This is a genomic window from Chloroflexota bacterium (assembly GCA_016235055.1).
In the GTDB taxonomy this organism is placed as follows: Bacteria; Chloroflexota; Anaerolineae; order JACRMK01; family JACRMK01; genus JACRMK01.
Genome location: JACRMK010000095.1, coordinates 1 through 57,671, shown reverse-complemented (window position 1 = coordinate 57,671; position 57,671 = coordinate 1). Strand labels below are relative to the sequence as shown.

Annotated in this window: 45 protein-coding genes and 1 tRNA gene (1 of these 46 running past the window's edge); 30 read left to right on the top strand and 16 right to left on the bottom strand. The window is 64.7% G+C overall.

Annotated features, from left to right (window positions below; genetic code table 11):
• From HZB53_21920 to HZB53_21875, 10 genes are all read left to right on the top strand, one after another.
• Positions 1–577, top strand: the 3' portion of a protein-coding gene (locus tag HZB53_21920) for an NTP transferase domain-containing protein (GenBank protein MBI5880317.1). It extends 470 nt beyond the left edge of the window; 577 of the gene's 1,047 nt are visible here — the last part of the coding sequence; the start codon falls outside the window, past its left edge; the stop codon is at positions 575–577.
• Between the two features lie 10 nt (positions 578–587).
• Entirely contained in the window at positions 588–1,754 is a 1,167-nt protein-coding gene (locus tag HZB53_21915) for an aminotransferase class I/II-fold pyridoxal phosphate-dependent enzyme (protein ID MBI5880316.1), read from the top strand.
• 23 nt (positions 1,755–1,777) lie between these two features.
• The gene (locus tag HZB53_21910) at positions 1,778–2,113 is read left to right on the top strand and encodes a hypothetical protein (protein MBI5880315.1); all 336 of its coding nucleotides are present in this window, start codon (positions 1,778–1,780) and stop codon (positions 2,111–2,113) included.
• On the top strand, positions 2,110–2,568 hold the full coding sequence (locus tag HZB53_21905; protein ID MBI5880314.1) for a type II toxin-antitoxin system VapC family toxin: 459 nt from the start codon (positions 2,110–2,112) through the stop codon (positions 2,566–2,568). The genes HZB53_21910 and HZB53_21905 overlap by 4 nt, the downstream gene beginning before the upstream one ends.
• 93 nt (positions 2,569–2,661) lie before the next feature.
• Complete coding sequence (locus tag HZB53_21900) at positions 2,662–2,865, top strand: type II toxin-antitoxin system HicB family antitoxin (GenBank protein MBI5880313.1); 204 nt, start codon at positions 2,662–2,664, stop codon at positions 2,863–2,865.
• Entirely contained in the window at positions 2,862–3,089 is a 228-nt protein-coding gene (locus HZB53_21895) for a type II toxin-antitoxin system HicA family toxin (protein MBI5880312.1), read from the top strand. Before HZB53_21900 ends, HZB53_21895 begins: the two co-directional genes overlap by 4 nt.
• 6 nt (positions 3,090–3,095) lie before the next feature.
• Positions 3,096–4,544, top strand: coding sequence for an Asp-tRNA(Asn)/Glu-tRNA(Gln) amidotransferase subunit GatB (gene gatB / locus HZB53_21890; protein ID MBI5880311.1), 1,449 nt, complete (start codon positions 3,096–3,098; stop codon positions 4,542–4,544).
• A gap of 71 nt (positions 4,545–4,615) precedes the next feature.
• Complete coding sequence (locus tag HZB53_21885) at positions 4,616–5,854, top strand: Glu/Leu/Phe/Val dehydrogenase (GenBank protein ID MBI5880310.1); 1,239 nt, start codon at positions 4,616–4,618, stop codon at positions 5,852–5,854.
• A gap of 69 nt (positions 5,855–5,923) precedes the next feature.
• Positions 5,924–7,153 carry a class I SAM-dependent RNA methyltransferase gene (locus tag HZB53_21880; protein MBI5880309.1) on the top strand — a complete coding sequence of 410 codons (1,230 nt, stop codon included), beginning with the start codon at positions 5,924–5,926 and terminating at the stop codon, positions 7,151–7,153.
• Complete coding sequence (locus HZB53_21875; GenBank protein ID MBI5880308.1) at positions 7,150–8,994, top strand: DUF2723 domain-containing protein; 1,845 nt, start codon at positions 7,150–7,152, stop codon at positions 8,992–8,994. Before HZB53_21880 ends, HZB53_21875 begins: the two co-directional genes overlap by 4 nt.
• On the opposite strand, the gene HZB53_21870 is transcribed toward HZB53_21875, so the two are convergent.
• From HZB53_21870 to dnaN, 6 genes are all read right to left on the bottom strand, one after another.
• Positions 8,991–9,254 (bottom strand): hypothetical protein, encoded by a 264-nt coding sequence (locus HZB53_21870; GenBank protein ID MBI5880307.1) that lies wholly within the window; start codon positions 9,252–9,254, stop codon positions 8,991–8,993. The two genes, HZB53_21875 and HZB53_21870, sit on opposite strands and share 4 nt — an antisense overlap.
• 157 nt (positions 9,255–9,411) lie before the next feature.
• Positions 9,412–10,743: a hypothetical protein gene (locus HZB53_21865; protein ID MBI5880306.1), complete on the bottom strand. Its 1,332-nt coding sequence runs from the start codon at positions 10,741–10,743 to the stop codon at positions 9,412–9,414.
• Positions 10,744–10,751: 8 nt separating this feature from the next.
• The gene (locus HZB53_21860) at positions 10,752–12,755 is read right to left on the bottom strand and encodes an ATP-binding protein (protein MBI5880305.1); all 2,004 of its coding nucleotides are present in this window, start codon (positions 12,753–12,755) and stop codon (positions 10,752–10,754) included.
• Positions 12,752–13,606: a Dam family site-specific DNA-(adenine-N6)-methyltransferase gene (locus HZB53_21855; protein MBI5880304.1), complete on the bottom strand. Its 855-nt coding sequence runs from the start codon at positions 13,604–13,606 to the stop codon at positions 12,752–12,754. The genes HZB53_21860 and HZB53_21855 overlap by 4 nt, the downstream gene beginning before the upstream one ends.
• Before the next feature lie 139 nt (positions 13,607–13,745).
• Positions 13,746–14,219, bottom strand: a complete 474-nt coding sequence (locus HZB53_21850) for a nucleotidyltransferase domain-containing protein (protein ID MBI5880303.1) — start codon at positions 14,217–14,219, stop codon at positions 13,746–13,748.
• A gap of 69 nt (positions 14,220–14,288) precedes the next feature.
• The gene (gene dnaN, locus HZB53_21845; protein ID MBI5880302.1) at positions 14,289–15,422 is read right to left on the bottom strand and encodes a DNA polymerase III subunit beta; all 1,134 of its coding nucleotides are present in this window, start codon (positions 15,420–15,422) and stop codon (positions 14,289–14,291) included.
• A 322-nt stretch (positions 15,423–15,744) separates the two neighbouring features.
• On the opposite strand from dnaN, the gene HZB53_21840 reads away from it, so the two are divergent.
• Positions 15,745–18,183, top strand: coding sequence for an HAD-IC family P-type ATPase (locus HZB53_21840; protein MBI5880301.1), 2,439 nt, complete (start codon positions 15,745–15,747; stop codon positions 18,181–18,183).
• A 13-nt stretch (positions 18,184–18,196) separates the two neighbouring features.
• Entirely contained in the window at positions 18,197–19,321 is a 1,125-nt protein-coding gene (locus HZB53_21835; protein ID MBI5880300.1) for an aminotransferase class V-fold PLP-dependent enzyme, read from the top strand.
• A 75-nt stretch (positions 19,322–19,396) separates the two neighbouring features.
• Here the strand turns inward: HZB53_21835 and HZB53_21830 are convergent.
• Positions 19,397–19,470 (bottom strand) — tRNA-Arg (locus HZB53_21830).
• Between the two features lie 437 nt (positions 19,471–19,907).
• Between HZB53_21830 and HZB53_21825 the strand changes: the two genes are divergently transcribed.
• Positions 19,908–20,618, top strand: a complete 711-nt coding sequence (locus HZB53_21825; GenBank protein ID MBI5880299.1) for a hypothetical protein — start codon at positions 19,908–19,910, stop codon at positions 20,616–20,618.
• A gap of 389 nt (positions 20,619–21,007) precedes the next feature.
• On the opposite strand, the gene HZB53_21820 is transcribed toward HZB53_21825, so the two are convergent.
• The 6 genes from HZB53_21820 to HZB53_21795 all read right to left on the bottom strand — a co-directional run bounded on the left by HZB53_21820 (position 21,008) and on the right by HZB53_21795 (position 31,567).
• Positions 21,008–22,534: a beta-galactosidase gene (locus tag HZB53_21820; protein ID MBI5880298.1), complete on the bottom strand. Its 1,527-nt coding sequence runs from the start codon at positions 22,532–22,534 to the stop codon at positions 21,008–21,010.
• 9 nt (positions 22,535–22,543) lie between these two features.
• Positions 22,544–25,489: a cellulase family glycosylhydrolase gene (locus HZB53_21815; GenBank protein MBI5880297.1), complete on the bottom strand. Its 2,946-nt coding sequence runs from the start codon at positions 25,487–25,489 to the stop codon at positions 22,544–22,546.
• A gap of 802 nt (positions 25,490–26,291) precedes the next feature.
• Positions 26,292–27,578, bottom strand: a complete 1,287-nt coding sequence (locus HZB53_21810) for an insulinase family protein (protein ID MBI5880296.1) — start codon at positions 27,576–27,578, stop codon at positions 26,292–26,294.
• A gap of 233 nt (positions 27,579–27,811) precedes the next feature.
• Positions 27,812–29,026, bottom strand: a complete 1,215-nt coding sequence (locus HZB53_21805; protein MBI5880295.1) for a glycosyltransferase family 9 protein — start codon at positions 29,024–29,026, stop codon at positions 27,812–27,814.
• Entirely contained in the window at positions 29,016–30,284 is a 1,269-nt protein-coding gene (locus tag HZB53_21800; GenBank protein ID MBI5880294.1) for a glycosyltransferase, read from the bottom strand. Before HZB53_21800 ends, HZB53_21805 begins: the two co-directional genes overlap by 11 nt.
• A 182-nt stretch (positions 30,285–30,466) precedes the next feature.
• Positions 30,467–31,567: a glycosyltransferase family 4 protein gene (locus tag HZB53_21795; protein ID MBI5880293.1), complete on the bottom strand. Its 1,101-nt coding sequence runs from the start codon at positions 31,565–31,567 to the stop codon at positions 30,467–30,469.
• 211 nt (positions 31,568–31,778) lie between these two features.
• Here HZB53_21795 and HZB53_21790 point away from each other — a divergent pair, with 211 nt between their 5' ends.
• The 10 genes from HZB53_21790 to HZB53_21745 all read left to right on the top strand — a co-directional run bounded on the left by HZB53_21790 (position 31,779) and on the right by HZB53_21745 (position 44,474).
• On the top strand, positions 31,779–32,099 hold the full coding sequence (locus tag HZB53_21790) for a hypothetical protein (protein ID MBI5880292.1): 321 nt from the start codon (positions 31,779–31,781) through the stop codon (positions 32,097–32,099).
• Between the two features lie 60 nt (positions 32,100–32,159).
• Entirely contained in the window at positions 32,160–32,474 is a 315-nt protein-coding gene (locus tag HZB53_21785; protein MBI5880291.1) for a hypothetical protein, read from the top strand.
• Between the two features lie 221 nt (positions 32,475–32,695).
• Positions 32,696–35,167, top strand: coding sequence for a DUF87 domain-containing protein (locus tag HZB53_21780; protein MBI5880290.1), 2,472 nt, complete (start codon positions 32,696–32,698; stop codon positions 35,165–35,167).
• Between the two features lie 41 nt (positions 35,168–35,208).
• A complete protein-coding gene (locus HZB53_21775; protein ID MBI5880289.1) occupies positions 35,209–38,526 on the top strand; it encodes a tetratricopeptide repeat protein in 3,318 nt (1,105 codons plus the stop codon).
• Positions 38,523–38,981, top strand: coding sequence for a hypothetical protein (locus HZB53_21770; protein MBI5880288.1), 459 nt, complete (start codon positions 38,523–38,525; stop codon positions 38,979–38,981). Before HZB53_21775 ends, HZB53_21770 begins: the two co-directional genes overlap by 4 nt.
• A 449-nt stretch (positions 38,982–39,430) precedes the next feature.
• The gene (locus HZB53_21765) at positions 39,431–40,033 is read left to right on the top strand and encodes a superoxide dismutase (protein ID MBI5880287.1); all 603 of its coding nucleotides are present in this window, start codon (positions 39,431–39,433) and stop codon (positions 40,031–40,033) included.
• Between the two features lie 229 nt (positions 40,034–40,262).
• On the top strand, positions 40,263–41,765 hold the full coding sequence (locus tag HZB53_21760) for a catalase (protein MBI5880286.1): 1,503 nt from the start codon (positions 40,263–40,265) through the stop codon (positions 41,763–41,765).
• A 200-nt stretch (positions 41,766–41,965) separates the two neighbouring features.
• Positions 41,966–42,892, top strand: a complete 927-nt coding sequence (locus HZB53_21755) for an MBL fold metallo-hydrolase (GenBank protein ID MBI5880285.1) — start codon at positions 41,966–41,968, stop codon at positions 42,890–42,892.
• A gap of 135 nt (positions 42,893–43,027) precedes the next feature.
• Positions 43,028–43,498, top strand: a complete 471-nt coding sequence (locus tag HZB53_21750; protein MBI5880284.1) for a MaoC family dehydratase N-terminal domain-containing protein — start codon at positions 43,028–43,030, stop codon at positions 43,496–43,498.
• Positions 43,499–43,511: 13 nt separating this feature from the next.
• Positions 43,512–44,474, top strand: coding sequence for an MBL fold metallo-hydrolase (locus HZB53_21745; protein MBI5880283.1), 963 nt, complete (start codon positions 43,512–43,514; stop codon positions 44,472–44,474).
• Between the two features lie 119 nt (positions 44,475–44,593).
• Here HZB53_21745 and HZB53_21740 read toward each other — a convergent pair whose 3' ends face one another.
• The 3 genes from HZB53_21740 to HZB53_21730 form a co-directional block, all read right to left on the bottom strand.
• Positions 44,594–45,529: a nucleoside hydrolase gene (locus tag HZB53_21740; GenBank protein MBI5880282.1), complete on the bottom strand. Its 936-nt coding sequence runs from the start codon at positions 45,527–45,529 to the stop codon at positions 44,594–44,596.
• A 72-nt stretch (positions 45,530–45,601) separates the two neighbouring features.
• Positions 45,602–47,971, bottom strand: a complete 2,370-nt coding sequence (locus HZB53_21735) for a hypothetical protein (protein ID MBI5880281.1) — start codon at positions 47,969–47,971, stop codon at positions 45,602–45,604.
• A gap of 4 nt (positions 47,972–47,975) precedes the next feature.
• Entirely contained in the window at positions 47,976–49,922 is a 1,947-nt protein-coding gene (locus HZB53_21730) for a DUF2723 domain-containing protein (GenBank protein MBI5880280.1), read from the bottom strand.
• A gap of 490 nt (positions 49,923–50,412) precedes the next feature.
• Here HZB53_21730 and HZB53_21725 point away from each other — a divergent pair, with 490 nt between their 5' ends.
• The 7 genes from HZB53_21725 (at position 50,413) to HZB53_21695 (ending at position 57,247) form a co-directional block, all read left to right on the top strand.
• Positions 50,413–51,867 (top strand): hypothetical protein, encoded by a 1,455-nt coding sequence (locus HZB53_21725; protein ID MBI5880279.1) that lies wholly within the window; start codon positions 50,413–50,415, stop codon positions 51,865–51,867.
• Positions 51,864–52,253: a hypothetical protein gene (locus HZB53_21720; GenBank protein ID MBI5880278.1), complete on the top strand. Its 390-nt coding sequence runs from the start codon at positions 51,864–51,866 to the stop codon at positions 52,251–52,253. Before HZB53_21725 ends, HZB53_21720 begins: the two co-directional genes overlap by 4 nt.
• Before the next feature lie 315 nt (positions 52,254–52,568).
• The gene (locus HZB53_21715) at positions 52,569–53,825 is read left to right on the top strand and encodes an MFS transporter (GenBank protein ID MBI5880277.1); all 1,257 of its coding nucleotides are present in this window, start codon (positions 52,569–52,571) and stop codon (positions 53,823–53,825) included.
• Between the two features lie 263 nt (positions 53,826–54,088).
• Positions 54,089–54,406 carry a hypothetical protein gene (locus tag HZB53_21710; protein ID MBI5880276.1) on the top strand — a complete coding sequence of 106 codons (318 nt, stop codon included), beginning with the start codon at positions 54,089–54,091 and terminating at the stop codon, positions 54,404–54,406.
• Positions 54,407–54,448: 42 nt separating this feature from the next.
• Complete coding sequence (locus HZB53_21705; GenBank protein MBI5880275.1) at positions 54,449–55,702, top strand: insulinase family protein; 1,254 nt, start codon at positions 54,449–54,451, stop codon at positions 55,700–55,702.
• 1 nt (position 55,703) lies between these two features.
• Positions 55,704–56,090 (top strand): holo-ACP synthase, encoded by a 387-nt coding sequence (gene acpS, locus HZB53_21700; protein MBI5880274.1) that lies wholly within the window; start codon positions 55,704–55,706, stop codon positions 56,088–56,090.
• Positions 56,091–56,104: 14 nt separating this feature from the next.
• Positions 56,105–57,247 (top strand): hypothetical protein, encoded by a 1,143-nt coding sequence (locus HZB53_21695; GenBank protein ID MBI5880273.1) that lies wholly within the window; start codon positions 56,105–56,107, stop codon positions 57,245–57,247.
• Positions 57,248–57,671 lie beyond the last annotated feature (424 nt).

Genomic DNA, 57,671 nt, shown 5'->3' with positions numbered 1-57,671 from the left:
CAACCAGGCGGTCGGCGGCGTGTACTACGTCAAGCACAGCGCCGAACTGTTCGCCGCCATCGACGAGCAGATCGCGCTCCACGTCCAGTTGAAGAACGAGTACTTCCTGGCCGACGCGTTCCAGATCATGATCGACCACGGCGCGAAGTTGTCGACGCGCCTGCTGGCCAACTGGTACGACTGCGGCACAATAGCAAGCCTGCTGGAGACGAACCGCTTCCTCCTGCAGAAACTGGTGCAGGATGGCAACGAGGTCGCGGGTGGGCTGATCATCCCGCCGGTGAGCGTCGCGCCGTCGGCCAAAATCGTCAACAGCATCGTCGGCCCGCACGTCTGCATCGGCGAGAACGCCGTCGTCACAGACTCGCGCATTGGCCCGTTCGTCAGCATCGCCGACGGCGCAGCCATCAGCCACTCGCTCGTGCAGGACTCGATCATCAACCAGGGCGCGCAGATCGACGAAGCCTCGCTGGCCGCCTCGCTGATCGGCAACGAGGCGCGCATCAAAGGCACGTTCGACCGGTTGATCGTCGGCGATCGCTCCGACGTGGACTCGTCGTACAGTTTGAACGCATAGGGAGCATCGCATGGTCAACTATCGTCTCTCCCGGCGCGTGACCAGCGTCCCGCCGTCGGGTATCCGCCGCTTCTTCGATATCGCCGCGACGATGAAGGATGTCATTTCGCTCGGCATCGGCGAGCCGGACTTCGTGACGCCGCAGGCGATCACGCGCGCGGGCATCAACTCGCTGGGCGGCGGCGACACGCACTACACGTCCAATTCCGGCATCGAAGAACTGCGCACGCGGCTGGCCGACCACCTGCACGCCATGTACGGCGTGCGCTACAGCGCCGACGAGTTGTTGATCACCGTCGGCGTGTCCGAGGCGCTGCACCTCGCGATGCAGTCGCTGATCGACCCCGGCGACGAGGTGATCGTGCCGGAGCCGTGCTTCGTGGCGTACAAGCCGAGCGTCGTCTTCGCCGGCGGCGTGGCGGTGGTCGTCGAGACGCGCGTCGAGGACAATTTCGAGGTGACGGCGGCGCAGATCGAGGCGAAGATCACGCCGCGCACCCGCGCCATCCTGCTCGGCTACCCGAACAACCCGACCGGCGCGGTTATGCCACGCCAACGCCTGCTGGAGATCGCGGCACTGGCCGAGAAGCACGACCTGATCGTGCTGTCCGACGAGATCTACGACCGGCTGGTATACGGCGTCGAGCACACCTGCTTTGCGTCGTTGCCGGGTATGCGCGAGCGGACGATCCTGCTTGGCGGCTTCTCCAAGGCGTATGCAATGACCGGCTGGCGCATCGGGTACGCGTGCGCGCCGGTTGAGTTGATCGGCGCACTGCGCAAGGTGCACCAGTACATCATCATGTCGGCGCCGACGACCGGGCAGGTCGCGGCAATCGAGGCGCTGAAGAGCGGCGAGCCGTCCGTCAAGCAGATGGTCGACGAGTACGACCAGCGGCGGCAACTGATCGTGCGCGGCCTGAATCAGATCGGCCTGCCGACTTTCGAGCCGCGCGGCGCATTCTACGCCTTCCCGGACATCCGGTCGACCGGCCTGACCTCCTCGGAGTTCTGTGACCGCCTGCTGATGGAAGGGCGGGTCGCGGTGATCCCGGGCGACGCCTTCGGCGCGTGCGGCGCAGGCTTCGTGCGCGCGGCGTACGCCAATTCGCCGGCCAACATCGAGGAGGCGCTTGACCGGATCGAGACGTTCGTGAAGAAGAACCGTCGGACATAATGGAGGATAGCGGAGGTGGCAAAGTGAGCCTGAACGTGCGAATTCCCGACGCGCTCATGCGCCAAGTTGAGCAGCGCGCAAGCGCCGAGGGCAAGCCCCCTGAGACATGGGTGATCGAGGCTGTTGAAAAACAACTGGATGAAGAATCTGCTTCGACGCCCAGTACGCACCACGAACGCGTCCGTGCGGCCTTGAAGGCGGCCGGTCTGTCGAGCGAGGTTAGCTCCGAACTGATACAACGGTACGTCAAGCCGCGAACGCAGGAAGAAGTCGAGTTGTTGCGTGAGCGGATTCAACGGATTTCGATAACACCGCCGTTGAGTGAGACGATCATCGCGGGCCGGGGCCCGAAATCGTGACAGACTATTTCACCGATAGCAGCGCAATCGTCAAACGCTATGTGGCGGAAACGGGCAGCCCGTGGATGCGCACCATCTGCGCCAGTCGAGGCAACACGATTATTCTGTCGGAAATCGCGCTGGCTGAAGTGGCCGCCGCATTCGCGGCAGCACAACGCAATATGCGTATCACCGCAGACGAATGCCGGGACAGCCTGGGATTGCTGATAGGCGATGCCGCCAGTGCATACCAGTTACTGCCGGTTCAGCGAGCCATCATCGATCGGGCGGTCGAACTCACTCAACGTCATCGGCTGCGCGGGTACGATGCCGTGCAACTGGCGTCCGCGCTGGAAGTTGAACGGGTACTGCGACGCGGCGTGGCGGCATCCCTGACGTTCCTGTCCGCTGATGCGGACTTAGTGACGGCTGCGGTACAAGAAGGGCTGGCTGCCGAGAATCCCAACACGCACTGAAGAACGGTGGCGCCGCTTCACCACTTCGCCGACCAACATCGAGGAAGCGCTCGACCGGATCGAATCGTTCGTGAAGAAGAATCGGAGGTAAAGATGCGGCTCAAAGTCGTTCTGGAACCGAGCGACGAAGGCGGGTATACCGTCTTTGTGCCCTCGCTCCCCGGCTGCATCAGCGAAGGCGACACGCGCCGGGAAGCCATGCGCAACATCCGCGAGGCCATCAAGCTGTACCTTGAGCCGGTGGATGACGACTGGGTCAAAGACGACAAGACGCTCGTCCAGGAGATCGAGTTGTGAGCAAGGCGCCCAGCCTGCCATATACGCAAGTCATTCACGCGTTGCAGCGAGGCGGCTGGACAGTGGTACGACAACGGGGTAGCCACATCCGGATGCAAAAGCACGTGGGTAACGAAGTGCTAAAGATCACCGTGCCCGCACACAAACCGATCAAGCGATCAACGCTCGCCCACATTCTCAAGCAGGCGCGGCTGGATGTCGAGCAGTTTCTCGGACTGTTATGAGCAAAAATGAGCAATAGCGTTTTCGAACCCGTCATCGGCCTGGAGGTACACGCCGAACTGGCGACACGCTCCAAGATGTTCTGCGGCTGCGCCGTCGTGGATTCGACGCAGGCGGAGCCGAACACCGTCACCTGCCCGGTCTGCACGGCGATGCCGGGTGTCCTGCCGGTCGTCAACCGGCGCGCGGTCGAGTTCGGCATGATGACGGGGCTGGCGCTGCACTGCACGGTCCAGCCGTTGAGCGTCTTCGCGCGCAAGAACTATTTCTACCCCGATCTGCCGAAAGGCTACCAGATCTCGCAGTACGACCTGCCGCTGGCGACCGGCGGCTACCTCGATATCGAGACACCGGCCGGTACCCGGCGGATCCGCGTGCGGCGCGTGCACCTCGAAGAGGACACCGGCAAGCTGACGCATGTGGGCGATGCGAGCCTGGTCGATCTCAACCGCGCAGGCGTGCCGCTGCTGGAGATCGTCTCCGAGCCGGATTTGCGCTCGGTCGAAGAGGCGCGGCTGGTTGCCGAGGGGCTGCGCGCGATCCTGCGCTACCTTGGCGTCAACAGCGGCGACATGGAAAAGGGCGTGATCCGTTTCGAGGCGAACATCTCCGTGCGCCACACCGGCACGTCCGAGTTGAACACGCGCACCGAGGTCAAGAACCTCAACTCGTTCCGCGCGCTGGTGCGCGCCACCGAGTACGAGATCGCGCGGCAGTCGGCGCTGTACGAACGCGGCGAGCCGGTCATTCAGCAGACGATGGGCTGGGACGAGGCGCGCGGCGTGACGGTGCCGCAGCGCGACAAAGAGCACGCGCACGACTACCGCTACTTCCCGGAGCCGGACCTGCCCCCGCTGGTGATTGCACCGGACTGGATCGAGACGGTGCGCGCCGGACTGCCCGAACTGCCGGAGGCCAAGCGCTTGCGCTTCGAGCGCGGCTTTGGCCTGCCGGCGAGCGACGCCGATCTGCTGGCGCGCGACCGCGCCGTGGCCGCGTACTTCGAGCAGGCCGTCGCAGCGGGCGGCCAGCCTAAGGGCGTCGCCAACTGGGTGCTCGGCGAGCTGTTCCGCGCGCTGAACGAGGCGGGCGCGAGCATCGATAACGTCAAGCTCACGCCGGTACACCTCGCCGAGTTGACGGCGCTGGCCGCCAACGGCACGCTGTCCAGCACACTGGCCAAACAGGTGTTCGACCGCATGCTGGCCAGCGGCGAAGCGCCTGCGGCGATCGTGCAGGCGCAGGGCCTCGCTCAGATTAGCGACACGGGGCAGTTACAGGGTATCATTGCCCGGGTGCTCGACGAAAACCCGAAGCCGGTCGCGGATTACCTGGCGGGCAAAGAGGCGATCATCAAGTTCCTGATCGGGCAGGCGATGAAGGCGACGAAGGGCAAAGGCAATCCGCAAACCCTTGGCGATCTGATGAAAGAGGCGCTGGAAGCCCGGCGCTCGTGAACGACCCGCGCGGCCAAACATGCCGCGCGGCGACTCGAAAAGCAAATACTCCTCGAGGAGACTTAGAACCTATGAACCTGCATGAGATGGCGCTGGCGCAGTTCGAGCGAGCCGCGACGAAGCTGAACCTGTCCGAGGGCATCTATCGCGTCCTGCGCCTGCCCAAGCGCGAGTTTTCCATTAATTACCCGGTGCGGATGGACAATGGAAGCACCCGGATCTTCGGCGGCCATCGCGTGCACCACAGCACGATCCTCGGGCCCTCCCACGGCGGCCTGCGCTACCATCCCGACGTCACGATCGACGAGGTGCGCGCGCTGGCGATGTGGATGACGTGGAAGACGGCCGTCGTCAATATCCCGTTCGGCGGCGCGGCCGGCGGCGTGGACTGCGACCCGGACCACCTCTCGCAGGCGGAACTCGAACGCCTGACGCGCCGCTACGCCACCGAGATGGAAATCCTGATGAGCCCCGAAGGCGACATCCCGACGACCGACAACGGCACGAATTCGCAGGTGATGGCCTGGATCATGGACACCTACTCCATGCACAAAGGCTATTCATCGCCCGCCGTCGTGACCGGCAAGCCGGTGGAGATCGGCGGCTCGGAAGGCGGCAAAGACGCGACTGGCATCGGCATGCGCATCTGTGTGACCGAGACGATGAAGCGAAACAATGCCGCCATATTCGGCGCGACCGTGGCCGTGCAGGGCATCGGCGACGTGGGGCGGGCGTCGGCGCGCGCGCTGGCCAACGCCAACATGAGAATTGTCGCTATGAGCGACTCGCAGGACGCCGCGTACAACCCGAACGGCCTGGATCTCGAGAAACTGATCGCGCACAAAGACCGCACGGGCCGCGTGGCGGGCTTCCCCGGCAGCGACACGATCACCAACGGGGAGTTGCTCGAACTGAAGTGCGACGTGCTGGTGCCGGCGGCATTCGAGATGCAGATCACCCGCGAGAACGCGCCGCGAGTGCGCGCGCGATTCGTCGCGGAAGGCGCCAACGGCCCGACGACCCCCGAGGCCGACGAGATCGTGGCGGCCAACGGCACGATCGTGATTCCCGACATCCTGTGCAACTCGGCGAGCGTCGTCGCCTCGTACTTTGAGTGGGTGCAGGATCTGCAGAACTTCTTCTGGGACTATGCGGAGATCACCAAGCGCATGGAGACGATCATCGAGCGCGCCCTGCACGAAGTGTACGCCACGCAAGAAAAGAACCAGACCGACCTGCGCACCGCGGCGCAGATGATCGGCGTCAAGCGCGTGGTGGACGCGTACATGGCGCGCGGCATCTACCCGTAAGCCGCCCGCCGCATCGGTTATCCACGGGGAGACCGGCTGGTTGCGGTCTCCCCCTTTGATTTGGAGCGTATGCGAGTTCAATTTTCCGCCATGGCGTTCGGCGGCGAGGCGATTGCCCGCCACGAAGGCCGCGCCATTTTCGTGCCGTTCGCCGTGCCCGGCGACGACGCCGAGATCGAGATCGTCGAGGACCGCGGGCGGTTCGCGCGCGGCCGGCTGGTGAACCTGATCACCCCGGCGCCGGAACGGATCGCGCCGCGCTGCAAGTATTTCGGCGCATGCGGCGGCTGCCACTACCAGCACATGCCGTACGCGCAGCAACTGGAGACCAAGACGCAGATCGTGCGCGACCAACTGGCGCGCATCGGCGGCATCGCCGACGCGCAGGTGCATGCGACCATCGGCGCGGACGATCCGTGGCATTACCGCAACCACATCCAGTTCCACGTCGCGCCCGACGGCAAGCTCGGCTTCATGGCGGCGCGAACGAACGAGGTTGTACCGGTCGACGAGTGCCACATCCTCGCGCGGCCGATCGAGACGCTCTGGCGCGAACTGGAGCTTGAACTGCCCGACCTGGACGAGGTGATCCTGCGGGCCAGCGCGGGCACCGGCGAGCGGCTGGCCGCGCTCTGCCTGGCGAGCACCGAGGCGCTCGAAGTCGAGATCGATCTGCCGGTCAATTGCGTACTGCTGCTCGAAGACGGCAGCGACGTGGTGCTGTCGGGCGACGACTATTTCCGCGAGCAACTGGCCGGGCGCGCTTATCGCGTGTCGGCGGAGTCGTTCTTCCAGGTCAACACGCCGCAGGCGGAGCGACTGGTGCAGATGGTGGTCGAGCGCGCGCTGGCGAGCGGAGACCCGGCGCAGATGACGGTGCTGGACGCGTACTGCGGCGTCGGCGTGTTTGCGCTGACGCTGGCCGGTTCCGTCGCGCACGTCACCGGTATCGAGTCGGCGCCGTCGGCCGTGCGCGATGCACTGGTGAATACCGGCGACGCCACCAACGTGCAGATCGTCGAGGGCGCGGTCGAGGATGTGCTGCCCGAACTGACGGAGCGCTTCGACGTGATCGTGCTCGACCCGCCGCGCGAGGGCTGCGCACCGGAGGTGCTCGACGCCATCGCCGCGCACGATATCCGGCGCATCGTGTATGTCTCGTGCGATCCGAGCACGCTGGCGCGCGATGTGAAGCGGCTGGGCGGCAAGGGCTACCAGTTGACCGACGTGCAGCCGCTGGATATGTTCCCGCAGACGTTCCATATCGAGACGATTGCGGTGCTGGAGCGCACGGTGTGATGCGGCTGAACCGCGTACAAGTCGGCGCGGTAGTCGTGGCGCTCGTGCCGCTGGCCGTGTACGTGCTGACACTGCAGAACGGCTTCACGCCGGGCGAACTGCAGGGCGGCGACCCGATCACACACCAGTACGCGCAGGCGCTGTTCCGCTTCGCCAATGCGCCCGGCTACCCGATCTTCAGCATGCTCGGCGCGCTCTGGTTCCGCCTGTCGGCCATGCTGACGCCGTTCTTTAACCCGGTCGAGCGCCTGTCGTTCTACTCCACGCTGTACGCGATTCCCTCACTTATCCTAACGTACAGCTTGCTGCTCAAAGCACAACTGTCCGGCAAGCCGGCCGGCACGCAGCCGAGCGTGTTCGCCGTGTGCGTGTCGGCGCTGGCAACACTCTTCTTCGCGTTCACTTACTTCTTCTGGTACTACTCCGTTAGTTCGGAGAACTACTCGTCAGGCGTCTTGAACACGCTGGCGATTATCCTGCTGGCGATCCACTGGCAGGAGCGGCGCGACGAAGGCACGCTGCTCTGGCTCTGCTTCGCCTGCGGGCTGTCGCTGGCGCATCTGCTGACGACCGCGCTGGCCGTGCCGGCCGTCATCATCTTCGTCGTCGCCCAACAGCCGAAATACTTGCGCCAGCCGGTGCTGATCGCCAAGATCGTCGCGGTGACGGCCCTGCCGCTACTCTCGTACGCGTTCGTGTACTGGCGCGCCGCGGAGCACCCGGAGTGGCGCGGGCAGGGCGCGTGGCCGGACACGCTGACCTGGTTCCTGAAGTTCCTGACGGTCCCGCAGGGGCAGGCGGAGATGACGCTCAGTTGGGACGGCATCCCGTGGATACTCCTGCAGAAGCTGACGGCCGATCTGACGCCGGTGGTGCTCGTGCTGGGAATTGCGGGGCTATTCCTGCTGCCGCGCGCGCGGGCAGGCTTGATGCTCGGCGTGCTGGCGGTGTACGTGCCGGAGGTGTACCTCAACCGCTATGGCAACTGGTATCAGACGACGTTTGCCGTGTATCCGCTGCTGCTGATCGGCTGCGTGTTGCTGGCCGAGCGCGTTCGTAGGTGGACGGCTGTGCGCCTGCCGCCGCGCATCGTGGCTGGCACGCTCGTGGGCGCGTTTGCGCTGCTGGCCGCCAGCCGGATCGCGGTCAATTACGCGGCCACCAATCTGCGCGACCGCCCAACCGCGACCGGGCTGAACCCTGGCTGGGTGCTGCTGGCCGACAAACCGAAAACGGGCGCGGTGATCGCTGGCACGTTCGAGGAGAACCTCGCGCTCGATTATCTGGCGCAGGTCTGGGGCGCGCAGCCGCCGGTCGCGACGATCGGGCTGAAACAGGTCAACGCGGCGCTCGGCGGGCCACTGTACGCCAGCCGTGCGGTGCTGCCGCTGGTCGCGCCGCAACTGCCGCCGGACACGCATCTGTCGTCGCAGGGCACGGCACTGGTCGCGCTAAGGGTAGCACCAGAGACGATGGTTCCATCGAGCGCGTCTGTGATCGGAAAGCCTATTGTGCCCGGTCTTCAACTGGCGGCGTACGAGACGCGCCGCACGGCTACCGGCTGGCGCGTGACGCTCTACTGGCAAGCGACGCAGAGCATCGCGCGCGACATGGCGGTGTCGGTGCGGCTGGTGAAGGCGGGCGCGGAGGTGGCGCAGGCCGACGCGGCGCACCCCGTCGGCGGCTACTACCCGTTCACGCACTGGCAGGCCGGCGAGGTCGTGCGCGACGACTACGTACTGACGGGCGCCAGTGACGCTGATACGGTGCGTGTAATCCTGTATCACACGCAGGGCGGCGGGTTCGTGAACGATGTGGTGGTGGAGGTAGCGAAGCGTTAGCTTGCGAGGGAAAGTTCCGTGATGGCTGCCTGCGGAACCGTGATTGAAACAAACCACGCAGCCGGATACAAATAGTCTTCCCCCGATTCATCCACCACCCGGACAAGATCATGCGCTTTGGCGTCCCGGTCTGGAATCAGCCGATAGATTTTTCGCTCTTCCAGAGATGCCGGGTACCCGTCATTTCGAATACACAGCACGAAGCGAGGACGCGGAGACTTCAGGCGAGCCGGAATCGGTTTCGCTTGACGCTTGGGCATACGTTACTCGGACAAACAGCGCCATCGTAGAGCGAAAAGGTGACGACCTGGAATACCTGCGGAAACGCGGAACCGGCCAAGCCGCAACTCCCACACGGCAACTTCATTTGGACGCAGTTTCTTTTGGCTATGCGTCTCGTCGGACCTTGCTGGGTCCCTACAATAGATTAGGCCCTTTCATCGTTGCATCGGCAAACAGCTTCAACACCTGTGCTGAGGGATATGTTGACAGCGACGCGATGGAGTTCGCAAGTTGAATCGGGAGCAAGGCGTTCTCGTATTGGCTGCTCAAGAACTTGGGCAATGTAGCAAGTATGCGATCAATCCCGATCAATTCATGGACATCTGGTGCCTTAATGAACGTGCTCATTTGACTACTCACAGGGATGTTGAGAACGAACCGATGGCGCTCACCAACTCTAACAAACACTTTTGCGCCGTAGTTCGTATCTTTGCCGTACGCGGCGCCGCTGGAAGGGCGATGTTGAATCTGCTCGCAGATGTAATCGTGATCTGGAACGAAGAGGTGATCTACTGGTGCATCTCGCCCGACTAGTTCCAATTGATCCACAAATAAGCCGGTCTTCTCTTGCGAAACCAAATAGATCGGGTTCCCCGAACTTAGCGCATGAGTCAGCAGTCGACGGATGGGCGCTACCAACTTCGAGTACTGTGCGCGGATGGACAGGGGGCCGTCCTTAATGAACAAGCACCGCTTCAGCACGTCGGGACTTGTCTGCCAGAAGTGTCGCACGCCGGTGAAGAGCAACAGCGTCTCGTGAATGGACATATATGCGGTCGCCACGCTGTCAGATGCCGAGTCTTCGACCATGTCCTGATGAAAGCCGAGCATGTCGGTGACGAGCAATTGTCCACCGCACCGACTGCACGCCCCCTCGTCGCTGTCATACGATAGGGTTGCGTTCTTATAGCCACAATGTGGGCATTCGAAATCCGGCAGTTCCTTCCTGCCGCCAGACCATTTCTCGTACACGAGCCATTTGAACGTCTCGTATGGCTCGCCATTCAGTGTGCTGTCCTTGAACGATTCGAAGACAATGCGGCGGATCGCATCGAAGACCGACATGCCCGGCACGGTCACATGACGGAGGGGAAAGGCCGTAGCGTGGAACAGCGCAGATTCTGCCATCAGGTCACGCAGTTCAAACGGGTGCGGCGCGTCTTTGCTGATGCGTCCCAGCGCAACCTGATCAATTCGCATCAGCGCCGTTTTCACGAAGGCGACCGCCTTGTGAGGAGGTCGCTCGTCCACGATGACCTGCAGCGAGCCATCTACAGCAAAGAGTAGATCAAACGGTTGCCCCGGCGATGGAAACGGCTGCCATGCCGTCTTGTCGTCCGCGCCATCTACCTCTGGCAGTTGGAAGTTTTTCACCAGTTGCTGAACCAGCGGGCTCTGCAGCACCTCTAGATGCCCGAGTTTGCTGGCGCGTTCACCAGGCAAGTACTTGCCAGGTTGGTAAGGCATCTCGTCTCCTACTGGCTCGACTTCGCATGCAGGACGTTCAGTGGATCAAACTTATGCGCTTGCACGGGCACTACAAACCTATGAGAACGTGTCAGCATGCGCACATAGCCGGGCGTTTTCGCGCGCAAGATGTCGTCCTTCATGCTCTCATAGGCGAAGTTCATTTTCGCCAGTGCGTTGACCTCGTCTTGTGAAGAAAGATGGGCGACGAAAAAATTCTCGGTTTGTGCTAGCAAGTCACCACTGATTGTTGAAGGCGACTGTGTCGAGTATACAATGCCGATGTGGTACTTCGCGCCCTCCTTGGCAAAACGACTGTATATTGTAGTTGGGTCATCTCTGTGTGGAAACAAATTGTGCGCTTCTTCGAAATAGACTTGAACGAAGTGATTGCCCAGCTTGTTATTGCTGAACTTCTCAACCTGGTGTGCGAACACCCCTTTTGAGAGAAGGTCTGAGAAATACGCTAGCAGAATCGGATGGGCATTCCCCAAATCCAGAATAACGGTTAATCCATCGTCAAGAGACTTAAGTATGTTCTTGACAAAATCTCCGGCATGAGGATCGTGGTACATTCGGTATGGTTGGATCAATGTAGTGCCGCTTCGTCCCGGTTGAGGCTCGAGAAACTCAAGCAGCGCGATATCGTCTGGATCGAAAAGAGCATTGTTAGTTCCCGTGGTCAAAGTCGCGTGGGCTGGGTTTTCGCGCCTAAAACGATTGATGACCCCAAGTTCCCGAACGAGGTCGGCTAGGGTCCGTGGGTCCGAGGGGGATGGCGAAACCTTCGCAGCAGAAAAAGCCGCATCCCGCAAGGCCTTGCTGAAACCCGGGTCAAACCTGCTTGCCGGCTGGCCGCTCGGCGCAAGGCCCAGCAAGCGACTTTCGTCTGCTAAGAATCCAGCCTTCTTCAAGATGGCCCAGAATGCTTGAATTTTGCGGAGTGCCCTGCCTTGTTCACTTCCTACCGGTAGCTTCTTCGCTTCGTCCAGAGACGGAAGTTCTACACTCGTAAAGCTCCGAATATAGCCAGAGCTTTTTCCATCTTGCTCGAGCAAACCACCCAGAATTCTCTGCGCACTGTCCGGTTGCTCATAGAAATTGAGCTTCAGGGGTTCTGATGGGGTCGCGTCCTTTGTTGTTAGCGCGTAGACCGTACAATTGCTTGGAAACGCGCTGCGAAGTGACTTGTTCTGCGGGTTGTCGTTTGCATACTCGCCATTGATGTCGAATATCAGTTGACCGACATTCTTGCTTTCGGCTGTCGTCTCGATCAGGCTCTGCGCAATCAGCTTGACGATATTGCTCTTGCCAAGGCGCGTTTTGCCAAACATCGCGGTCCGCGCCGCGAGGAAGTCGCGCGTCGACACATTGACTGCCACGTTGGGCTGCGTCTTGTCGGGCAGGGGCAGACGGCACTCGGTCAGGCGCAGACTGCCAAGGGCGAAGCGGCTCTCATTTGGCACCAGTGTGTTGATCACTAGGTCCAGGAGCGCGTCATCCGGCGCATAGACCTTGTATTTGTGCGCGCTGACGAAGTTGTTCATGTCGCCGGAAAACTCGACCGTATCCTGCCGCTCCGGGTGAGGGTAGAACATGCCCAGCACAGCGGTATTCAGCGCGCCCCACTGCAACTCCGATTGCGTGAATACGTCCAGCTCTGGCATGGACTTCTTCTGCAACTCGAAGTAGGTCTGCTGAGTCTCTTTGGTGAGAGGCGTCGGCGCGGCATCTAACACCCGCAACAATGTGAAATGGGGCGTCGTGATCGCTTCGGGGACGGCAGGCGTCATGATCAGCAGGGAGTTGCGCGGCACGCCACCCACGGCGATCTTGAATGGGTCCGAGGTGATGATCGTCACCGTGTCGTAGTTGATGTCAAGAATGTAGCCGACGAAGCGCAGTTCGCCATACTTCTTGGCGGTTTCATTCGCCATCTCGCGATCCAGGAATTCCTGCAGCGCGCGCAGCGGATGGTTCTGTCGGGCTGCCTGATTGAAGAACGCTTTCATGAAATCCGCTCCCCGTTGGTTGGGTAGGTAGTGATCAAGAGTTCGCCTGAATTCTGTGCCATGATACCAGGTCGGCTGCCTGTGCCTCTCGGAATTTGAAGTGCATAGTTACCCCGGAATAACCGTGCAATCTCCGGATGCGCCGAGGTCGTCAGCGCCCACTGCACGCCCCGCCGCTTGGCGCTCCGGAGCGCTTTCCCTAGGCGCTCGTGGTCGGCGAAATCGAATTGCTGGCTGGCGTAGTGATCGTTGCGCAGTGCCTTTGCGCCGGGGCGATACGGCGGGTCGAGGAACAGAAAATCACCGGGGACGCATTGACCAATCGCCTCTTCGAAATCGCCACAGGCAACACGCGCCTTACGCAAAGCGCACGCCACGTCGCTCAATGTGTTCAAGTTAATGACCCAACGCCGCGCCTGCCCACCATACCCAACATTGAACTCCCCGCTGCGATTGTGCCGCCACATGCCTTTGAAGCATGTCCGGTTCAGGTACAACACGCGGGCGGCGCGCTCCGTCAGAAGCCCAGTTGCGCCCGCGCTACGCACCTGCCAGTAGTCACGCTTGCGGTTCCCGAACTGGCAGTAATGCGCCCAGACTTGCGCGGGAGACTGCCGGATACCGCGATATAGTTCAATCAGATCGGAGTTAATGTCGGAAAGCAGGGCGCGGCGCGGGTTCACATAGAAAAAAACTGCGCCGCCACCGACAAACGGCTCGACATATCGCCCACTGATCGTCTCCGCCGCTGGCAGGTAGGCACCAAGAAACTCGAGCATCCGGCGTTTGCTGCCGGGGTAACGAAGGAAGTGCGTGACAGCGCCGATTCGCGGCTGGGAGCCATTCATCATGTGCATGCACCTGTGTCGAATCTGGCGGAGGTATGGTGAATTGTGCGTAAGAATTGGAAACCGGGTGCCCTCTCGTCGCTTCGTGAAAGGGCGTGGGGGGAGACCTTGTGAGCAACACTTCGTCGGTGTCCTGAAGCACTCACCGCCCCCATTCAAGCGACCACGGGTTGGTCGGTTCCTGCTTCCAGTGCCACCGGTCACCGTTCGGTGTTCGCTCGCGGTATAAGCCTTTGCGCGCCAGCAGGTTTTGCAGTTCCAGCAACTTGCGGGCCGCGTAACCGCGCGGATCGTACAGAATTGTTCCATCGAGCGCGATGTCAAGATAGAGGGACGGCAGGTGCATCTCAAACTCGTCCGGCGTGCGCGCCAGAATCGAAATCGCGCCCCGGCAGTCCAGCGGCAGCGACCGTTTCAGGTAGAAATGGCGCTCGAGCGTGCGTTCGGGCAAGCCTTCGGCGATCACCAGCAGATCCCAATCGCTGTCCGCCGTGGCATCCCCCCGCGCGCGCGACCCGAATAGCACGATCGCCACCAGTCGATCGCCGAGCGCGACGTGGAGAGAGTCTGCCGCGCGTTCGGCCACGTCAAGTTGCGTTGGTTGTGCTGACGTCATCGCGCTACCTCAAAACCAACGACGGAGAACGATCCCTTGTTCTCCGTCGCACCGATAATTCCGTAGCATCTACCGCCCCACATGCATCGGCATGATCACATGCACAAAGTCGTCGGAGCCGACCGGCTTGAAGACGCCCGGCTTTTCCGGCGCCAGCGTCTCCAGTGCGACCTGCGCCGTGCCCATCACGCCGAGCACCTCGGCCAGGTAGCGCGCGTTGAACGCGATCTCGACCGCCGGGCCGTCCACCGTCGCGTCCACTTCGCCGACCTGGTCGCCCATCTCCGCCGAGGTGGCCGAGATGACCATGCGCCCCGGCGCGATGTCGGTGCCCGGCTCGACGGCGATGCGCACGATGTTGTTGGCGTCCTTGGCGAAGAACGACGCCAGCTTGACCGCCTTCAGGAAGTCGACGGTGCCGACGACGGTGCGCGTGTTGCGCCCCTTCGGCACCAGGCCGAGCACGTCCGGGTAGTTGCCCTCGACCAACTGCGTGACCAGTTCGGTGTGCGAGGTGTGGAAGACCGCCTGGTTGCGGTTCTTGGTGATCGTGACCTCGACCGGCTCCTCGTCGTCGCCGATGATGCGGCTCAGCTCGATCAGCGCGCGCGCCGGGATGATGACCGAGGCGACGCCCGCGCTGCCCGAGGCCACCGGCCCCTTGCGCACCGACAGGCGGAAGCCGTCGGCGGCCGCCAGCGACATCTTGCCTTCCTCGAAGCGCGCCAGCACACCAGTCAGCACCGGGCGGCTCTCGTCGCTGGCGGCGGCAAACGCGACCTGGTTGATGATGGAGCGCAGCGTCGCCGGCTCCAGCAGGACTTTGTTTTCCGTGCCCGGGCTCGGGATAATCGGGAAGTCCTGCGCGTCCAGGCCTTTGATGTTGGACTCGTAACGCGAGCACTTGAGATTGAGCGTCTGCGTGCGCACGGTGAGGTCCATATCGATGCGCTCGGAAGGCAGGGAGTTTACAAATTCCGCGAGCAGTTTGGCCGGCACGGTGGTCGTGCCCTCTTCCTCGACCTTGGCGCCAATCCAGGTGGTGATGCCGATCGTCAGGTCGGTCGCCGCCAGTTTAAGGCGCGACTGGTCGGTGGCGATCAAGATGTTATTGAGCACCGGCAGGGTGCTGCGGCTCGACACCGCGCGCGACACGAGGCTCAGACCCTTCTGTAGGTTTTCCTGCAGGCACGAAACCTTCACAGACGACCTCCGGGCAAGTTTGGACTTGTGCTATTGTAGCCTGACTTGTCCGGCGCGGCAAGTCCTGTATAAATCGAACCGCAGAGGACGCAGAGAGCGCAGAGAAAAGACTTCCAACCGCAAAGGGCGCGAAGGACGCAAAGAAAATCATTTCTTCCTTTGCGCTCTTTGCGTGCTTTGCGGTTAGTTATGCGTTGCCGCTGCATCCTCTGCGTTCTCTGCGGTTTATTCTGGTGCCGCGCTTTGCCGCGCTTCGCCTTTCTGCTATCATAGCCGCATTGTGTCGGGGAGCGTGTCCCGTCAGGGAGATATCGCTGTGTCTATGCCGTCCATTCAAGGCCTGTCGTCCAGCGAAGCCGCCGCGCGGCGCGCGCGGGGCGAGGGCAATACCGTTTCGTTCCAGCATACGCGCTCGTACGCGCAGATCGTTCGCGAGAACGTCTTCACGTTCATCAACAACGTCCTCTACGTGCTCGGCATCGCGCTGATCCTGCTCGGCCGCGTCAGCGATGCGGTCGTGTCGGTCGGCGTCGTGTCGGTCAACATCATCGTCAGCGTCGTGCAGGAGATCCGCGCCAAGCGCACGCTCGACCGCATCAGCCTGCTGACGCGCCCGCACGCCAGCGTGGTGCGCGACGGGCAGGAGCAGACCCTCGACCCGTCCGAGGTCGTGCTCGGCGACGCGCTGCGCGTCGGCGCGGGCGACCAGATCGTCGTCGACGGTGTGGTGCTCGACGGCCGCATGGACGTCGACGAATCGCTGCTGACCGGCGAGTCCGATCTGGTCCCCAAGCAGCCGGGCGACGAGGTCTTCTCCGGCAGCTTCTGCGTCTCGGGCACGGCGTACTACGAGGCGCGGCGCGTCGGCGCGCAGAGCATGGCCAACCAGATCACGGCCGGCGCGCGCGCGTTCCGCCGCGTGCTGACGCCGCTCCAGCGCGAAGTCAACCTGGTGATCCGCGTGCTGGTGCTGGTCGTCGCATACTTCGAAATCCTGCTGATGACCAGCGCGTACGTCAACGGCATCCCGCTGGTGGACAGCGTGCGCATGTCGGTCGTGCTGGCCGGGCTGGTGCCGAACGGCCTGTTCCTCGCGATTGCCGTGGCCTATTCGCTCGGCGCGGTGCGCATCGCGCGGCAGGGCGCGCTGGTGCAGCAGGCCAACGCCATCGAATCGCTGAGCAACGTCGACGTGCTGTGCATGGACAAGACCGGCACGCTGACGGCCAACCGCATCCAACTCGAGTCGATTCACGCGCTGGGCGGCACGCCGGAGCCCGAGTTGCGGCAGCTGCTGGCCGACTATGCCGCGAGCACGGCCGGCGGCAACCGCACCAACGAGGCGCTGGCCGCCGCCGGCAGCGGACAGGCGCGGCGCGTGCGCACGGACGTTCCATTCTCGTCGGCGCGCAAGTGGAGCGCGCTGGCGTTTGATGACGGGAGCGGCGCGTATGTGCTTGGCGCGCCGGAGATGATCCGTGACCAACTGGCGGCGGGCCCGGCTGACTGGACCGCCATCGCCGAGGACGGCACGGCGCAGGGGCTGCGCGTGCTACTGTTCGCGCGCGCGCCCGCCGGCGAACCGCTTCAAGACGCCTCCGGCGAGCCGCGCCTGCCGTCCGGGCTGGCGCCGCTCGGCATCGTCCGCTTCAGCGACGAACTGCGGGCGGAGGCGCGCGAGACGCTGGCCAAGTTCCGCCAGACCGGCGTCCAGCTCAAGATCATCTCCGGCGACAACCCGCAGACGGTTGCCGCGCTGGCGCGCCAGGCCGGGTTCGACGCGGGCACGCACATGATCTCCGGGCCGGAGATGGACACGCTCGACGAGGCGCAGTTCGCGCAGGCCGCCGAGGACGCGATGATCTTCGGGCGTGTGACCCCGCAGCACAAGGAGCGGCTGGTGCAGGCGCTCAAGAAGCGCGGGCACTACGTCGCGATGATCGGCGACGGCGTCAACGATGTGCTCTCGCTCAAGCAATCCAACCTGGGCATCGCGATGCAGAGCGGCAGCCAGGCGACGCGCAGCGTGGCCGACATCATCCTGCTCAACGACTCGTTCGCGTCGCTGCCGGCCGCCTTGATGGAAGGCCAGCGCATCATCAACGGCATGCAGGACATTCTCAAGATCTTCCTGACGCGCGTCCTGTATGTGTCGCTGCTGTTTCTCTCGACCGGACTGGTCCGCGGCTTCCCGTTCGGGCCGAAAGAGAGCTCGCTGCTGGCGTTGTTCACGGTCGGCATCCCGACCGTGGCGCTGGCGATTTGGGCGCGGCCCGGCATGCGCCGCAACCGCAACCGGAACCTGATGCGCTCGCTGGTGCATTTCGTGATTCCGGCGGCGGCAACGATCAGCCTCGCCGCGCTTGGCGTGTACATCGCCGTTCTCAAGGCGCACCTCGGGCCGGGCGCTTTAGCGGACCCGGCGGCTATGGATAATGCGCAACTGATCGCGCAGACCGCGCTGACCACCGTCAGCGTCCTGTGCGGTCTGATGCTGTTGGTCTTCGTGGAGCCGCCGACGCTCTTCTGGACCGGCGGCGATGTGTACAGCGGCGACTGGCGGCCGACGATCCTGGCGGGCATCCTGCTGGTCGCCTTCCTGGGCGTCATGCTGACGCCGCTGCGTGACCAGTTCGAGTTGGCGCGGTTGGAATTCGCCGACTTCACGCTGATCGCCGGCGTGGTGCTGATCTGGGGCGCGCTGGTGCGCTGGGCCTGGCGCAACCTCTGGCTGGAACGTTTCTTGAGCGAAGAGTCATAGAACTGGAGAAGATATGGACGCGACCATTCGCGCGCAGTTTCCGCTGTTGAACGACGTCACGTATCTGAACTCGGCGTCGGTCTGCCTGATGCCGGTCGTCTCGCAGGATGCGGGGCAGTGCTTCCGCGAGCAGATGTACCGCCGCCGCCCGGATGCGCTCGACGCGTGGCTGGCGCAGATGGAGGTCGTGCGCGGCGACGTGGCGCGCTTCATCGGCGCGCAGCCGGGCGAGGTCGCTTTTGTCGGCAATACCGGCGACGGCGAGACGCTCGTCGCCAACGGGCTGGAGTTCCGGGCCGGCGACAATATCGTGATCGACGACCTGGAGTATCCGTCGGGGCACATCGTCTGGCGCGAGACCGCGCGCCGCTTCGGGTTGGAACTGCGCGAGGTGCAGAGCGTCAACGGCGCGGCCACGCCGGAGATGTTCGCGTCGATGGTGGACGACCATACACAGCTGGTGGCGGTGGCGCACGTTTCGCACCACAACGGTTACCGGCACGATCTGAAGGCGCTGTCCGCGCTGGCGCATGCGCACGGGGCGCTCGTGTTCGCCGACGCCACTCAGGTCGTCGGCTCGTTCCGGATGGACGTGCGCGACCTCGACGTGGATTTCCTCGTCTGCGCGACGTACAAGTGGACGCTGGGACCGCTGGGGCTGGCGTTCTTCTACGCTAAAGCGGAACTGATGGACGAGTTGCAGACAAGCCGCTGGGGATGGATGCAGGCCGCCGAATCCGACGCGAAGGGCCGGCCGATCCGCTTGCGCAGCGACGCGCGCAAGTTCGAGTACGGCACGCTGCCTTTTCAGGGACTGGTTGAGCTCAAAACGTCGCTGGAGTTCTTGCAGGAGATCGGCATGGAGCGCGTGGAGGCGCAGGTGTTCGCGCTGAATGAGCGCCTGCATGCCGGGTTGCGCGCCGCCGGCGCCGATGTCTGGACACCTGCGGGAAACCGAACCGGCATGCTGACGATCCACAACCTCGATGCCCGGCGCGTCGGCGAAGCGCTGGAGCGCGAAGGCATCATCACCGCGGTGCGCCCGGCGCCGCGCAACCAGATCCGCATCTCGGCGCATTTCTACAACACGGATGCGGAGATCGACCGGTGCGTTCAGGCCGTTGGACGGCTATTGTGAGCGGTTAGCGGCCGGTTTTGTTCAATAATTTGTAAAAATAAAAACCCCGACCGGTTGATTGGTTGGGGTTCTTCTTGCGCCCGACAGGAATCGAACCTGTAGCCTAGGCGTTAGGAGTGCCTCGCTCTGTCCTTTTGAGCTACGGGCGCTGATGGACAACCATCGACAGTATAACACACACTGTGGATGAAAACCAAAAGGTTGTGGAAAAATCATGTGGATAAGCATCACTTGTCCACATGCTCTATTACACAATCTTTACAATTTGTGGACTGGCGTATGGATTCTTGGTCTGAAAAGGCGGAAAACATCCCCGAAGCATCCACCGTTTCGTGGTTCACACTTTGGGCGAACAGCACCGATTGACGAGTCCCGCTTGCTGAAGGGCCTGCATATAGCGTCTTTAGCGCCCTTTTGCGCTCCTCTCCACCAATCCACAGTCCCTACTAGTACTATATCTATATTAGTAGTCATCAGGCGCAGGCTTCGGCTTCTGTATTCAATCGCGATGCTGTGAGCAAGTCCGGATTAGTTTCCATGAAACGTAAGCCTTGCGCCTGCTGTGCAACAATGTTATCATCGAATCATGGAAACCCGAGCGTACGCGATTGCCTTCATGGGGGTGCTTGCCATCATCTGTCTGGGCGCCTATGTCGCCGTGTCCGCGCTGTTCGATACTGGAGGCGATCCGATCGTGCGGTTTGATGCCAACCAGACGCCGTCGGCGGTGCCGGTGACCACGCGCGGCGGCACGCGCACGCCGACGCCGACCAATACGCCATTTGTCCCGTTTATCCCGACGCTGATCTTCCCGACCGCCACACCGGTGCCGCCCACCGTGACGCCGACCCTGCTGCCGCTGCCCACGCGCATTCTGCCGACGCGCACGCCAACGCCGACCGACACGCCGGTGGTGACCCCGACGCCGGTGCCGCCTGCCGGTCCGACCGCAACGCCGACGATTGATCCGAGTACTTTCCAGTATCGGGTGGATAGCGGCCCAACGGTGAGCACGCGCGGCTGCTCGTCTGGCTATTATATCTACGGGTTTGTGCGCGACGCGCAGAATAACCCTCTGACTGGCGTGCGCGTCAAGTACGGCGTGCGCAACGTCATCAACCCGCCGGTCGCGGTCACCGAGGCGAAGGGGTATGAACTCGTCGTGCGCTCGGACACGCGCTGGTACGTTCAAATCGTGGATGCTGGCGAGCGGCCGTTGAGCCCCAGTGTGGACGTGCAGATGCCGCCCGCCGATAGCGGTTCGTGCTGGGTCAAACTGGACTGGAAGCGGAACTGAGCGGTAACCACGGATAACGCGAAATGACGCAAGTAGCAATCGGTCATGCCGTTGCCCGCTGGCTTCGGGCCAGCGGGCGCTAAACGGTCAGCGGTGCTGTCCAGCGGCTTCACGCCGCTGGACGTAAAGCACGCCTGGGCTGGAGGCCAGGCGCAACGAGGCCGCTGACCAGCGGCGGGCATCCAGTGTACTCCGACCGAGAGAGCTGTTCAGGGCAGGCATTTGCTGGACTCCCGCTTTCGCGGGAGTGACAGTGCGGCGGGCCTTCTGTGCAACATTGGCTATGGCGCGCCGGCCTCCGCGTAGATTCGCGTTATTCGTGGACAAACAAACACGGCGGATGAGCCTGACTCATCCGCCGTGTTGTATTTCGGATTCGGACCACCTGTCTATTGCGGAGGCGGGTGGATCGGCTTCTGCATCGACTTCAGCGCGTTGTAAGCCGGGCGCGGCGAGCCGTCGGGGTTGGTGATGGCCCACCAGTATTGCTCGTTGTCCTTCGTCCATGTCGGGTCGCTGATGTAGATCAGGCTCATCAATCCGATCCACGGCGTCCAGTTGTCGTAGGCGTACTTGTAGGCGCGCACCAGGTAGTCGGATTTGGTCTGCTCGCTGACGGCGAACCACGCATACGACGGGTGAACCGTGTCGCTCGTCCAGCCAAACTCCAGCAGTGCAACCTGCTTCTTCGTGTCGCCGTTCTTGACCATCACGGCACGCAGGTCTTCCGCATGCCGGAAGCAGTAGACGCGGCGCAACTCTTCCGGCACGCCGCCGGCGAAATCGCCGGGGTTGGCCAGGTTCGGGTTGCGCGCCACCTCTCCGGGGTCAGCTTCGGGCGAAGCGCGGAAGCCGGCGCCGTGCACGCCGAGCAGATCGAAATACTTGGACGCGCCGGCGCTGTACATGTCCTGCAGGTAGTACACATCCGGCCGCGCAACGTTGTCGTTGCGCGAGGTCGGCGACAGCCCAGCCGAGACGACCCACGCGAACGGGTCGGCGGCTTTGATCGCCGTGTAGGCGATGCGCAACATATCGGTGTACTCTTTGGCGCTGGGCGCCTTGCCGCACCACTCGCGCGCGAGGTTCGGCTCGTTCCAGACTTCATAGGCGCGGATGCGCCCGCGGTAGCGGGTGGCGACGGCGGTGACGAAGTCGGCGTAATCCTGCAACTTCTTCGGCGGACCCTGAATCAGGTCTTTGGCCGGATCGTCGCTGTGGCAGCCGGGCGCAGCCCAGTCCGGCGCGAAGTCAAGCCGCACCACCAGGTCCATACCGGCATCGTTCATGTTCAGGACGATGCGGTCGGATTTGCGCCAGTCGAACTGCCCCTTGGACGGCTCCATGTCGCGCCAGCCGAAGTTCTGCTTGATCCAACTGAAGCCAGCGTTGCGCACGAGCGAAATGTCGCGATCCATCGTATCGGCGCGCCACCAGAGAAAGGCCTGCATGCCGTACTCCGGCGAGCCCATCGGCAGCGCGATCGGCGCGGGGATGCCCGGCAGCTTGGCCTGCTGCCAGTTGAACGTGGGCGACGGGCGCGGGCCGGGTCCGGCGGGCGTCGCCGTGGCGGGCGCGCTGGTCGGCTGCCCACTGGTGGGTCGCGTGGGCGTTCCTTGTGGCGCGGGAACCGTCGGCGTCACGTTCTGTGCGACTACGGTCGCCGCCGAGGTGGCTGTGAGCGTGGCCGCGCTGCTCGGGACCGTCGCGGACGGCGCGCGCGACGGCTGCGCCGATGGCGTTACGTCCGACGTCGTGGCCGTAGGCCGCGCCGATGCCGGCGGCAGGCTGAACAGCACGATGCCGGAGACAGTGATGCCAAGCAGGCATACGCCGAGCAGCAATACGGCGCCGGCGAACGCGGCGATCATCCGGCCGTTTACACGGCCGAAGTCAAACGGGTTTTTCCGGTTCATGGGCGGCCGTTACTTCGGCATGGCCGCCAGTGCGCCAAAGGATGGGCGCGGCTGGTTGTTGGCGTATGTGATGGCGAATGCCGACTTTTCGTCACCCGGCGGGTTATTGTAGTTTAAGCACCAGGTGAACATGACGCCCATGTAGCCCGACGCCTTGCCGATCTGGTACGCCTGCACAAGCCAGGCGGCCTGCTGCGCTTCGGTGTTGTCGGCCGCGTAGCCGTAGCCATTCGCCGGCGCCACACCCAGTCCATCCACCGTGGCCCAGCCGAACTCGGTGGCCCAGATGCGCTTGCCACCATCACCGTTGGCGACCATGATATTGCGGTAGCCCTCGATCGTGCCGCGGAAGCACCATGACGGCGAGCGGTTGTCAAACGGGCCGCGGAACTTGGCGGTCGGATTGGTGACTGAGCGCCAGTCGCCGTCGGCGGGGCAGTTGTAGCCCGACGGGTGCGCGCCGATCGCGTCGCTGTACTGTTTCAACCCCAGCGTGTACATCTGGTTCAGGTACGACTGGTCGTCAATTGCTATGTCGCCGTCGTTCAAGCCGGTCGGCGTCATGGCGCCGCTGACGACGATGGCATCGGCGTCCTGCGCCTTGATCGCCGTGTAGGCCGCTTTGAGCAGTTCGATGTAGCGGCCCGCGTTCAGCTTGCGGCCGCGACCGCCCCATTCGTAGTACAGGTTCTGCTCGTTCCAGATCTCGTACGCCATACCTTTGCCCTTGTAGCGGGCGGCGACCTGCGAGACAAAAAACGCATAGGTCGCAGGATCGGACGGTGGCCCCTCATCCGTGTCGCCCGGCGGACGCGACCAGCGCGGCGCCTTGACGATGCTGAACAGCACGCGCAGGCCCTGTGCCTGCGCCGCGTTGACGACGCGATCCATCATGCTGAAGTCGACCTGTCCAGGGGCCGGGTAGAAGTAGCCGTACGGCACCTGCGCCTTGACCCAGCCAAAACCCATGCTTTTGATCTGGCCGGTGGCGCCGCTGATATTGTTGCCGGGATCTACCTGCATGCCGTAGCCGAAGAAGCCGGGCGCGTTGACCGGCGCGGGACCGGGCGGGGGCGCAGCCGGCCGCGGCGTGTTGGTCGGGCGCGGAGCGGATGGCGTGTTGGTCGGCACCGGGGTATCGGTCGGGATCGGCGTCGGCGTGTTGGTCGGAATGGCGACGGCCACTTCGACCGACTGGCCGGGGCGCGGTGTGCCGTTCACCGCGATGGCGGCGCCGATCTTGTACTTGTCGGGCACGGGCGCGGCCGTCCAGACGAACACGGGGTCGCTGCCGGTCAGCGGGCGGCGCTCCACCTGGATCTGCTTGCCGGTGCCGTCCGAGACGGTCCAGACGCGCTCATACAGCGGCTGCTGGAAGTTCTGGCCGGTCTGCTTGTACTGCGCGATCGCCTGCCAGACGCTCGGCTCGGTGTCCGTGCCGATCAGTCCGCGGAACGAGACGCCGCGCAGGTTGTAGCGGCTGGCGAGCGCCATTTTGAACGTGAGGCTTTCGGCCGTCTCGATGTAGACGGCGTGATCGCGGCCCTGCTCGTCCTTGTAAGTGTAAACGTATGCTTTGGTCTGCTCGTCGCGCTTGAAGCCGCTGAAGCCGGCCGGCGTGTTAGCCGTGAAGCGCACGCCCTGGAACGGCATCGCGTACGTCTCGGTCAGGCCCTCAATCTTGATGTCGCTGATCAGCGACTTGAGCGCGTCGCCATAGGAGCGCGTGGAAGTCTGATTGCTGTAGCGATCCTGCACCTGCGCGTCGAGCGCAAACTGCAGCTTGTAGCGGCTGACGCGGGAAACCGCCCAGTTCAGCAGCTTCTCCATCGGGCCGTCGGTGCGGTAGGCGTTGTTGGCCGTCATGGACGGCAACTTGATGCCATCAGCGGCTTTGCCGATGACCGCCCAGTCGTATGCGCCGGTGTCGTACTCGTCGTCCGCGACCTGGCTGGGCAGGGGCACGCTGATCGTCAGCATCTTGCCGCGCGCGTGCAGCTCGGCGGCCAGTTCGGTGACAAACTTCGAGAAGTACTCGCGCACCTCCGGCTTGAGACCCTGGTAGTTGATCTCCACACCAGGCAGCAGGTTCTGCACCAGGTAGTCGCTGATCGCCTGCACATGCGTCCCGCGCGACTTGTCGTTGACCAGCATATTGGTGACGTAGTCGGAGCGCGTGGTGCCATTTTCGATGTTGGTGATGCTCGGCACCACGACGTACGTCTGCGACGGCGGCACCGCAATGAGCGTGCCCGCCAGCGAACCGTCTTCCTTGACCGTCAGGCCCAGCGGATTGACCTCAACCAGTGCGGCGGCGCCTTCTTTAGGCAGGTTGGCGACGGCGACCATTTCGGCTGCGATAGTCGGCGGCGTGGCCTTGGTCTGCACAATCGCGATCGCCTGCGGAAGCGTGCCGAGGCTGGTTTCGCCGTTGTCATCCAGGAAGAACTTGCCGGGCTGGAACTGCCACTGCGCGCCGTCCCAGGTGTAGAAGTCCAGCGTGTTGATCGGGTCGGCGTCGTCGGGCACGGGCGAACTGAAGAAGCTGTCTTTCGGCGCGTCGCCCTTGAGCGTGAAGACGTACACGGAGCTTTTCAGGTCCAGGTTCGGCGGGAAGGCGGCCAGCGCCTTGGCCATGTCATCGCCGGCCTTTTTACCAAGGAAAGCGTCGCGGCTGACGCTGGCGAACTTCATTTTGGTGGAGCCGATCGCAGCCATGCCGTCCGACGAGATCGACAGCAGCGTACCGTCTTTATCGGTGAAGTCGGCGCCGTTCTTGCCGACGCTGCGGTAACCGGCATCGAAGATGCGGTCGGGCAAAGAGATTGGGGGCAGTACCAATCCGAGGATAATCAGCGCGGGAATGACGAGAAAGTTGATGATACAACCGATGCCTCGGCTGTCGGCAACGCGGGTGATGAGCGACGGTTGCCGCTCCGGGCTGTTCTGCATCATACGTCGGTGAACCTCTCTATTATGTAACGTGCATGTCACGGCACGGCTACGCTGTCGCGTCGTGTGAGCCCGGGCCGGGCGCCAAACAAAAATCCGCCGCAGCGCGCGAATGAAACGGATCTGCCGGACACCGCCTTTTGTGCGGAATCTAGCATGAACACTGACCGATTATAGAAAGGGGTATACCTTTTGTCAAAAGCGGTGGCAGAAAAGGTGTTACGGGTTATGCAGCCGACAGGACAACGGACGCCGGTCGGTGGCTTCGCTGCGACTGGGCTTCACGCCCAGTCGCGCTAAGCGTCCAGCGGCCCGAAGCCGCTGGACAGCGCCGCCGACCGATAAGCGCACCCTGGCGATGTCCTGTGCGGCGGGGCGTTCGCCCCGCTCCGCGCCGGAGGCGCGGGCACAGGATGAAGGCCAGTGTGCATCGAACGGACAAACGGACAGTATGACAGGTTGACAAAGGGGGACAAGATGACAGGGTGATGGGGGGGACCGGATGATTAGGTGACATAACGAAAAGGTGACAGGGCGACCGAGTGGCCTCCCTGTCTGGTTTTGACGCTTTACGTGCCGAGCCGCTGCCTAGTATTTGACCAACAAGTTTTGCGTAGCGATTCCTGGCGAATGTTCAGAAAGAAGAAATCGCGGCCCCATTCGAGCCAACCCAAGAAACTGTGCCCGATTGGCAGAACGGGCCAAGGACGGCCTGGTGATGTGCATGCATTCTGCTGAGTGACGCACACGTTCGGATCGTCGAACAGATGTCGTGATTCTTTCTCTTGGCTACTACGCCGCAGAATTAATTGGTCAAACCACTAGCCGGCTGAAACCAGCCGACGGTGCGGTTGCGGCGCGTGAGGTAGGTCTGCGCGACGCGCTGTACGTCCCGGGGCGACACATCGGCCAGCCGGTCGGTGAAGAGCGCGGTATCCTCGTACGAGTTAAGACACTCCAGCAGGCCGACCAGATACGCCTGCGACGTTACGCGCTCGGTGGCGTAAGCAAACTGCGCGCGCGTCTGCTTGACCGCCTTGGCCAGTTCGGCGGCGGACGGCGGCTTGCTGGCGATGCGGTCCAGTTCGGCAAAGACCGCGTCCTCGACGGCGCGCAGTGTGCACCCGTCGCGCACCGTCGCCGTGACATCGAACAGGCCCGGGTCGCGGTTCAGCCCGTAGCTGCTCGACACATCGGCCGCCAGTTCCGTCTCGACCAGCGCGCGATACAGCCGGGAGCTTTTGTACAGTCCGATGCTGCCGCCGAAGTACGACATGCCCTTGCCGCCCGAGAGAATCGCATCGAGCGCGATCAGCGCGGGCGTGTCGGCGTGCGCCAGCGCGGGCGTGTGGTACACGGCGCGGAAGTACGCCGTCGTGCCCTGCTTTTCGAGCAGCACGCGCCGCTCGGCCTCCTGCGGCGGCTCGACGGAGCGCACCGCCGGCGGCGGCTGGCCCGGCGTGTACGCACCGAACAGCGTCTCGATCTGCTTGAGCATCGCGCCGGTCTGAAAATCGCCGGCGACGACGGCGATTGCATTGTTCGGCGCATAGAAGCGGCGGTAGTGCGCGTGCAGATCGTCGCGCGTCATCGCCTGCAGGTCGCACTTCCAGCCGATGACGCCGTGCTGGTACGGGTGGACGTGATACGCGGTCGCGATCACGTCCTCGAGCAACTGGTAGGCCGGGTTGTTCTCGTGCCCTTCGCGCTCGGAGATGATAACGGTGCGCTCCGATTCGACCTCGCCCGTCTCGAACGCCGCGTTGCCCATCAGATCGGCGAGGATCTCCAGCGCGATGCCCAGCCGGTCGGCTGGCATGGTGAACAGGTAGCAGGTGTAGTCGAGGTCGGTCAAGCCGTTGTTGAAGCCGCCGTTCTTCGAGGTCAGCACATCGATCACGCCTTTGCCAAAACGCGGCGTGCCCTTGAACATCATGTGCTCGCACCAGTGGCTGGCGCCGGTGAGGCCGGGGATTTCATCGCGCCCGCCGACGCGGTAGAACGTCCAGGCGGACGCCACCGGCGCGCTGTGCTGCTCGCACAGGAGGACGGTCAGGCCGTTGGGCAAGACATGACGAGTGACAGGAATCATTCACGCTCCAGAAGTAAGGCGTACAAATCGGCAACGGACAGCGGCACACCCATGCAGTCCAGCACGGAACGCAGCCGCATGGGGTGCGGCGCGGCGTCGGGGTGTTTCGTTTTCAGCAGAAACAGGACGGCACACGGAAACGCCTTTGCTATCACTGTCGGGCATTATACCACTAGTGGTTTGACCAATTAATACTGCGAGTAGCCGGGTTGGTGGCCTGGGGTTGGATCTGTTTACCTGAGAAGCCGTGCGGCCGCATCCAGCACAGCGCGCTCGCCGATCAGCCGCACGCACGGGTGCGCTGAGGTCTCGGCGTCCATGTAGTCCAGCCGGTTGCACGGCACGCACGCCAGTGGCACGGTCAGCACGATATGCCGCGCCGGGTCGCCCCACGGCCCGAACGTCCGCGCCGACACCGGCCCGAACAGGTGCGCGCCCGGCGTGCCCGCCGCCGTCGCCAGGTGCATCGGCCCGTTGTCGGTGCCGATCGCGATGGCGGCGCGCGCCAGCACCGCCGCCAGTTGCCCGAGCGTCGTCTGCCCGGCCAGCGACACGAGCGGCGATTCGGACTGCGCGGCGATCTGCGCCGCCAGCGCTCGCTCGGACTCGCCCGCGCCGACGATCACAACGCGCAGGCCAAACTGCGCATGCAGCGCATCGGCCACGCGCGCGAAGCCTTCCAGCCGCCAGAGCTTGACCGCCGCGCCGCTGCCCGGCGCCAGCGCCGCGAAGCGCACCCCCTCGCCGATGCCGTGTGTCGCCAGCAGGGCGCGCGCCGCATCCACGTCGGCCGCGTCGGGCCGGAACTCCAGCGGCAGCTCGGCAGGCACAGCGGCCGGCTCCGGCAGGCGCGCCAGCCGCGCCGCCAGCCGCAGGTTCTGCGCCACCTCGTGCCGGCCCGGCGCGTATGGCACGCGCTCCGTCAGGAACGGCGCGACTTCCGGCACCGCATAGCCGATCCGGCGCGGGATGCCCGCCAGCGCCGCCAGCCACGCGCCCCACCAATGGTCGAAGCGCAGGATGACCGCCGTGTCGTAGCGGCCGCCGCGCACGATGCGCGCCGCCGCGCGCAGGGTGGCGTACGGTGCGAACGGCGAGCCTTTTGGCTTGCGCGCAAAGCCGGGGAACTCCAGCGTCTCGATCGCGTCGAGGTACGGGCTGTTGGCGATGGCCGGCTTGCCCCACGGCCCGACCAGCGCGGTCAACTGCGCGTCGGGCAGTTGCGCGCGCAGCCAGCGCAGCGCCGGCGTTACGAACAGCATGTCGCCGAGGTGATCGGGCCGCACCAGCAGGACGCGGCGCGGCGGCTGGATATTCAGCCACCTGCTGCGGGCGCGCAGCGGCAGCCCGAGCGCGCGCAGAAGCCAGAGCCGCAGCGGCCGCCGGAACGTCGGCGGGTCGCTCTTCGGCGTCGGCGTTATCGCCGGCAGAACGGGGTCAGGAAACATACAGCTGCTCCAGCAGCGGCCCGATCGTGCGCCAGTCGTAGCGCTCGACCGCCAGTTGGCGTGCATGCGCGCCGATCTGCCGCCGTAGATCCGCGTCGCCCAGTAGCCGCAGCACCGCCGCCGCGAAGTCGCGCGGCGTGTCGGCAATCAACAGTTCGCGCCCATCCTGCGCGCCGATGCCCGACGCGCCGAACGTCGTCGCCACGATCGGCGCGGCCATCGCCATCGCCTGCAGGACCTTGAAGCGCGTGCCGCCGCCCATGCGCAGCGGCGCGACATAGACCGCCGCTTGCGCGATGTACGGCTTCACATCATCCACGCGGCCGGTCAGCGTCACGTCGGCGCGCCCGGTCAGTGCCGCCAGCCGCGCGTGCGGCTGCTGCCCGACGATCACGAAGCGCGCCGCTGGCGCTTGCGCGCGCACCAGCGGCATGATCTCATCGGCGAACCAGAGTGCGGCGTCCACGTTCGGGCGATAGTCCATCTTGCCGGTGAAGACGAGCGATTCGCCTGGTCGTGCCCTGAGCGTGTCGAAGGGCAATTCACGCGTTGGCGCTTCGACCCCGTCTGCGCGGGGCGGTACGGCAGGTTCAACGCCCGGCGCGTACTCGTCGGTGTCCACGCCGTTCGGCACCACCACGATCTCGCGCGCCGACGCGATCTGCCTCAGCGCGGCCGCGTCGACGTCGGAGACCGCCGCCGCCGCATCGTGCGCCAGCAGGACGCGCCGCTCGTACGCCGCCAGCTTCGCCCACTGCACGAGCGAGTAGAGCGCCGCATGCCAGCGCGCCGGGCGCCAGCGGTCGGCCTCGTACGCACTGCGCTGCAGGACATACTCGGCGTTGTGGTCGTCGAAGACGGTGCGGGCGCGCACGCCGTCGGACTTCAACTGCATCGTGTACCCCGCCATCTCGATCCCTTCGGCCTGGATCACGTCGAAGCCGCCAGCCACCATCTCCCGCGCGGCGGCGAGCATCGCATCGGACGCCAGCCGCAGCGCCATGTCCGGCTGCGGCGCGAGCAGTGAGTCGCGCGCGCGGACGCTCAGCGGGCGCGGCGGCGGCGCGGGCACGGTGCGGATCGTCTCGCACAGGCCGTGCAGCGGTGAATCCGGCGTCAGTTCATCGCCCGCCTGTATGAACGACAGCAGGGAGACGCGGTGCCGCCGGCTCAGTTCGCGCAGGATGTAATAGTTCCGCAGGGTCGTGCCTTGCAGGGGCGGGTACGGCAACTGCGGCGTTAAGAGCAAGATACGCATCGAGTGAAATCCCAAAACCCAAACTCCAAATCCCAAAATGGGAAACTACCAACTCCCAAAAACCAACTTCCAATAACCAACGTCCAAGCACAGAAGCGAGCCGGTTTTCACGAGACGGGTGGCTTTGTCATTCGTCATCCAGTCATCTCTTCATCCTGTCACCTTGTCACCCCGTCATCCCCTCATCCCGTCACCGCTTTGCGGTACACCGCCAGTGTCTCGCTTGCCGCGCGGTCCCACGAGAACACCGCCGCGCGCGCCAGGCTGCGCGCCCGCATCGACACGTGCCAGTCCGCGTCGTCGAGCGCGCGGCGGAGCGCATCGCGCCACGCGGGTTCGTCGTCCGGAGGCAGCGCCAGTCCCGCATCGCCCGCGATCTCCGGCAGTGACGAGATATTAGAGACGATCACCGGCGCACCGCACGCCATCGCCTCCACGACCGGCAGGCCGAAACCCTCGTAGCGGCTCGGCATCGCAAAGGCGTGCGCGGCGTTGTAGAGCGCGGCCAGTTCGTCCGCCGGCACCGGCCCCAAGAAGCGCACACACGCGCCGAGCGTGTCGGCCAGCGCGAAGACGTCGTCGGCCAGCCAGCCGCGCCGCCCGGCGATCACCAATGTCGCGCCGGCATCACCGAGCGCGGCGAACGCGCGCAGCAGCAGCGGCAGGTTTTTGCGCGGCTCGATCGTGCCGACCGCGAGGATAAACGGCCCCGACAGGCTGTGCTTCGCCAGCACCGGCGCGATCGCTGCTTCATCGAGTGAGCGGTAGGCCGGGTCGGCCGCCTCGTGAATGACTGTGATCTTCGCCGCGTCCACGGCGAGCAGTTCGAGCATGTCGGCGCGCGTTGCCTCCGACACGGCGATGATCTGTTCGGCGCTACGCACCGCGCGGTCGATCTGCCCGTAGTAGCGCGCGCTCTCCGCCGTCAGCAGTTCCGGGTAGATCCGGAACGCCAGATCGTGCACGGTGATGACGGCCGGGCAGGCGCGATGGAACGGCGGGATGAAGTCCGGGCAGTGCAGGAGATCGAGCCGCGCCGCGGCGACCTCGACAGGCAACACCCACTGCTCCCAGCGGTGATGCGGCGGCGTGAACAGTGGGCGCGCGCGCATCCCCGGCCTCGGCGGCACGAGCGACGCCGGATCGTCGGCACGGTGATGCAGGACGACCAGTTCGTCGCCGTCCAGTTGCCGCGCCAGCGCGCCCGCCAGCCGCAGCGTGTACTGCGCGATGCCGCCCTCGCGCCGGTAGTGCGCCATGCGCGCGTCGATGCCGATTCGCATGGCTCGATTATACCTAGTGGCGGGGGGCGTGCCAATCGGCGATAGACCTACGGCGCGCCCACGAGTCTCCGCGTTGGCGTTTCCTCAAAGCCGCTGTAGACTGCTGTCACACTTCCGCATTGCTCCCCGCACCTGAGTTCGGAATCACCCAGGGAAGTGATTATCCGACGAGCGCCTCCCCGGCGTTCCATTCTCGAAAGGAGAATTGACAATGGCGAACTTTGTTTTGATCTATATGGGCGGCAGCCAGCCGGCATCTGAAGCAGAGGGAAAGGCCGTGATGGCTGACTGGACGGCGTGGTTCGGCAAGCTCGGCAGCAGCGTCGTGGACGGCGGCAACCCGTTCACCCCGGTGGCCAAGATGATCGGTCCCGACGGCGCCGTGTCCGACATCCCCGCTAACATGCTGGTGACCGGCTACTCGGTGATCAAGGCCGGGTCGTTGAACGAGGCGGTCGAGCTGTCGAAGGGCTGCCCGCAGCTCAAGGCCGGCGGCAGCATCGGCGTCTTCGAGATATTCCCCGTCATGTAGGTGCGGCGCGCCGGGTCATTGGTCTGTCCGGATGCTATTTGCTCGAAAGGAGAATTGACAATGGCGAACTTCATGTTGCTCTACGGTGGCGGCGGCATGCCTGAAGGTGAGGCTGAACAGAAAGCCGTCATGGCGAAATGGATGGAGTGGTACGGCAACCTCGGCAGCCAGGTGGTTGATGCTGGCAATCCGTTCACCCCAGCGGCAAAGACCATCACCGCAAATGGCAAGGTGAATGACAGTCCGCCGACGGCGTTCGGCTACACGATTATCAAAGCGGATTCGCTCGACGCGGCGACGGAAGCCGCGAAGGGTTGCCCCATCTTGACGAGCGGGGGGCAAATCACAGTCAACGAGATTATTCCCTACATGTAGGCGCGTCGCACCAACGGCGCTCGACGACGGCTATCGGCTTTCGGCGAAAGGCTCGCGCATAGCGGGTCTTTCGCTTTCTCCGAACCCCGACTCCCCCGTCATCTTGTCACCCCGTCACCCTGTCATCCTTTCATCTCATCACCCGGTCACCTTGTCATCCCGTCATTTTATCAGCCCAGCGCGCCTTTGCGCGCCTCCCGACAGTTTGCTACAATCCTCGCATGTCGATCGACCTGCCCGCCAGCTTCTACCTCGGAAAGAGGTACGATCCGGCGACCAGCCGCCTGCTCGACGAGCCGCTCAACTACACCGCGCGCGACCTGACCACGCACGCCGTCATCATCGGCATGACCGGCAGCGGCAAGACCGGACTCGGCATCAATCTACTGGAGGAGGCCGCGCTCGACGGCGTGCCCGCGCTGATCATCGACCCCAAGGGCGACCTGACCAACCTGCTGCTCAACTTCCCCGGCCTGCGGCCCGATGACTTCCTGCCGTGGATGGAGCGCGATGCGGAAGGGTCGGCGGTGGCCGAAGCCGAGCGCACCGCCGCGCGCTGGAAAGAGGGGCTGGCGCAGTGGGGCATCGACGGCGAGCGCATGCGCCGTCTGCGCGAGAAGACCGAGTTCACGATCTACACGCCCGGCAGCGAGGCCGGCCGCGCCGTCAACGTGCTCGACGCCCTGCGCCGCCCGTCCGGCAACCCGGACGACGACGCCGAGGCGCTGCGTGACAAGGTGCAGGGCATCGTCTCGGCGTTGCTCGGCCTGATCGGCATCGAAGCCGACCCGCTGCGCAGCCGCGAGCATATCCTGCTCTCGCACCTGGTCGAGAACGCCTGGCGCGCCGGCAAGGACATGGACCTCGGTGCGCTGATCCTCGCCATCCAGGATCCGCCGGTGCGCAAGCTCGGCGTGTTCGACCTCGATACGTTCTTCCCGGCCAAAGACCGCTTCGAACTGGCGATGGCGCTCAACGCGATCCTCGCCGCGCCATCGTTCGCGCCGTGGCTGGCCGGCGATCCGTTCGACGTGGACGCCTTCCTGCGCGCGCCGGACGGCAAGCCGCGCCACGCCATCTTCTATGTTGCGCACCTGAGCGATGCCGAGCGCGCGTTCTTTATTGCGCTGCTGCTGCAGCAGGTGCGCGCCTGGATGCGCGTGCAGCCCGGCTCGACGGCCCTGCGCGCCCTGCTCTACATCGACGAGATGTTCGGCGTCCTGCCGCCCTACCCGCACAACCCGCCGACCAAGACGCCGCTGCTCTACCTGCTCAAGAACGCGCGCGCCTTCGGGCTCGGCCTGACGCTCGTCACGCAGAACCCAATCGACCTCGACTACAAGGCGCTGACCAACGCCGGCACCTGGTTCATCGGCAAACTGCAAACGCAGTACGACAAGGCGCGCCTGCTCGACGGCCTGCAGACAGTGGCGGGCGAATCGGGCGCGGCGCTCGACCGCGACGGGCTGAACGACCTGATCGGAGCGCTCGCGCCGCGCGTCTTCCTGTATCACAATGTGCACCAGCCGCCGCCCGTGCCGTTCCAGTCGCGCTGGGCGATGTCGTACCTGAAAGGCCCACTGACGCGCCCGCAGATCCGCACATTGATGCGCGGCGACGAGACCGCGCGCGCGACCGTGGCGAGCGAGTCGCCGCCCGGCCTATCGGCCATCCCGCAATTGTCGCCGGACATCGCGCAGTACTACCTGCCGCTGCCGCCCGCTATGCCAGTGGAGGTGCCCTTCGACAAGCTCAAGGCACGTCCGGGCGCTGAGCTTGCCGTACCGCCCACCCCCGCAAACTACGCGGGGCGAGTCGCAGACGGGGTCGAAGCGCCGCTCGCCGGACCAGTCGCAGCGCCGCTGTTCAAGCCCTACCTGCTCGGCATGGCGACGATCACGTTCGATGACCGGCGCACCGGCACGCGCCACAGCGTGAACCGCGCCCGGCTGCTGCCGCCGGTTGATAACGGTACGCCGCCCGACTGGGCCGGCGGCTTCGACGTGCCGGTGGCGCGCGCCGAACTGCAGACCGCGCCGCCCGCTGGCGCGCGCTTTGCTGAACTGCCGGGCGGGCTGGCCAACGCGCGCAAGCTGGCCGCCGCGCAGAAGGCGTTCGTGCAGTACCTGTACCGCGAGACGCGCATCACCGTGCGGCAGAACCGCACGCTGAAGATCGTGGAAGACCCCGGCGCCAATGGCGGCGAGTTCCGCCAGCGCTGCGCCGACGCGGCGCGCGTCGCGCTCGCCACAGACGAACAGAAGATCAAGGACAAATACTCGCGGCAGCTCGACAAGCTGGCGGCGCGCCTGCAAAAAGAGCAGGCCGATCTCTCGTCCGACGAGAAAGAGCTTGAAGCGCGCAAGCACGAAGAGCTGTGGACCAATATCGAGTCGTTCGCGTCGTTCTTCGGCCTGGGCCGCACCTACCGGCCGCTGTCCACCGCCTCGCGCCGCCGCCGCATGACCGAGCAGACCGCCTCCGACCTCGATACGACGCGCGACACGATCGCCGGCCTGGAACGGCAACTGGCCGAATTGCGCCAGTCGATGGATGGCGACCTGCTGGCGGCGCGCCAGCGCTGGATCGCTGCACAGGACGACATTGTGGAGCTTACGCTTGTGCCGCGCAAGAGCGACATCGCCGTCGACGTGTTCGGTATCGCCTGGCGCGCGAACCCGCCCGCCGCGTAAGCGCCACCGTACGGGCGTTCTAGCACTGTACGGGCGTTCAATTGAACGCCCCCTACCGTTGGAGCATCAACGTCGTGATCGGCACCACACTGCTCAACCGCTACCGCATCGATGCCGAGCTAGGCCATGGCGGCATGGGACTGGTCTATCGCGGCCACGACCTCTGGCTCGACCGCCCGGTCGCCGTCAAGGTCATTAACCGTCCCGGACTGGACGACGAGCACCACGCGCGCCTGCGGCGCGAGGCGCGCGCGGCCGCGAAGCTCAACCACCCGAACATCATCTCCGTCTTCGACATCAACGAGTCCGGCGGTATGCCGTTCATCGTCATGGAGTTGCTGGACGGCCAGACGCTGCGCGAGGCGGGGCCGTTTTCGCTGGCGCAGGTCATGCAGATCGCCGGCCAGTTGTGCAACGCGCTGGAGCACGCGCACACGCGCGGCATCGTGCACCGCGACCTCAAGCCGGAAAACGTGATGCTGGTGCAGGTATCCGGCCGCCCGTCGGTCAAGCTGATGGACCTCGGCCTGGCGCTGGCGCGCGGCGCGCCCAGCATCACGGGCGCGGACGCCGTGGTAGGCACCGCACTGTACATGGCGCCGGAGCAGTCGCAGGGCCAGAATGTCGACGGCCGCGCCGACCTGTACGCGCTCGGCGTGATGCTCTTCGAGTTGTGCACCGGGCGCCGCCCGTATAACGGCGACGATGTGGTCGCGGTGCTGATGCAGCACTGGACCGCGCCCATTCCTTCCCTGACGCAGGCCAATCCCGCCATCTCCCCCGCGCTCGAATCGGTTGTCCAGAAGCTGCTGGCGAAGAAGCCCGAGCACCGCTTCCAGACCGCCGGCGAGGTGTATATGGCGCTGCTCGCCACGCCAGAAGCGGGCAGCGACGCGCTGCTGGCGCCGGTGATGCCGTCCGCGCAAGCGCCCACGCAGATGGCCGTGATGGCCATGGCCACCCTCGCCCCATCCACTGAAATCACATTTGAAGAATGGCCGCTCGACCCGGTGCCGCATGTGCCGGAACTGATCGGCCGCGAATCCGAACTGGCGCGCGGTGAGGCGCGACTGAATGCGAACGGTCTGCTGGTCCTCGAGGGCATGGCCGGGGCCGGCAAGACCACGCTCGGCGCCGCGCTCGCCCGCCGGCAACTGGCGCATGGCCGCGCCGTGCTCTGGGTCAGCCTCGACCCGACTGGCAAGAACAGCGCCGAGGCGATCTACTGGGACGTCGCGGCCTACCTGGCGCGCGACGGCAAGCCCGAGCTCTGGTCATTCCTGCGCGAAGAAGCACGCATGCAGGAATCGCCCGACGCGCGGCCGCGCGACCGCGCTCGCCGGCTGGGGTTGCTGCTGGCCTGCCTGCAGCGCGGCTGCTATACGATTGGCCTCGACAACGTGCATGTCCTGGCGCGCGGCGCGGAGGCAGAGTTCGCGCACCTGTTCGGTGAGCTGCGCAAGCGCATCGAAAACCGGCCCGATGCGCCGCCCGCGCAGCTCATTATCATGGCGCGCGAGCTGGCGCCGGCCATCCGGCAGTTGAGTGATGGCCCGTTCAGTGGTTTCAGCGCCGCCGATGCACTGCGCTACCTCGATGCGCACAGTGTGCAGCTGCCGGCGGGCGCGTTCGAGGCGCTGCATGCCAAGGTCGCCGGCAACCCGCTGCTGCTGCGCCTCTGCCTGCCCGGCCTGCAAGCCCGCTGCGACGATCCGGCCGCGCTGGCGCGTTTCATCGATGGACTGGCCGGCCAGCAGAATGTGCGCGATTTTCTGATCGAGAGCCTGCCGTTGTCCGCCGACGAGCAGCTGGTGGTGGAAGCGCTCGCGGTCTTCAATGCGCCGGCGCCGCGCGACGCCATCGAAGAACTGCTGGCCGACCGCGAGATTGGCGCGCTACATGACATCATCGACCGGCTGGTACGAGCGCACCAGGCAGAGGAATCGCCTGAAACCGGCGACATCGCGCTGCACGCACTGGTGCGCGATTACAGCTATGCGCGCATCGACCGGGCGCGGCGGCTGCAGCTGCATGCGCGCGCGGCGGCGTACTTGCGCGCGCGGCGCGCCCCGCTGGCCACGGCCTATCACTACCGCATGGCACGCGATTATGAGGCCGCCGCCCGCCTGCTGGTGCACGTGGCGCCGGAGTTGATGCGCAGCGGCCGCCTCGATGCGCTGCTGGAACAGATCGCGCCGCTGGAGCGCGAGCAGGTTGGCGACGAGATCTGGCCGGCGCTCTCGACCCTGCGCGGCACCGCATTGTACCGGCGCGGCGCGTACGACGAGGCCGTTGAAGCGTTCAGCGAGGCGCTGCTGCTGGCGGAACCGGCTACCCAGGCCGTATTGCACAATCGGCTTGGCTGGTGCTGGCAGGCGCGCGGGCGCTTCGCCGACGCGCTGGCCGCCTACCACCGGCAGTTGGCGCTGGCCGAATCGTTGTCCGACACCGCGCAGGCGGCCGAGGCGCAGCTCGGCATCGGGCGCGTGCTGTCGCGGCGCGGCGAGTTTGACGATGCCGTCCGGCACCTGCAGGAGGCCGCCCGCATCGGCGAGCGTTCCGGCGACAGCCTGCTCGCGGCGCGCGCGCAAGGCAATCTGGGGCTGGTCTACCAGCAGCGCGGCCGGCTCGACGAGGCGCTTGAAAGCGGCCAGCGCGCGCTCGACGCGTTCCGGCGCGCCCGCCGGGTGGACTACGTGGCCAACGCGCTCGGCAACCTCGGCGTCGTGCATCATGTGCGCCACGAGCACGAGCGCGCCGCTGCGTATTACCAGCAGGCGATCCAGATCTACGAGCAGGTCGGCGACCCCTATTATCTGGTCATGGCGTATAATAATCTCGGCGAGTTGCGGATCGCCCAGGGGCAGCCGCAGGATGCCATCGCCGAACTATCGCGCAGCACGACCCTGGCCGAACAGACTGGCAACGATTACATGCTGGCCGTCGCCTGCGCCAATCTGGCCGAAGCGCACCTGGCGCTCGGCCGTGTGGCGGATGCGCGGGCCGCTGCGATTCGCGCCGTCGATCTGGCGCGCACGGTCGGCGTTCCGCAGCAAGAGGGCATCGCGCGCGCAAAGCTCGGCGAAACGCTGGCCCGCTCCGGGCGCGCTGCGGACGCCGCCAGCGAATTTGAGGCGGCCGTGTCACTGCTGGCACAGGCCGGCAACAAGCCGGAACTCGCACGGGCGCTGCGCGCGTATGGCGAGAGCCTGCTGGCGGGCGATGCCGCGCGCGGACGCGCGCGGTTGAACGAAGCGCGTGCACTGTACGTCGAACTCGGTTCCACCGCGGAAGCTGACAAGCTATCCGCCATTCTATCGGCGTATCCGGAAGCGGAGCGCTCGGGGGGAGAGTCATGAAGCAGCAACCAGCCAAGCAAGACGGTTCGCAGGACTATCACGAACTGGAAGCGGGCGAGAGCCGTGCATGCCGCTTTGACCGGCACGGCCTGACCGTGCACATGCCGTCGCATCCGCGCAAGCGGCGCGTGACGGCGCAGGCGCCGGGCGCTGTGCCGCCGCGCAAAGAAGCGCTCGGCATCAACGTCATTCGCGCGGTGGCGCATCTGACCGTGACGGCCGATGGCGCGCCGGTAACAACGTTCGACCCGCCGTTGACGCTGGTCCTCGACTATACCGCCGCCGACGAGAACGCGGCCGGCGGCACATCACGCTTGAAGGTGTTCTTCTACGATCCCGATACCAGCCTGTGGGCGCACTTCCCGCATCCCACCATCGATACGAGCGCGCGCACCGCGACGGTGACGATCAGCAAACTGCTCGGCGAGCACGACCCCGTCGGCTTCGATTACTGAGTTCGCGCGCGCCAACATCCCGTTCGACACTTCGTGGCACGCAAGAAGATGCCGGCGGCGGGAATTTCCCGCCGCCGGCCTGCGCTTAGCGCGGGGATAAGTATCAGCGGTCGTGCAAACAGGCGCAGACGAGGGCAATTGCCTCCGCGCTTGCCCCGACTGCGCCGAGTGCATTTCACTTCTGGAGCGGTTATTGGGCCAACAAGCCGTCATGCCCGCGAAAGCGGGCATCCAGAGGTGTTGCCCCTGGACTCCCGCTTTCGCGGGAGTGACGATGTGGAGGGCTGACTGGTCGTGCGCCGAATCTCGCCCCCAATCTGAAATACACCCACTGCGCCTCGCGCTTTGGTATATTTTTATGAACTCGACTATACTTAGTGTCGCACCGTACACACGGACCAATAGTGCGTCCCCATCCTGGACGCGCAAACACCAAGGAGAATCCAACTATGGCTCATACGCTTCCCGCGCTTCCCTATGACTTTGCAGCACTCGAACCGACCATCGATACGCAGACGATGCAGATCCACCACGGCAAGCATCATCAGGCGTACGTCACGAATCTGAACGCGGCGCTGGACAAGCACCCCGAACAGCACAATAAGTCGCTCGACGAACTGCTGAAGAATCTGAACGCCGTGCCGGAAGACATCCGCACCGCCGTGCGCAACAACGGCGGCGGCCACTGGAACCACAGCATGTTCTGGCAGATCATGGCCCCAGCCGCAGGCGGCGAGCCGAAGGGCGCGCTGGCCGACGCGATCAAAGCCGCCTTCAGTGACTTCGCGACGTTCAAGACGCAGTTCAAGGCTGCGGGCGTTGGCCGCTTCGGCTCCGGCTGGGCGTGGCTGGTCAGCGACGGTGGCAAGCTCTCAATCGTGAGCACGCCGAACCAGGACAACCCGCTGATGGAAGGCAAGACGGCAATCATGGGCGTCGATGTGTGGGAACACGCCTACTACCTGAAGTACCAGAACCGCCGGCCCGATTATCTTGACGCGTGGTGGAACGTCGTCAACTGGTCCGAAGTCGCCAAGCGCTTCGGCAAATAGACCCTCTTCACTCGCTTTCAAAACGCCGGGCCAACCCGCCCGGCGTTTTTTAGCGGGTGCGCACCCGCCGGAAGCAGCACCATCGCCCGCACGAGTGTGCTTCATCCCGCAACCCCGCGCTCGCCGCGTTGCGACGCGCTTTTACTTTGCTGGTCGATGCGCGTAGAATAAAACATAGGTGCGTCTTGATTCCTGTGCTACCAGTCTACCGATGATCCAGGAGGCAACCATGACTGAGAAGAAACAATTGACCACGGCCCACGGCCAGCCGGTCGCCGACAACCAGAACTCGCTGACCGCCGGCGCGCGCGGGCCGCTGCTGATGCAGGACTATCAGTTGCTGGAGAAGATGGCGACATTCAACCGCGAGCGCGTGCCCGAGCGCGTGGTGCACGCCAAAGGCTCCGGGGCGTTTGGCACCCTCACGATAACCAACGACATCACCCGCTACTCGAAAGCCCGCGTGTTTGCCAAAACCGGCAAGCAAACGCCCTTGCTGATGCGATTCTCCACGGTCGCCGGCGAGCGCGGCGCGGCCGATGCCGAGCGCGACGTGCGCGGCTTCGCGATCAAGTTCTACACTGAAGACGGCAACTGGGACATGGTGGGCAACAATACGCCGGTCTTCTTCATCCGCGACCCGTACAAGTTCGGCGACTTCATCCATACTCAGAAACGCGACCCGCAGACCAATATGCGCAGCGCAACCGCCATGTGGGATTTCTGGTCGCTGTCGCCCGAAAGCCTGCATCAGGTCACGATCCTGTTCAGCGATCGCGGACTGCCGCAGGGCTTCCGCTTCGTGCATGGCTTCAGCAGCCACACCTACAGTTTCATCAACGCGAAGAACGAGCGCTTCTGGGTCAAGCTCCACTTTAAGACCATGCAGGGCATCAAGAATTGGACGAACGCCGAAGCCGAGGCGATCGTCGGCAAGGACCGCGAGAGCTCGCAGCGCGACCTGTTCGAGGCGATCGCGCGCGATGACTTCCCGAAGTGGAAGTTCCAGATGCAGGTGATGCCGGAGGCCGAGGCGGAGACGTACCGCATCAACGCGTTTGACCTGACCAAAGTCTGGCCGCACGCCGACTACCCGCTGATCGATGTCGGCATCCTGGAATTGAACCGCAATCCCGAGAACTACTTCGCCGAGATCGAGCAGGCCGCGTTCGAGCCTTCGAACATCGTGCCGGGCATCGGCTTTTCGCCCGACAAGATGCTCCAGGGGCGCATTATGTCCTATGCGGACGCGCACCGCTACCGCATCGGCGTAAACTATGCTGCTTTGCCGGTCAACCATCCGCACGCGGAAGTCAACACGTATCACCGCGATGGCCACATGCGCTTTGACGGCAACGCCGGCGGCGCGCCGAATTACGAGCCGAATAGCTTTGGCGGACCGGTACAGGACAAGCAATATGCGGAACCGCCGCTCAAGATTTCCGGCGACGCCGACCGCTACGATCATCGCGACGGCAACGACGACTACACGCAGCCCGGCGACCTGTTCCGGCTGATGAATACCAGCCAGAAAGAGCAGCTCTTCGGCAACCTGGCTGAAGCGATGCACGGCGTGCCGGAGCGCATCATCGCCCGCCAGCTCGTGCACTTCTTCAAGGCCGATCCGGCCTACGGGCGCGGCGTGGCCGCCAAGCTTGGCATGGATATGAACAAATACGCTGCCTGGGCGAAGCTGTCCCTGGCCGAACTGGCGGAGAAGACCGCCGCGTAACGCACGAACGCGCTAGCGATCTTCATGGCGCAATCGCGGGGCTGCCGGTGACATGCGGGCAGCCCCGTTCGCTTGCTAGGGCCGGCGGTTAGCTGGCGGCCGCCCCGCATCGCCGCCGCGCCCGCAGCCTGAACCGCGATTGGCGCAGTTGTGAATCTCCGCTATAATTTGCGCGCCGCCTGTCAGCGGCGAAAACAACTATGAGCGGCGAATTTAGAATCACGTTTCACGGAGTGCGGGGCAGTTATCCCTGCCCTAACCCGCGCATGATGCGCGTAGGCGGCAATACTGCCTGCGTCGAAGTGTTGGTGGACGGGCATCTAATCATCATCGATGCCGGCACCGGCATTATCAACCTCGGACGGCAGTTGCTGCAACGCGCCGCCGTGGCCGGCAACGGCCGCCCGACGCCGCTGCACATTACGCTGCTGTTCAGCCACACGCACCACGACCACACGCAGGGCTTCCCGTTCTTCCAGCCCGCCTACCTGGGCGCCAGCACGCTGTACGTCTTCGGGCCGCGTATGCTGCGTGAGAACCTGGAAGAAGCCCTGGCCCGTTCGATGCGGGCCCCCAATTTCCCGGTCGAGATCACGGATCTGCAGTCCACCCGAGTCGTGCGCAATATCGATGAAGCCGAGATGCTGGTACTGTTACCAGGCCAGCCTGCACCCGAAGTGCGCAATATCTATCACGACCCGCTGGATATGCCGCCCGACGCCGTTTCGATCACGCTGCTCAAGAGCTACGCGCACCCGACTACCGGCACGTTCATGTACCGGATCGCCTGGCGAAACAAAAGCGTCGTGTACGCCAGCGACACGGAGAGTTACGTGGGCGGCGATTCGCGATTGATCGCCTTCGCCAAAGGCGCCGACTTGCTGATCCACGATGCGCAGTTCACGCACGAGGAATACGTCGGCATGCCATCGCCGCGCCAGGGCTGGGGCCACAGCACGCCGGACATGGCGATCGCAGTGGCGCAGGCCGCCGGGGTCAACCAACTGGCCCTGTTCCATCACGATCCGCTGCACGAGGACGAGCAGGTCGACGAGATAGGCCGCCAGGCGCGCGCCAGGTTCCCCGGCGCACTGGTCGCCAGCGAGAGGCTGTCGGTCGATATCTAGCCAGCGCCGACGCATGCACCGGACTCCGCATGAGCGATCATGGCGGAGTTTTCGTTTGCGACTGGCGCATTAGGCGAAACGCCGCGCCGCGATTAGAATTGTTGCGCCACAAAGCCACTTTGAGGAGAGCGAGTCATGTCTACCCCGTTCACGCCGCCGCGCGGCCTCTACTTTGACGAGATTGCCGAAGGCTTCCAGATCACCTCGCCGGGCCGTACGATCACCGAGGCCGACGTCGTGTTGTTCGCCGGGCTGTCGGGCGACTACAACCCGCTGCACACCGACGAGGAGTACGCCAAACTGACGATGTTCGGCGGGCGCATCGCCCACGGCCTGCTCATCCTGTCCATCGCCTCCGGGCTGGCGATGCAACTCGGCTTCATGCTCGGCACCGTCGAAGCGTTCCGCGAACTGACCTGGACGTTCCGCAAGCCGGTCGTCGCCGGCGACACGATTCATATCACGGCCACCTGCGCGTCGAAGAAGCCGATCCGCGGCTACGTCGGCGGCTTGGTCACGTTCGACCTGTCCGTCATCAACCAGAAGGGCGACGTCGTGCACAAGGGCGCCTGGACGCTGCTCGTCAAGGGCAAGCCTGCCGCCTAGAACACCGCGCACGATGCCACTTCATAAAATCACACTGCCCACCCCGTTCCCGGTCGGCCCCGTCAACGTCTACCTGGCCGACGGCGACCCGCTGACGCTGATCGACACCGGGCCGCGCACGAGTGAGGCGTTTGACCTGCTGGAGCGTGAACTCGGCGCGCGCGGCTACCGCTATGCGGACATCGAGCGCATCGTCATCACGCACACCCACCCCGACCACTTCGGGCTGGTCGCGCGCATCGCAGAGCGCAGCGGCGCGCGCGTCTGGACGCATCCGTACAACGCCGAGTGGTTCAACGAACTCGACACGGCGATGATGCGGCGCGGGCTGTTCATGCTGCAGGTGTTCAACGAGGCGGGCGTGCCGGAGGAGATCAGCGCCGGCATGACGCGCAGCGGCGCGCGCATGGGCGGCATGTTCACCAGCGTGCCCGTCTCCGACTGGCTCGACGAGGGCGACGTGATCCGCATGGACAACGCCGACTGGCAGGTGCTGCACACGCCCGGTCATGCCAGCGGCCATCTCTCGTTCTACCAGCCGGACTCCAGGCGCATGATCGCCGCCGACCACCTGATCAAGCATATCTCATCGAACCCGCTGATGGAAGCGCCGCGCGACTACGGCCAGCCGCGCGATAAAGCGCTGAAGCTGTACGTCGAGTCGATGCAGCGCGTAGCGCAAATGGATGTGGCGGTCGCCTTCTCCGGCCACGGCGAAGACATCACTGACCATCGCGGGCTGATCGACCAACGGCTGATCTTCCACGAGGCGCGCATGGACCACCTGCTGCACCTGATCGGTGACGGCGAGCGCACCGGCTACCAGCTTAGCCGCGCGCTGTTCCCGCGCCTGTCGGACTTCGAGCTCTTCCTCGGCCTCTCGGAAGTTATCGGTCACCTCGACATCCTCGAAGAGCAAGGGCGCGTCAACGCGGAAAACCGCGACGGCCTGATTCACTACCGGGTCAACGGATAGACAGTCAACGGATGGTTAGCGGATGAACGGATGGGGGCACTCCACTCGCAAAATGACAGCCGCCGGAATGTCAGTTCCGGCGGCTGTTGTGCTTCTTGCGGCGTGAATCCGCTTATCCGCTAATTATCCGCTGACAGCCGCTCCACAAACAATTCCACAAAGCGCTCGCCGTCCACCTCAACGCACACATCGACGTTTGGCTCGCGCTTCCAAACGTTACGCCCGTCGGCCACCGTCTGCCCCGCGCTGAAGCCCGCCGTCTCCACGTCCACGAACAGCTTCTGCGTGCGCACGAGCGTCGGATCGATCACCGCGCCGACCGCCAGCGGATCGTGCAGGTGCATGCGCGACTCGCCAAAGCGTGCCATGGCGTGCGGCATGACCGCGCGCGCCACGCGCGCGCCGAACAGCGCGCCCGTTCCGCCGCCGGCTGCGATGCGGTCCGCGTGCACCGGCCGTAGGATCGTCTGCATCGTCACGTCCAGCCCCACCAGCCGGATCGGCACGCCGGCAGCGAAGACCATGCGCGCCGCCTCCGGATCGATCCAGATGTTGAACTCCGCGGTCGGCGACGAGTTGCCGGGGCAGAACACCGCGCCGCCCATGATGACCAGTTCCTTGATATTGCGGATGATCGCCGGCTCGGCGGCCAGCGCCAGCGCGATGTTCGTCAGCGGTCCGATCGGCACCAGCGTGACCGGCTGCGGCGACGCGAGGATCGTCTCGATTAGGAAGCGAACCCCGCCGAGCGGGTGAAACGCGCTGTCGCACGACGGCAGATCGCCGAACCCACCCAGACCGTCGGCGCCGTGGCCAGGCCAGCCTTCGCCGAGCGGGCGCAGCAACGGCTGGTTCGTGCCGACCGCGACCGGAATGTCGCAGCGTCCGGCCGCCTTCAATATCTTGCCCGCGTTGATCGCGCCCTGCGTCGCGTCCACGTTGCCCGCGACAATCGTCAGGCCGCGCAACTCCACTTCCGGCGAGCGCAGGGCCAGCAGAATCGCCAGCGCGTCGTCCATGCCGGGGTCGGTGTCAATGATGATCGGAATCGGCATCGTCTCTCCTCGATGTGTGCAATAAAACGGGGCGGCCTGGCCGCCCCGCGCATGCTTGTGTGTGGTGCGCTTTCAGCGCGCGATCGCCGGAAGGTACAATCGGTATACCGGAATGGCGATCGCATCGCCGGCCGAAAGCTCATCAAGCCATAACATCGCACCGGGGGCGGCCGGCTGGCAGGCCAGCGTGACCGTGATAGTTTGCCCTGCGAACGCCGAAAGGTCAAGCCAGCCATGCGTCCAGCCATCGCCGGCGACCGGTGTCACCTGCGTGACGATAGCACCGCTGCTGACGGTCACGGTGAACGGCTGCGCCGCACCCGCTGCGCCGCGATACAGGTATGACAGCGTCGGCGCGCCGAGCGTCGGCGACAGGTACAGCGTTTGTTGGATCGAGGATTCGACGCCCGGTGTCGCGCCTAGCGTGACAGCATAGAGCCCGGAATGCGCTGCCGCCGTGGTGGTCACCTCGCCGGCCAGCGTCCAACCGGACAGGTCGCCGCTCTCGAACTGCCCGTTGGCCATCAGGTCGAGCGCAGGCGGCAGAATCGCATCCGCGTCCGCTACGTTCGTCGTCGTGACGACGATACCGCCGATGGGCGGCAACGCGCCATAGCCATCGCGTGCCACGGTCAGTGCATACGTCGCGCTGGTCGTCACATAAAGCGTGTAAGCGCCGTCTGGCGTGCCGGGGTCGGCCAGCACCGGCGGCGTCAGCGCCGCGCGCGGGAACGCCAACAGTTGCCCGCGCAGGTTGCGCGCCGTGCCGCTGACGGTCGCCAGCGCAACAACCGTCGTCGCATCGGGCGTGCTGGCATACGCACCCGAGTTGCCCGCCAGGTCGTGCGCGCGCGCGCGGAAGTCGTAGGTGTGGCCCGGCTGGCCGCTGAACGGCGCGGTCGTGGTCACGGTGCCGGTCAGCCAATCGCCCCACCCGCCCCCATTGTCGCGCGACTGGATATCAAATACCAGCCGGTTGGCCGGCGTCGCATTGTCGTTCCCCGCCCAGCGCACGGTGAATGTCGCGGTGCGCTGGGTCGCGGCCAGAACCGACACCTGCGCGCTCGGCGGCGTGCCGTCGACGGTCGTCGTCGCATCCGGCGTGCCGGGGTACGCCTCCACATTGTTCGACTGGTCGCGCGCGCGGCTGCGGAAATCGTATGTGTGGCCGCGCTGCCCGCTGAACAGCGCCGTCATGGTTGATGTGCTCGTCAGCCAGTCGGTCCACGCGCTGGCGTTATCACGTGATTGGATATCGTACACCAACTGGTTGGCGGGTGTCGCGTTGTCCGTGCCCGTCCATGCGACCGCGAACGTGCCGGTTACCTGCACCGCCGCCAGCGGCGCGACGGACGACACGGGCGGGACGTTGTCGCCAATCGTCACTGTGATCGGATCGGACGGGAAGCCGAGATAGACTTGCTCCGGCCAGTCGCACCCCCATTCGCAATAGGGGATGTGATGCACTGTCGGTATGGCGCGCAGGATGTATGTGCGGCCAAACTGGCCCGTGAAAGTTGTCGTGACGCCGGTATTGTCCTTCAAGGGCGGCGTCGCCGTCGTGTCAGTCAGCACACGGTACCAGGTGGAAGACAGGACATCACGCGCTTCGATATCCCAGTAGATCTTGTACTGGCCGGTTGTTTTGAAGGAGGAGTCGCGCCAGCCTTGCGCTGACACCGAGAACGAGTTCGTGCCTTGCAGCGGCGCGACATAGCCCATCGTCGCCGTCGGTGCGGGCACCAGGCGCACTTCATCCATCCAGCCCAGCGCGCCATGCCACGTGTGCGGCCAATTCATGCGCAGGAACACGGTCATGCTCGGGCTGCGGGCGTACACGACATTGGTCAGTCGCACCCAGCCGGCTTCGCGCGCCTCGCGACCGTCCTCCGCTGTCCAGATCACCGTCGGCGCGCTCGGGTCGGTGCCGCCGTACGGGTCGAGCCCGATCGATTTGCCGATCGTGTAGCCTTGCGGGCACGGGTTGTTTGGCGGCGTATACGTGCCACCGCAGAACGATAGCATGAAGCCGGAGACTGACCATGGCACACCCGGCGTAACCAATACAGTCTGATACAGATCAACCTTGAACGGCTTGCCGGACGGCTCCGAGTTTTCCGATAGGATATACTGCGACGAGGTCCCGGATAGCTTCTCCGATCCATTAAACTCGGAGCAGTCGCCTTTCTCCTCGCAACTACTGAAGAACGTCGGGTTGCCATTTTCGAGGATAACCGACCACCCATTGGGGATTCGGCCGTTCACACCGGGCGGGTTGTAGTAACCGGTCTCTTCATCCAGCCCCGCGCTGGCGAGTCGGTTGGCCGAGGGAATCAGCGACGCCAGTCCGGCCGCATAGGCGGTGCCCCCCGCCACGATCAGCGCCACGATCACCACTACGGCAAGGCGTATCCACCGTGAATGTATGACAGAATCGTTCATACTACTATTGTAGGAGAACATGACCGTGCTGCAATAGCCCCTTTGGCACGATGACCTGCAATTCTCCGACCTTCTGAGCCCAAATTGCCTGTGAGATCAATCGAAAGTCCCGCCCCAGCTTCAGCGTTCCGGCGTCGATGCGGCCCAGTTCAGCGCCACTATCCGCGCGGTAGATGATCAGCAGCAGCCGGTAATCGCCGCTCGGCGCATCCTGCGGCAGCGCGACATCGTACGCGTCGGCTATCGCCGTGCCGGGCCGCCAGAACTGCGAGCGGTACGCGCTGCGCACCGGCCAGTCGTCTTTCTGCGCGACCAACAGATCGCCGCGCATCAGCCGCGCCGACACCTTCAGGTCAACGTCCGGCGTCGCGTCGGGCGCCCAGGTCAGCGATGCGCGCGCCCCGCGTCCGCCGAGCCACTGTACGCCGTCGAACCGGTAGCGGATCGCACCGACGCGCGGTGCATCGGGGGGCACGTCAGCGTCCGGCGGCACGGCCCAGACGCGCACCAGCGGCCCGGCCGCGCCGAGCGCGTGCGCCTCCGCCAGGCCTTTCAACGGGCGCGTCGTGAACACCGTACGCCCCGCCGCCAGTTCGCGCTCGATCGCGGCCAGGCGCTCGGCATCGCGGTCGGCGGCAACGGTCACCAGTGACGGCTGCGCGCCCTCGGTCGCCTGAAAATAGCGTACCAGCGTCATCTCACCGAGGATGCCAACCAGCGAGGCGTTGGGCGGCAGAGGCTGCGAGACGATGTCGCGCCCGTAGTCGCGTGGCCCGGTGCGTCCGCTCAGGTCGTTCTCCACCCACGCCGCCTGCGCGACCGGCACGCCGGAGACGACCAGCAACGCGACCAAAGCCACCTGCGCCAGGCGCGCGTGCGAACCAGCGCGTGCCGCCAGCCACGCAAACCCGACGCCGAGCGCCAGCGCCAGCAGCATGAACGCCGGGATGGCGAACACCTGCACATCGGGCACGCGGTAATCCAGCACAAACGCGACGCAGGCCGCCAATGCCGTGAGCAGACATGCACTCGTGACGGCGGGTGGCTGCCGCCAGCGCGGCACGCGAGCCGCCCACACGACAACGCCCAGCACCGCCAGCGTACTGCCAACCAGCCCGAACTGGCCGGCGAACAGGTTGGCAAAGTAGGCGGCGTCGTAGTGAACGTTGAACAGGTTCTCGGACAGGAACGACGTGTAGCCGCTGGCGGTCACCCAGCGGACAAATCCGCCCGGCGTATTCTCATATGTGCCATCCAGAGAGCCTACGGAGCCGCGCAGCGGCAGATACAGGTAGAGCAGCAGCGGCGCAGCGAACAACAGCGCCAGCCGTCCCCCTTCCCGCAACAATCGCGGCCACGCTGGCAGCACGCGCCCGCCGCCCGCAGCCACCCATTGCCAAAGTGTAGCGACCGCCACACCAAAGCCGAGCAAGACGATCATGCGGTGATGTGTCAATGCCAGCCCGAACAGGAACGCCAGCGGGGCCAGTTTCGCGCCGAAGCCGGCGTGCGCGCCATCTTCGGAGGGCAACGCAGCCAGCAGGATGACGCCGTAGAACAGCGCGTTGAGCGCGTACACTTCCGCGATGACCGCTTGCGACCAGAAGACTGGCGACACCGCCAGTGCCGCCGCCGACACCAACCCGGCTAGGCGCGAGCCGCTCAGCCGCGCCGCGACGAGGTAAATCAGCGCCACGGCCAGCCCAGCGCAGACGGCCGAGAGCAGATTGGCGCGGTAAGCCGGATCGCCCGATGGCAGGACCGTCGCGGCCTTGAGCAACAGCGTGTAGAGCGGGTATCCGGTCGGGTGGGCGATCGCCAGTGTATACCCGACCAGTTGGAACTCCAGCGAGTCGTCGAATAGCTCGGCGACCGAAGGCGCGAGGGTGCGCGCGTACAGGGCCAGAGCGGCCAGGAAGACCAGCACCGCCGGCCACGATTTGCGTGCCATAACCAAGGTATGATAGCCGCGGCCTCCCCGCCACGCAAACGCGCCGCGCGGCGCGGCATACCGATAGACCGCCGATGAGTCTCAGTACGTCGAGACCCGAAGGGTTTCTGGCGCTTCATATGTCGAGGAGAGAGTGCAGACGAACCCTTCGGGTCTGCGAAAACACACTGCGAAGGATTCCCGCCATAGCGGCGCGGCGGCACAGCAATTCTCAATTTGGCTTTGTACGGGTACTTTCCAATGCGGCTTGCGATGCGCTGGCCCTCAGGCGCTTGTCACGCAAGCGGGCCCGCCGAAAAAGTGGCGCTGCCCTCCCCGTTAGCTTTTCCCCTTCTCCCCCGCGCGCGCGGGGGAGAAGGGGCAGGGGATGAGGGGGCATATTGGCAGCCGACTCCAAAATGAGAATTGCTGGCGGCGGCAACGCCCGCTTGCGGCCACTGAATCCGGTGTATAATTCTGGTAGTGCGCGTTCGACGCGCATTTCGCGTATATGTCATCTACTCACGCCAATTCCCAACCGCAGCGCCCGGATTCGGCTGCCGGTCCGCGCCAAAGTGCGCCGGGCGACGCACTGAACCTGTCGGCGGGCGCAGACCTCGGCCCGCAGGCGCCGGATCAACTTGACCCGTTCTTCCGCCAGTCGGCCGTGCTTGCCTGGCAGCAAACGCACGGCAACGCGTTTGTGCAGCGCATGCTGGCCGAGCAGGCCGCGACGCCGGTGGTCCAGCGCCAGACGCCCGTGCCTGCGCCGGCCCCCGGCGCCACGCCCGTCCCGGCGCCGGGCACCGGCAACGCACCGCCTGTGCCGCTCCCGACGTTTCACGGAACCTTTCTGCGCTCGGGTCCCAACTTCGACGCCAAGTACACGCCCACGGCGCCCGCGCCCGCGATCGACCCGTTCGTGGTCACCCACAACGTCTTCATCGACTTCAAGCCGTTTGACGAAGTCCGCAAGGAAGAGCCGTACAAGAGCATGCGCTTCACCAAGGAGCAGAAGGCGGACTTCCAGTGGAGCAAGGCCGAAGAGACGAAGTTTGCCGCCGATTTCATCTCGAGCGTGCACGACGGCTGGAGCGGCAAGCACAAGCTGCACCTGAAGGACCCGTCGTTCTCCGAATATATCGCCAACGTGCAGGTCAAGGTCGAGCAGGTCAAAGACGCCGCAAAGGCGCACACCAAGATCAAAGCCATGAAGATTCCCAAAGGCGCGCCGCGCTACCGCTCGTTCGTCGACGGGCACGATGCGACCCTCGACATCCGCGACGCGAGCGAGGCCGAGAAGCACAAAGTGCGCGACCGTAAGCTAGTGCGGCAGGTGAAACCGTTTGCGAACAACAGCGCCGACACCGCCCCGGTCGACGGCCAGTTGACCGGCATCGCCGACGAGATCAAGAAGATGATGCCGTCGGGCGCCGATCCCAAAGCGCCGCTGGGCGCGGATTGGGATATTTCCTTCCTCGGCCGAACGAATAAGCCGGGCACGGTCGGGCATAACAAGAAGCTCGGCGAACAGCGCGCTGACGCGACCAAGAAGCGTGTCGGTGAACTGGTCGGATGGGGCAACATTGGCAACTCCGGCTCCGTCGGCTCGGAGAACGCGTCCGATTCCGAGGACTTCAGGCGGGTCGATGTCAACGTGTTCAACAAGAGTACACGCGATGTCGAGCAGAACGTCGCCGCGCACGAGTTCGGCCACATGATCGGCCTCGACGACGAATATCTGGAGGAAAAGCCCGGCAAGGATGGCGCACCGAAATTCTTCGGCGACCAATCGGAGCACTACGAGAAGATCAAGCAGTTGATGGGCGAGGACGCCGCCAAGGAGACGCTGCGCGAAAACTCCGCCAGCATCATGTCGACTGGCGGCGAGGTGAAGCGCGGTCACTACGTCTTCTTCCTCGAAGCGATAAACAGCATGACCAGCAAGAGTTGGTCGGTCGAATGATCGACGACGTCCTGCCAGCCGACGCCTTCCTGGCGACGCATTACCACGAGCGCCGAATCGAGACGCGCCGCGTGTACTTCAACGACGGTCGCGTGGACGCCTACGACGGCGCCGCCTGGTGGCGCGTCTGCGACCTCACGGCGGACCAGGTCCGCCAGGCGCAGGCCGCCATCCGCGCCAGCGGTCTGCTCACCGCGCGCGACATGTCTGCCGGCGGCGTGTACGACACGGCCACGTTGACCTACGCCTGGTCGCTGGACGGCCAGGCTGGCAGCGTGACCAACTACGCCTACCCCGCGCGCAAGCACCCGGTGTTTGAGGCGCTGGACCGCGCGCTCGACGCGCTGGTGGACGCCGCCGCCCCGCCCGACACGGACGAACCGTAACCCTGTTTTGTGATGAGTCTGTCCCCAAGCCATTGTTGTATGTGTCAGCACTATATAGCAATCGCTGCCCTCCCCCCGGCCCCCTCCCAGCGAAGCTGGGAGGGGGAGTGAATCAAAGGGGATTGGCGCGGCGGCAAAGCCGCCGCGCCAATCCCCAATCAGCTTTTCCCCTTCTCCCCCGTGCGCGGGGGAGAAGGGGCTAGGGGATGAGGGGGTGACAACCGCACTTGCCGCCAGCTATGGGGACATGCTCAAACTGAAACAGTATAAGACGCGCCGCCGGGCGCACCATCATGGCATCGGAGAGGAGCGCCTATGTCGCAGCACACACCACGCCTGCGCGACTACCTCACGATCAGCGCGTACGCTTTTGCGCTCTCGTTCCTGTGGAACGGCCTCGGCCCGCTCATCCTGCCGCAATTGGTCGAGCGGCTCGTCGCCGCTGACGTCAAGAACACGCGGCTCGGCGACTTGCGCTTCATCGGCCTGCTGATCGCGGTGATCCTGCAGCCGTTGTTTGGCGCGCTGAGTGACCGCCAGCCGGTGCGGCCGCTCCTCGGCAAGCGCAAGCCGTTCATGCTGTTTGGGACGTTGTTCGACCTCGTCTTCCTCGCCGGGCTGTTCTTCGCGCCGGAGTACATCTGGCTGGTCGCCGCCTACGTCGGCTTGCAGTTCGTCTCGAACATCGCGCACGGCGCGTACCAGGGCTTCATACCCGATCTGATCCCGCAGCCACTACACGGCACGGCGTCGGGCGCGAAGAATCTCGCGGAGATGGGGGCGTTGATCATCGCGTCGATCGTCATCGCCACGCTGTTTGGGGCCGGGCAGTGGGGACTCGGCTTCGCGTGCATCGGGGCGGTGTTGCTCGCGGCGCTGCTCGTCACGCTGTTTGGCGTGAACGAGCAGGCTGCGGTTGCGTCAGGTCGCGCCGCCGATGAGGGCGGCCTGCGCGACATGCTGTCGCTCGACATGCGGCGCGACGGCCCGTTCGTCTGGTGGCTGGTTTCGCGCTTCTTCATGCTGCTGGGCGTGTACTTCCTGCAGACGTATGCGTTCAACTTCGTGCGCGACAACATCCCCGGCGTGGAGCCGAACTCGCTCGTCGGACCGCTGCTGGCGATCATCGGGGTGCTGGTGGCGATCAGCGTGCTGCCCGCCGGTCTGATCGCCGACCGGGTCGGCCACCGGCGCATGACGTTCATCGCGGGCGCGCTGAACACGCTCGGCGTCTTCCTGTTTATCTTCGCGAGCGGGCGCGTGCTGCTGTCGATCGGCGACTTCGCTGTGCGCGACATCATGCTGTTCGCCGCGCCGGTCGGCTTCGGCACCGGCATTTTCCTGGTCTGCAACTGGGCGCTCGGCATCCGGCTGTCGCCGGGCGGCGCGGGCGGCAAGTATCTCGGCATCTCCAATTTGGCGACGGCGGGCGCGGGCATGGCGGCCGGGCTTGGCGGACGCATCATCGACGCCTTTGGTTACGCGCCACTCTTCGCACTCGGCACGGTGAGTATCCTGTTTGGCATGGCGCTGCTGTTGATGGTGCCGGCCGACCGGCCGCGCACGCCCTAAGCCGGACTTTATCCAAATTGTGCGTTGAAACAAAGTAAGGTAAGCTGGTCAAGAGTCCTGGCGAGAATTCTTGGACCGCGGCCGACCGTGCCAAGCGATGATACCGTTCTGCTGGCGTCGTTCGCCGTACATTTCGACTCGCGCGCATGGAAACCAGCGCAGGCGCTGCTGACTGGAACCATTCTGGCGCGCGGCCAGCGTACGGTGTGCGCGGCCCTGCGCGTCATGGGCCGGAGCGATGAGCGGCATTTTCAGATCGGGAAGTGCGTGAGCACCTCGGTGTCGAGGCCCAGCGTCAGTGGTCTGACCAGGCAATCGCCCGCACGACACCGGCCTTGCTGGGCTTGTATTCGCTGATCACGTTATTTGCGCACGCCCTGGCGAAACGCGGACGGATTCTGGTACGCCAGACGGCCTGGTACACGAAGACCGTGCCGACCTTCGCGGACGCCCTGGCGGCAGTGCGCACCAGCCTATGGCGCATTCCGACTTTTCACATATCCCGCTCAAACAAGGACATCGAAAAAATACCGCAGGCCGTCTTCAAACGCTTTGCCGACGTGCTCGGCTATGCTTCCTGATGGCCAAAGTCCAGCTTAGCAGCTAGCAACTAACGACTAACTATGATCCCTAATTCACAGAACGTAACGCGCGCGGTGTTGAAGAATGGCGCCGTCGTGCTCATCTACGAGAACCACGCCAGCCCGGCGGTGGTCATTCGCGGGCACCTGCGCGCCGGTTCGATGTTCGAGCCGCCCGCGCAGTCGGGCCTCGCGTTGTTCACGGCCGAAATGGTCGATCGCGGCACGCGCAAGCGCAGCTTCCAGCAGATCGCCGAGCAGACCGAGCGCGTCGGCGCGGCGGTCGGCATGTCATCCGGCGTGCACCTGGCCGGGTTCAGCGCCAAAAGCCTGAGCGAGGATATGCGCCTGCTACTCGACATCCTCAGCGAGGTTCTGCGCGAACCGGCGTTCCTGAAAGCCGAGATGGAAAAGGTGCGCGGCGAGTTGTTGACGAGTATTGAGGAGCGCGCCGACAGCACCGACGCGATGGCCAATCTGGCGTTTCACCGGATGGCTTACCCGAACCACCCGTATGGGCGCGACCCGCTCGGCTCACGTGCAAGCGTCAACTCGATCAAACGCGCCGATTTGCAGCAGTTCTATGCGCGGCACTACCGCCCGGAAGGCATGGCGCTGGCGATCGTCGGCGATGTGCGCACCGACGACGCGCTGCGTCTGGCTGGACGCCTGCTCGGCGGCTGGACGGCGCCCGGCACGCCGCCGGCGTTCAACGTGCCGCCGGCCCGCCCGCGCAAGGCGATGCAGCGTCGGCACATTAAGATGAAGGGCAAGACCCAGTCGGATATTGTGCTGGGTGCGCCGGCCCTGCCGCGCATGCACCCCGACTTCCTGGCGGCGGAACTGGCCGATGTGATCCTCGGCGAGTTCGGCATGATGGGGCGCATGGGCGACAACGTACGCGATCGCCTCGGATTGGCGTACTATGCGCGCAGCACGCTCGAATCGGCGCCCGGCCCTGGCGCGTGGATGGCGTACGCCGGCGTCAACCCGCAGAACGTCGACACGGCGGTTGCGGCGATGCTGTCCGAGATGGAGCGCATGAAGCAGGAGCCGGTCAGCGACGCGGAACTGAACGACGTAAAAGAGTTCGTCACCGGCATCCAGCCGCTGCGGCTGGAAAGCAACGATGGCATCGCCTCGGCCCTGCTGGATATGGAGTTCTACGAGCTGGGTCTCGATTATCTCCTGCAGTTGCCGTCGCTGGTGCGCGCCGTGACGCCGGCGCAGGTGCAGTCGGCGGCGCAACAATACCTGGACACCGAGCGCTACGCGCTGGTGGTGGCAGGACCGTAACATGCTTTACACCGGCGTGGACCTGATGGAAGTTGAGCGGATCGCCCGCAGCGTCGAGCGCTGGGGCGACAAATTCCTGACCTATATCTACACCCCCGACGAGATCGCCTACTGCCACGGCCGCGCGTCCGAGTTGGCGGCGCGCTATGCGGCCAAGGAAGCGGCCGGCAAGGCGCTGGGCACCGGGGTCGGCTGGGGCGCGAAGATCTGGTGGGTGGACCTTGAGGTGGTGGCCGATGCGTACGGCCGCCCGTCGCTCGCGTTGCACCGCGCCGCCGCCGCCCGCGCCGAAAAGCTGAAATGGCGCGAGGTGTCGCTGAGCCTGACGCATACGAAGGACCACGCGCTGGCGATGGTCGTTGCGCTGGGGAGCGAACCGGCGGCGTGACGGCTTCGGAGCGTATGACGCGACGCGATGCGCTGTTCGTCGCGCTGGCGTACGTCGGCTGGCTGGTCGCCGCCTACACGCTGAACTGGCTGGCGTCCGGCGCGCACACGCCGCAGGCGCTGTTTGAATCGTGGGTGCGATTCGACGGCATCTACTTCCGCGCCATCGCCGAGTACGGGTACGCCGAGGCCAGCCAGCGCATCCGGCCGGATATCAACTTCCCCTTTCTGACCGCGTTCTTCCCGCTCTTTCCGCTGGCGATCCGACTAGCTGCCCCGTTGTTCAACGGCAACTATTCGATTGCGGCGGTCATTGTCCCGCAGGCGTTGACGCTGTGCGCGCTCTGGGCGCTGTTCGACCTGATCACGCTCGACTTCTCGCGGCGCGTGGCGCGCCTGTCGATCCTCGCCCTGATCGCCTTCCCGACATTCTATTTCCTGACGACCGCCTACTCCGAGACCGCCTTTCTATTATTAGTCGTGTTGGCCTTCCGTCTGGCACGCACACAGCGCATGCTGAGCGCAGGCATCGTGGGCGCGCTGGCGGCGGCCACCCGGATCATGGGTGCGCCGTTCCTTGTTGGTACGTTCGCGCTCGATATCGCGGTCGGGTGGTGGCAGCCGGTTCGCGCTGGACGTCCCCTGCGCTTGCTGGATCGGCGATTCATCCCGCTGGCCCTCGCGCCGCTGGGGTTAGCCGCTTACACTGGCTATCTCGGCTGGCAGTTCGGCGACCCGACGCTGTTTATGCAGGGTCACACGTCTCAGGAATGGCAGGTCGGCTTTGACGCGCTGGGACCGGTCAAGGGGTTTCTGCTGCCGCTTGCGACGCTGGTCAAACACCCGTGGTATGCGCCGGAGTTTCGGGCCAATCTGTTCAACGCGCTCTTCCTGTACGTGGGCGTAGCCGTAGCCGTGTATGCCTGGCGACGCCTGCCGCCGGTTTACTCGATCTACGCCGTGCAGGCGCTGGTTCTGCCGATGTTCACCGGCTCGCTGATCTCGATGCCACGCTACCTGCTGGTGTCATTCCCGTTCTTCATCGGCGCCGGGCTGTTTATGGACGCACATCCCCGTGCCCGGTATTGGTTTGGGCCGCTGGCTCTCGCCAGTTTGCTGGGCGCCTGGCTGTACTTCCATACCGTGTTCCTGGGATAGTCATACAAAGCCGGTTGAACGGCGCGCCGGACGGTATCCCGGCATCCGGGTATACCGCAAAAGTGTCGGGATCGCACGGCCAGTCAGACCGTCATTCCGGCACGTTTTTGGCCGGAATCCACTCAAACCGAGCGCCGCAAAAGCCTAAGATTCCGGCTGGAGTGGATGCCGGCTAACTACTTGCCGGCATGACGATCTGCAGCATCTCCGACAGTTTGGCGCTATACCCCGGCATCCAGCAATTCTCATTTTGGAGTCTGGCCACCAAGCTGCCCCCTCATCCCCTGGCCCCTTCTCCCCCGCGCACGGGGGAGAAGGGGAAAAGTGAATGGGGAGGTGCGCGGCGGCACAGCCGCCGCGCACCTCCCCATCGAATCGCTCCCCCTCCCAACGAAGTTGGGAGGGGGTCGGGGGAGGGCAGCAT

Excerpts from the sequence above, each read along its gene's own strand:
- HZB53_21735 (MBI5880281.1), bottom strand. The coding sequence starts at position 47,971 with ATGAACGATTCTGTCATACATTCACGGTGGATACGCCTTGCCGTAGTG.
- HZB53_21725 (MBI5880279.1), top strand. The coding sequence starts at position 50,413 with ATGTCATCTACTCACGCCAATTCCCAACCGCAGCGCCCGGATTCGGCT.
- HZB53_21800 (MBI5880294.1), bottom strand. The coding sequence starts at position 30,284 with ATGCGTATCTTGCTCTTAACGCCGCAGTTGCCGTACCCGCCCCTGCAA.
- HZB53_21790 (MBI5880292.1), top strand. The coding sequence starts at position 31,779 with ATGGCGAACTTTGTTTTGATCTATATGGGCGGCAGCCAGCCGGCATCT.
- HZB53_21780 (MBI5880290.1), top strand. The coding sequence starts at position 32,696 with ATGTCGATCGACCTGCCCGCCAGCTTCTACCTCGGAAAGAGGTACGAT.
- HZB53_21750 (MBI5880284.1), top strand. The coding sequence starts at position 43,028 with ATGTCTACCCCGTTCACGCCGCCGCGCGGCCTCTACTTTGACGAGATT.
- HZB53_21730 (MBI5880280.1), bottom strand. The coding sequence starts at position 49,922 with ATGGCACGCAAATCGTGGCCGGCGGTGCTGGTCTTCCTGGCCGCTCTG.
- HZB53_21765 (MBI5880287.1), top strand. The coding sequence starts at position 39,431 with ATGGCTCATACGCTTCCCGCGCTTCCCTATGACTTTGCAGCACTCGAA.
- HZB53_21705 (MBI5880275.1), top strand. The coding sequence starts at position 54,449 with ATGATCCCTAATTCACAGAACGTAACGCGCGCGGTGTTGAAGAATGGC.
- acpS (MBI5880274.1), top strand. The coding sequence starts at position 55,704 with ATGCTTTACACCGGCGTGGACCTGATGGAAGTTGAGCGGATCGCCCGC.
- HZB53_21835 (MBI5880300.1), top strand. The coding sequence starts at position 18,197 with ATGGACGCGACCATTCGCGCGCAGTTTCCGCTGTTGAACGACGTCACG.
- HZB53_21825 (MBI5880299.1), top strand. The coding sequence starts at position 19,908 with ATGGAAACCCGAGCGTACGCGATTGCCTTCATGGGGGTGCTTGCCATC.
- HZB53_21860 (MBI5880305.1), bottom strand. The coding sequence starts at position 12,755 with ATGAAAGCGTTCTTCAATCAGGCAGCCCGACAGAACCATCCGCTGCGC.
- HZB53_21885 (MBI5880310.1), top strand. The coding sequence starts at position 4,616 with ATGAACCTGCATGAGATGGCGCTGGCGCAGTTCGAGCGAGCCGCGACG.
- HZB53_21720 (MBI5880278.1), top strand. The coding sequence starts at position 51,864 with ATGATCGACGACGTCCTGCCAGCCGACGCCTTCCTGGCGACGCATTAC.
- HZB53_21880 (MBI5880309.1), top strand. The coding sequence starts at position 5,924 with ATGCGAGTTCAATTTTCCGCCATGGCGTTCGGCGGCGAGGCGATTGCC.
- gatB (MBI5880311.1), top strand. The coding sequence starts at position 3,096 with ATGAGCAATAGCGTTTTCGAACCCGTCATCGGCCTGGAGGTACACGCC.
- HZB53_21865 (MBI5880306.1), bottom strand. The coding sequence starts at position 10,743 with ATGCCTTACCAACCTGGCAAGTACTTGCCTGGTGAACGCGCCAGCAAA.
- HZB53_21855 (MBI5880304.1), bottom strand. The coding sequence starts at position 13,606 with ATGATGAATGGCTCCCAGCCGCGAATCGGCGCTGTCACGCACTTCCTT.
- HZB53_21815 (MBI5880297.1), bottom strand. The coding sequence starts at position 25,489 with ATGATGCAGAACAGCCCGGAGCGGCAACCGTCGCTCATCACCCGCGTT.
- HZB53_21840 (MBI5880301.1), top strand. The coding sequence starts at position 15,745 with ATGCCGTCCATTCAAGGCCTGTCGTCCAGCGAAGCCGCCGCGCGGCGC.
- HZB53_21915 (MBI5880316.1), top strand. The coding sequence starts at position 588 with ATGGTCAACTATCGTCTCTCCCGGCGCGTGACCAGCGTCCCGCCGTCG.
- HZB53_21770 (MBI5880288.1), top strand. The coding sequence starts at position 38,523 with ATGAAGCAGCAACCAGCCAAGCAAGACGGTTCGCAGGACTATCACGAA.
- HZB53_21870 (MBI5880307.1), bottom strand. The coding sequence starts at position 9,254 with ATGCCCAAGCGTCAAGCGAAACCGATTCCGGCTCGCCTGAAGTCTCCG.
- HZB53_21760 (MBI5880286.1), top strand. The coding sequence starts at position 40,263 with ATGACTGAGAAGAAACAATTGACCACGGCCCACGGCCAGCCGGTCGCC.
- HZB53_21755 (MBI5880285.1), top strand. The coding sequence starts at position 41,966 with ATGAGCGGCGAATTTAGAATCACGTTTCACGGAGTGCGGGGCAGTTAT.
- HZB53_21805 (MBI5880295.1), bottom strand. The coding sequence starts at position 29,026 with ATGTTTCCTGACCCCGTTCTGCCGGCGATAACGCCGACGCCGAAGAGC.
- HZB53_21695 (MBI5880273.1), top strand. The coding sequence starts at position 56,105 with ATGACGCGACGCGATGCGCTGTTCGTCGCGCTGGCGTACGTCGGCTGG.
- HZB53_21810 (MBI5880296.1), bottom strand. The coding sequence starts at position 27,578 with ATGATTCCTGTCACTCGTCATGTCTTGCCCAACGGCCTGACCGTCCTC.
- HZB53_21795 (MBI5880293.1), bottom strand. The coding sequence starts at position 31,567 with ATGCGAATCGGCATCGACGCGCGCATGGCGCACTACCGGCGCGAGGGC.
- HZB53_21715 (MBI5880277.1), top strand. The coding sequence starts at position 52,569 with ATGTCGCAGCACACACCACGCCTGCGCGACTACCTCACGATCAGCGCG.
- HZB53_21820 (MBI5880298.1), bottom strand. The coding sequence starts at position 22,534 with ATGAACCGGAAAAACCCGTTTGACTTCGGCCGTGTAAACGGCCGGATG.
- HZB53_21900 (MBI5880313.1), top strand. The coding sequence starts at position 2,662 with ATGCGGCTCAAAGTCGTTCTGGAACCGAGCGACGAAGGCGGGTATACC.
- HZB53_21740 (MBI5880282.1), bottom strand. The coding sequence starts at position 45,529 with ATGCCGATTCCGATCATCATTGACACCGACCCCGGCATGGACGACGCG.
- HZB53_21785 (MBI5880291.1), top strand. The coding sequence starts at position 32,160 with ATGGCGAACTTCATGTTGCTCTACGGTGGCGGCGGCATGCCTGAAGGT.
- HZB53_21745 (MBI5880283.1), top strand. The coding sequence starts at position 43,512 with ATGCCACTTCATAAAATCACACTGCCCACCCCGTTCCCGGTCGGCCCC.
- HZB53_21850 (MBI5880303.1), bottom strand. The coding sequence starts at position 14,219 with ATGACGTCAGCACAACCAACGCAACTTGACGTGGCCGAACGCGCGGCA.